This window comes from Aurantimonas sp. A2-1-M11 (assembly GCF_036549475.1).
Lineage (GTDB): Bacteria > Pseudomonadota > Alphaproteobacteria > Rhizobiales > Rhizobiaceae > Aurantimonas.
The window spans coordinates 1-56,005 of the sequence record NZ_JAZHLI010000027.1 but is presented as its reverse complement, the minus strand read 5'-3'; the positions used below and the strand labels follow the sequence as shown (position 1 = coordinate 56,005).

Here is a 56,005-nt window from a genome sequence, read left to right as displayed (position 1 = left end):
GCTCTATCTCTGCCGCCACGGCCAGACCGACTGGAACGCGGAAGGCCGCCTGCAGGGCCAGGAAGACATTCCGCTCAACGAGCTCGGTCGCGAGCAGGCCCGGCGCAACGGCCTGTGCCTGCGCAACCTGCTGGGCGCCGGTGCGCCCGGTTTCAGCTTCGTCTCGAGCTCGCTCGGCCGCGCCACCGAGACGATGCGGATCATCCGCCGCGAACTGGACCTCGATCCCGAGGATTTCGCCACCGATCCGAGCCTCGTCGAACTGCATTTCGGCGACTGGCAGGGCTCGACGCTGGACGAGATCCGCCGGACGGACGAGACCGGTCCGGCCACCCGCAAGGCCGACAAGTGGAATTTCGTCCCGCCCGGCGAGAAGGCCGAGTCCTACGCCATGCTGGCCGAGCGGGTGCGTCCCGTCTTCGAGCACCTGTCCCGGCCGACCATCATGACCGCCCATGGCGGCGTGTCGCGCTGCGTGCTGCGGATGTACGGGGGATTCGACGACCGGGCGGCCGCCCGCGGCGACATCGCGCAGGACCGGATCCTGCATTGGCTCGACGGCGGGCTGACCTGGGTCTGAGACGCTCAGCCGGCGTCGACGATGCGTAAGGTTTCGGCCTCGCCGAAGATCAGCACGACGTCCATGCCGGGGGTGACGACGTCGTAGTCGAAATACTCCGGAAGACGGTAGGTGACGCCGTCGCTGAGCCGCAACTGGGCGCGCTCGCGGTCGATCGTCTCGATGGTACCGTCGACCTCTTCCGCCATGGCCGGGATCGTCATCGCCACGGTGAGAAAGGACGTTGCGAAGAATGCGAGAATCTGTCTGCTCACTGTATGGTCCTTCAACATGCGCCGCGAACGGCGTCGTCGTTCGCGGCATCCTCGCAGCCCCTCCCCGGAGGCTTGTGACACTTGCGAACCTTGGCCCCGAATGTGTCAATTCTCGTGCGTGGAAATTACAAATTGTATCGATCCGTCGCATTTGACGAGGTTGGTTAAGCTAACGTAAGCGGGGCCGCCCCCAGGCCCCTTCTCCTTCCGGCGGAAATCCATGTCCCACAACAGCTTCGGTCATCTCTTTCGCGTCACGACCTGGGGCGAGAGCCACGGGATCGCGATCGGCTGCGTGGTGGACGGAACCCCGCCGGGAACCCGCCTTTCCGAAGCCGGAATCCAGGCCTTCCTGGACAAGCGGCGGCCCGGCCAGTCGCGCTATACGACCCAGCGACAGGAGCCCGACCAGGTGCGCGTCCTGTCCGGCGTGATGCCAGGCGACGGCGAGGGCGAGCTCGTCGCCACCGGTACCCCGATCGCGCTGGAAATCCAGAATGTCGACCAACGGTCGAAGGATTATTCCGACATCGCCCGGCGCTACCGGCCGGGCCATGCCGACATCACCTACGACATGAAATACGGCGTGCGGGACTATCGCGGCGGCGGTCGCTCCTCGGCCCGCGAGACCGCCACGCGGGTGGCCGCCGGCGCCATCGCCCGGCAGATCGTCCCCGGCCTGTCGGTGCGGGCCGCTCTGGTGCAGATCGGCGACATCGCCATCGATCGCAGCCGCTGGGACTGGGACGAGGTCGGCCGCAACCCGTTCTTCTGCCCGGACCCCGCGACCGCCGAGCGCTGGGCGTCCTATCTCGACGATATCCGCAAGCGCGGCTCGTCGGTGGGCGCCATCGTGGAAGTCGTGGCCGAGGGCGTGCCCGGTGGCCTGGGCGCGCCGATCTACGGCAAGCTCGACAGCGACATCGCCGCCAATCTCATGTCCATCAACGCCGTGAAGGGCGTCGAGATCGGCGACGGCTTTGCGGCAGCGAGCCTGTCGGGCGAGGAGAATGCCGACGAGATCCGCATCGGTCCCGACGGCACGCCGCAATTCCTGACCAACCATGCCGGCGGCGTTCTGGGTGGAATCTCCACCGGCCAGCCCGTGGTGGCGCGCTTCGCGGTCAAGCCGACCTCGTCGATCCTCACCCCCACCCGGTCGATCGACGCCGACGGCCAGGAGGTCGACGTGATGACCAAAGGCCGCCACGATCCCTGCGTGGGCATCCGCGCCGTGCCGATCGGCGAGGCCATGGTCGCCTGCGCCGTGGCCGACCACTACCTGCGCCACCGGGGCCAGACAGGGCGCGTCTGACCGCCCCGCCCGCGCCGGTTGCCCCACCCGGACAGGCGTGCTGGCCGGGGAAACAAATCGTTGAACCCCTCCCGAAGGACGCTACAGTCGCCCCATGCGGACACGTCTCTACCACCATCCCATCTTCGCCGAACATCTGACGGGCGCCGGCCATCCGGAGCGCCCCGAGCGGATGGGGGCCGTCGCGGCCGCGCTCGAGGCGGAAGCCTTCCAGCATCTCGACCGGGCCGAAGCCCCAGAGGGATCGCTCGAGGCGATCTATCGCTGCCATCCGGAGGATTACGTCCGCAAGGTCGCGACGACGATCCCCGACGAGGGCCTGAAGCGGGTCGACAACGACACGGTCGTCAGTCCCAAGAGCTTCACCGCGGCGCTGCACGGGGTCGGCGCGGCAACGGCCGCGGTCGACGGCGTGATCTCGGGCGATTGCGACAACGCCTTCGTCGCCGCGCGGCCACCCGGCCACCATGCCGAGCGCAAGACCGCCATGGGCTTCTGCCTGTTCAACAATGCCGCCATCGCCGCCCGCCATGCCCAGTCGGCGCATGGACTTGGGCGCGTCGCCATCATCGACTGGGACGTCCATCACGGCAACGGCACGCAGGACATCTTCTGGTCGGACCCGTCGGTCATGTACTGCTCGACCCACCAGATGCCGCTCTATCCCGGCACGGGCGCCCGGGACGAGACAGGTAACGGCAACATCGTCAATGCGCCGCTGTCGGCCGGCGATGGCAGCGACGCCTTCAGGGACGCCTTCCGGTCCCGGATCATGCCGGCGCTGAACGACTTCCATCCCGACCTCGTGATCATCTCGGCCGGCTTCGACGCCCATCACCGCGATCCGCTGGCCAATCTGATGCTGACCGAAGCCGACTTCGACTGGGCCACGGCGGAACTGATGGAGATTGCCGACCGCACCTGCGAGGGCCGGCTTGTGAGCCTCCTCGAAGGCGGCTACGACCTGCACGCCTTGGCGGTCTCCACGACCGCCCACGTCAAGCGGCTGATGACCGGCTGACGGCATCATCCGGCCGGCGACGGCCCCTACCCGAAACACCAGACAGACGGACGCCATGCCTGACCTCGACGAATCCCCGTTCCCGACCGACGATTCCGACATTTCGGGCATGAGCTTCGAGAATGCGCTCGCCGCACTGGAACGGATCGTCTCGGACCTGGAACGCGGCGATGTGCCGCTCGACCGGTCGATCCGTATCTACGAGCGCGGCGAGAAGCTGAAGAACCATTGCGACCGGCTGCTCTCCGCCGCAGAGGACAAGGTCGAGAAGATCAAGCTGAACCGGGCCGGCAAGCCCGTCGGCACGGAGCCTCTCGATCCCGATTGAGGCGGCGCGCTCCTCCCCCAGGCAACCGGATGTTTCCGCCGGCCGTTGTGCAGGCGTGTTTGTGCCAACGGGTTGAACCCGGCGGCTTGGAACCGATGTAAAGTGTCACGCGCGCCAACGGCGCGCGCATCTGACAGGCAGTGAGAGGTCCAGCCAGTGTCTTCGAAGTCGCCAACGCCACTGCTCGACCAGATCGCCTCCCCCGCCGACCTGCGCAATCTGAAGGAAAACAAGCTGCGGCAGGTTGCGGACGAGTTGCGCACCGACCTGATCGACGCGGTCTCCAAGACCGGCGGTCATCTGGGCGCCGGGCTCGGCGTCGTCGAACTGACCGTGGCGATCCATCACGTCTTCAACACGCCCGACGACCGGCTGATCTGGGACGTCGGCCACCAGGCCTATCCCCACAAGCTGCTGACCGGTCGCCGCGACGGCATGCGCACCGTGCGCCAGGAAGGCGGCCTGTCGGGCTTCGCCAAGCGCACCGAGAGCGAATACGACCCGTTCGGCGCCGGCCACTCCTCGACCTCGATCTCCGCCGGCCTCGGCATGGCCGTGGCGCGCGACCTGTCGGGCGGGCGCAACAACGTCATCGCCGTCATCGGCGACGGCGCGATGAGCGCCGGCATGGCCTATGAGGCGATGAACAATGCCGGCGCGCTGGACGCGCGGCTGATCGTCATCCTCAACGACAACGACATGTCGATCGCTCCGCCCACCGGCGCCATGAGCGCCTATCTGGCACGCCTCGTCTCCGGCAAGACCTATCGCAGCCTGCGCGACCAGGCGAAATCGATCAGCCAGCATCTGCCCGGCTTCTTTCGCGAGGGCGCGCGGCGGACCGAGGAATATACCCGCGGCTTCTTCACCGGCGGGACGATGTTCGAGGAGCTCGGCTTCTATTACGTCGGGCCGATCGACGGCCACGATCTCGACCATCTGCTGCCGGTGCTCAAGAATGTCCGCGACGCCAAGACGGGGCCGATCCTCGTTCATGTCGTCACCAAGAAGGGCAAGGGCTACGGTCCCGCCGAGGATTCCGCCGACAAGTATCACGGCGTATCGAAATTCGACGTCATCACCGGCGCCCAGGCCAAGTCCAAGGGCAATGCGCCGAGCTATACCGGCGTCTTTGCTGACAGCCTGATCCGGGAAGCCCGGGAGGACGAGCGCATCGTCGCCGTCAACGCCGCCATGCCGAACGGCACCGGCCTCGACAAGTTCGGCGAGATCTTTCCTGCGCGCACCTTCGACGTCGGCATCGCCGAGCAGCATGCCGTCACCTTCTGCGCCGGTCTCGCCAGCGAGGGCTACAAGCCCTTCGCGGCGATCTATTCGACCTTCCTGCAGCGCGCCTACGACCAGATCGTCCACGACGTGGCGATCCAGAAGCTGCCGGTGCGCTTCGCCATCGACCGGGCCGGCTATGTCGGCGCCGACGGTCCGACCCATGCCGGATCCTTCGACACCGGCTTCCTCTGCCCGCTGCCCGGCATGGTGGTGATGGCCGCGGCGGACGAAGCGGAGCTGCGCCACATGGTCCGCACCGCCGCCGCCTATGACGACGGCCCCATCTCCTTCCGCTATCCGCGCGGCAACGGCACCGGCGTCGACATGCCGGAGCGTGGCGAGATCCTGGAGATCGGCAAGGGCCGCATCGTCCGGGAAGGCACCAAGGTCGCCATCCTCTCCTTCGGCACGCGCCTCGCCGACGCCGTCGCGGCGGCCGAGGAACTGGAAACCTTCGGCCTGTCGACCACGGTCGCCGACGCCCGCTTCGCCAAGCCCCTGGACACCGAGCTGATCGGCCGCCTGGCGCGCAGCCACGAGGTGCTGATCACCGTCGAGGAAGGCGCCAGCGGCGGCTTCGCCGCCCAGGTGCTGGAGCATCTGGCGATCCGGGGTCTCCTGGACAACGGCCTCAAGATCCGGCCGCTGATCATGCCCGACCGCTTCCTCGACCACGCCGCGCCGGATGCGATGATCCGCCAGGCAGCCCTCGACAAGCAGGGCATCGTCGATGCCGTCTTTCGGGCGCTCGGTACCGAAGCGAGCCGCGTCCTGCAGGCGTAGGCGAGCATCCAACCGCCCCCTGCCTGGCGATCAGCGACCGTTCTTCAGGGTCCGCGCATAGCTTTCCAGAACCGCGTTCATCCGGGTCTGGTATCCCTTGCCCTCGGCCTTGAACGCCTCGAGCACCGATTTCTTGACCCGCAGGGTGACCGGCTGGGTCAGGTTCGGCTCGACGAGCACGGCATTCTCCCAAAACGCATCGTCGAGCTCAGGGATATCGCTTGTGCCGATGGCGTCGTCGGGCAGTTCGGCCAGATCAGCGGGTGAGATTTCTGTTTCGTAACGCTTCTTCATAGCGGTCCCGTTCTCTGCGCTTGGCGGGGCGCGCGGAAATGATGCGGGTTACCCCGGCGCGATCGGTGTGGACGACGACAATGATGAGCACGCCGTCGATCCGTCCGATACTGACCTGCCGAACCCTCATCATAGTCGCCTCGGTCCTCGATCACCGACAGGACCGGCCCCTGAAATATCTGGATTGCCGTGGTGAAGCTCACCCCGTGCTTGCCGATATTCGCTTGGTTCTTGGCTTCGTCCCATTCGAACATCGCTCACCCAAGTTAGTACATTTTGTACATACAATCCAATGCAACCATGGATCACCCGCCCACAAAGACTGCGCGATCACGCAGATGCGCGCCAGCGGGGCCGAACGTGCTTGCCATTTGCCGCCGCTGGTCGCATGACCTGCCCATGGCCTCCACCGAAGAACAGCATCTGTCGCGCGTCCGGCTCGACGTCCTCGTCAGCGACCGCGGTCTCGCCGCCAGCCGCGCCCGTGCGCGCGACGCGATCATGCGCGGTCACGTCAAGGTCGACGGGCAGACCGTGACCAAGCCGAGCCTCAACGTGCCGCCCGAAAGCGAGATCACGCTGGACGATCCGGCCGCCGACTACGTCTCGCGCGCCGGTCTCAAGCTGGAGAGCGCCCTCGACCAGTTCGCCATCCAGGTGGACGGGCGCACGGCGGTCGATCTCGGCGCCTCGACCGGCGGCTTCACCGAGGCGCTGCTGCGCCGCGGCGCGGCCCATGTGGTCGCCATCGATGTCGGCCATGGCCAGATGCATCCGCGCATCTCGGCCGATCCGCGCGTCACCGCCATCGAAGGCCTGAATGCCCGCGACCTGACCCGCGAGGACATTGGCGGCCGCAGCTTCGACCTGCTGGTGGCCGATGTCAGCTTCATCACGCTCCGCCTGGCCCTGCCGCCGGCGCTCGAACTGGCCGAGCCCGGAACGCCCGGCGTCTTCCTGGTCAAGCCGCAATTCGAGGCCGGCCGCGAGGCGATCGCCAAGAACGGCCTGCTGCGTGATCCCGACAGCGCTCCGCAGGTCGCCGAGGCGCTTCGCGACTGGCTTGCCGCCCAGCCCGGCTGGCAGGTGAAGGGGCTGGTACCCTCCCCGATCCCCGGCGGCGACGGCAACCACGAATTCCTGCTGATCGCCGAAAAGCCATGAGCGTGCAGCTGACCATCGACCGGCTCGGCGCCCAGGGCGACGGCGTCGCCGACATGCCGTCCGGGCCGGCCTTCGTGCCGTTCACGCTGCCGGGCGAAACGGTGGAAGCCGCTGAAGACGGTCGTCGTTTCCGGCTTGCGACCATCCTCACCCCGTCGCCGCAGCGCCAGGCGCCGCCCTGCCCGCATTTCGGCACCTGCGGCGGCTGCGACCTGCAGCATGCCGACGACGCACTCTACACGGCGTTCAAGCGCGACGTTGTGGTCGAGGCCCTGGCGCGGGCCGGTCTGGAGACCGAGATCGCCCCGCTGGTCACCTGCCCGCCGGCCTCGCGGCGCCGCGTGGCGCTGACGGCAGTGCGGGCCGGCAACCGTGTCCTCCTCGGCTACAACGCCGCCCATTCCAACAGCATCGTGCCGATCGAGGTCTGCCCCATCGCCCTGCCGGCGATCCAGCGCGCGCTCGCGCCGCTGCAGCGCCTGGCCACCCTGCTGGTCGACCGCAAGCAGCCGCTCAAGCTGGCCGTGACCATGACCGATACCGGCCTCGACATCGCCGTCACCGGCGCAGCCAAGCTGGCGGAAGGCAAGCGCCAGGACGCGATCGCGCTGGCGCTCGGCGAAGGCTTCGCGCGGCTGACGGTCGGCGAGGAGATCCTCGTCATGACGCGGCCGCCCTCGGTCGGCTTCGACGGCATCACCGTGGAACTGCCGCCCGGCGCCTTCATCCAGGCGGTGGCCGAGGCCGAAGCGGCGATGGCCGCGCTCGTCACCCGGCATCTCGCCGGTGCCCGGCATGTCGCCGACCTCTTCGCCGGCTGCGGTACCTTCGCCCTGCGGCTGGCCGCGGAGGCGCGCGTCCACGCGGTCGAGACCGAGGCCGGGCCGCTCGCGGCGTTGACGGCGGCCTGGCGCACGCGCCCCGGCCTGAAGCCGCTGACCACCGAACGCCGCGACCTCTATCGCCGCCCGATCCCGGCCAAGGAACTGAAATCCTACGACGGCCTCGTCTTCGATCCGCCCCGGGCCGGCGCCGAGACCGTCTCGCAGGAAATCGCCGCCTCGAAGATCTCCCGCGTTGCAGCCGTGTCGTGCAATCCGGTCACGCTGGCGCGGGACCTGCGGATACTCGTCGATGGCGGGTTCCGGCTGGTCCAGGTCGCCCCGATCGACCAGTTCCTGTGGTCGCGGCATGTCGAGGCGGTGGCGCTGCTGGAGCGCTGACCGGCCCTCCGTCGGCCAACGCCCGGCCCTTTGCTTCTTTCGGCCGAGTGGTTAAGCCCCTGCCATGAACGGATACCTCTCCCAGTACGGCTACGGCTTCCTGTTCGTCGTGGTGCTGTTCGAATCGACCGGCATCCCACTGCCGGGCGAGAGCATCCTGGTGGCATCGGGCATGCTGGCGGGCGAAGGCACGCTGAACATCTGGCTGGTGCTGCTGGCCGCCTTTTCCGGTTCGATCGTCGGCGACAATCTCGGCTATCTGGTCGGCCGACGCTACGGCCGGAAGATCGTCGTGCGCTGGGGCTCGCATTTCGGCCTCGGCGAGAAGCGCTTCGCCATGGTCGAGGACCGGTTCAAGAATTACGGCTTCGCTGTCGTCCTCGTCGCGCGCTTCGTCATCATCCTGCGCCAGCTGAACGGCTTTGTCGCCGGCACCATGCGCATGAGCTGGCCGATCTTCCTGTTCTACAACGTCATCAGCGCCGCGCTGTGGACGGCCGCCTACGGCGCCGGCGCCTACCTCTTCGGCTCGGCCTTCCGTCACGTCTTCGAGGGCTACTCCACCTGGCCCCTCTACGTGGTGGCGGGACTGATCTGCCTCGTCGGCGTCATCGGCACCTACAAGTTCCTGTTTGCCGAAGACAGCGAGCCGGACGCGGACGACGCCGCCGGCGATCCACCGGTCCGCAGCGAGTCCTGAAGGCTCTGGCTCAGGCGCCCCGCCGGATGGCGTCCGTTCAGCGGGCCATGAAGGCGGTGAAGGCGGCGCGCGCCTCGTCCGAGGTCAGCCGCTCGGAGAAATGCTCGATCTCGAGCTCGATCCGCTCGACGACGTCCTTGCGGTCGCCGCGCAGGAGCTGCCGGGCGATCGCCACCGCCCTGGGCGGCTTCTGCGCCAGGCGCTGTGCCGCCTCCAGCGCGACCGCCTCCACGTCGTACTCGACCACCTTGTAGACGAAGCCCGCCTCGCGGGCGGCTTCGGCATCGAACGTTTCGCCCAGGGCCAGCAGCGCGAAGGCCCGCTGGTCGCCCATGATGCGCGGCCCGATCAGGCTGGAGCCCGCCTCCGGCGTCAGGCCGAGATCGATGAAGGGCGTGCGGAACACCGAACGGGACGAGGCATAGGTCAGGTCGCAATGCATCAGCAGCGTCGTGCCGATGCCGATCGCCAGCCCGTCGACCGCCGCGATCATCGGCTTCGTCCCGCAGGCGATCGCCGTCAGGAAGTCGTGGATCTCGGTGCGCTGCAGGCCGCCCTCGGCCAGGGTCAGGAAGTCCTTGATGTCGTTGCCGGCAGAAAAGGCGCCGGGCACGCCGCCGATCAGGATCACCCGCACCGCGTCGTCGTCCGCAGCCGCCTGAAGCGTCGTGGTGATCGTCCGGTACATGTCGAGCGTGATGGCGTTCTTCTTTTCCGGCCGGTTCATCCGGATGGTGAGGACGCCCTTGTCGGTCGAGGTCTGGATCAGGTCGGTCATGGCGCAGTCCTATTGCAGGATCGAATGGGCGGCAGACAGGCTGGCGGCTCCGCCGATCACCTGTCGCTTCAGGGCGCCAGTCTCCGGCAGGAGGTTCTCGGCCATGAAGCGGGCGAGATGGGCGCGCTCGGTGCGGGTGGTATCCGCCAGCGCCGCCTTGGCGAGATAGACCGCTCCGGCCGTCAGGCCGAACAGCCGCAGATATGGCGTCGCGCCGGCCAGCGCGGTGTCCATGTCCTTGCCGGCCAGGGCGTTCGCCAGGAAGTCCGTCGTCTCGCGCAGATCGGCGAGCGCGGCGGCCAGCGCGTCGCCGGTCTGCCCGAAGGCCGCCTCGTTCTGGCCACGCACGGCCTCGACCGTCTCGTCCAGCTCGGCGAAATAGTGGCGCACCGTGTCGCCGCTCGACTGGCCGATCTTGCGCGCGACGAGGTCGATCGCCTGGATGCCGTTCGTGCCCTCGTAGATCGGCGCGATGCGCGCGTCGCGCAGCAGCCTTGCCGCGCCGGTCTCCTCCACGAAGCCCATGCCGCCATGCACCTGGATGCCCAGCGACGCGACCTCGACACCCACATCGGTGGAAAAGGCCTTGGCGATCGGCGTCAGCAGGTTGGCGCGCTCCTTCCACCCGGCCGCCGCCTCGGCGTCGCCCCGATGCGCCTTGGCCATGTCGGTCGCATGGCCGCAGGCATAGGTGATGGCCCGCACCGCGCCGGTCAGCGCCTTCATGGTCAAGAGCATGCGGGCGACGTCCGGATGGTCGACGATGGCGCTCATCTGGCCACCGGCTACCGGGTTCTTCGCCAGCCGCGTCGCGCGGCCCTGCCGGCGCTCGCGGGCATAGTCGAGGGCCTTCTGGAACGCCGCCTCGGCAACGCCGATGCCCTGCACGCCGACCAGCAGCCGGGCGTTGTTCATCATCGTGAACATGCAGGCGAGACCGCGATTCTCCTCGCCGATCAGATAGCCGACCGCGCCGGCCTCCTGGCCGTCGACGCTGCCGTCGCCATAGATCATCGTACAGGTGGGCGAGCCGTGGATGCCGAGCTTGTGCTCGACCGAATGACACAGCACGTCGTTGCGCCGCCCGAGCGAGCCGTCCGCCTCCACGAGGAATTTCGGCACGAGGAAGAGCGAGAGGCCCTTCACCCCGGCCGGTGCGTCGGGCAGCCGCGCCAGGACGAGATGGACGATGTTGTCGGTGAAATCGTGCTCGCCATAGGTGATGTAGATCTTCTGTCCGAAGATCCGGTAGGTGCCGTCCCCGGCCCGCTCGGCCTTGGTCTTCAGCGCCGACAGGTCGGAGCCCGCCTGCGGCTCGGTGAGGTTCATCGTCCCCATCCAGGCGCCGGTGACGAGCTTTTCCAGATAGGTCGCCTTGAGCGCGTCCGAGCCGTGGGCCTCCACCGCCTCGACCGCGCCGACGGTCAGCGTCGGGCCGATGGCGAAGCCCATCGAGGCGGAGTTCCACATCTCGAAGACGGCAGCCGACAGCGAGGTCGGCAGGCCCTGGCCACCGAATTCCTCCGGGCCGGTCAAGGCGTTCCAGCCGCCGGCCGACCAGCTCTCGTAGAGGGCCTTCCAGCCGGTCGGCGTCGTTACGACGCCGTCCTTGACGGAGGTGCCTTCCCGGTCGCCGACATCGGCCAGCGGCGCGATCTCGTCGCTGGCGAAGCGTCCGGCCTCTTCGAGCACGGCGTCCAGGAGATCCGGCGTCAGCTCGCCGAGCAGGCCCTTCTCCATGGCCGCCTCCAAGCCGGCGACCTTCTTCAGCGCGAAGGCGATGTCATCGACAGGTGCCTTGTACATGGTAAACCTCTTCATGCCCGGTACCGGGCGCCGTCGCGCCGGGGCTCACAGCCTACGTCGCAATAACTCTTACGTAATCGTCAATCAACCGGGACGGAACCGAAAGCCCACAGCAACCATTTCATTTGCATAGCCTGAAGGGAGATTTGCATGCGGTTCGTACGGTTTGGTGACCGCGGCTCCGAGAAGCCCGGTCTGCTCGATGACGACGGCCGCATTCGCGATCTCTCAGAACATCTGTCCTCCCAGACGAACGATTACCTGGATCCCGACCGTCTCGCCGCGGCAGTCCGGCTCGATCCTGCTTCGCTGCCACTCGTGGCGGAAGGCGTGCGCCTGTGCAAGCCCGTCCGGCGCATCGGCAAGATCGTCGGCGTCGGCCCCAATTACCACGACGCCGCCGCCCAGGCCGGCTTCAAGGTCAATCCCGAGCCGACCCTGTTCCTCAAGGCCGCAACGGCGGCCTGCGGCCCGACCGACCGGATCGAGCTGCCGAAGCTGGCGAGCCGGGTCGACTGGGGCGTGGAACTGGCCGTGGTGATCGGCCGCACGGCAAAATATCTCAGCGTCGAGGAATCCATGCGCCATGTCGCCGGCTTCACCCTCGCCAACGACATCACCGAGCGCAGCTTCCAGCTGCAGCGTGGCGGCCAGTGGTCGAAGGGCAAGTCCCACGACACCTTCGCGCCCCTTGGTCCGTGGCTGGTGACGCCGGACGCGATCGGAGACCACGACGCCATCGATCTGTGGCTCGACGTCAACGGCGAGCGCCAGCAGAGCGCCAGCACGGCTGCGATGATCTTCAAGGTGCCCTATCTGGTTTCCTACATCTCCCGCTTTATGCGGCTGGAGCCGGGCGACGTCATCATGACCGGCACGCCGGGCGGCGTCGGCCTGTCCTTCGATCCGCCGCGGTTCCTCAAGGCGGGCGATCGCGTCACCCTCGGCGGTACCGGGCTCGGCAGCCAGTCCTCGCTCTGCATCGCGCTGTAGCGCGCTTGGCTTCAATCCCGGCTATGAGGCCTTCCCGTCACGCCCATGGCCGTCCGAGCGGATCCTCCCGCGTGACGCGCAGGGCGCCAGCCAGCACGGCGGCAAGGCCGCGCTCCCGCCAGCCGGACGGGGATTCCAGCCCCATCCGGGACAGGGCGGCGCGTTCGCGCCCATCGGGCGTTGTGCGCCAGCCGGCATAGGCCAGGTGCGCCAGGGCCATGCGGTCCGTCCGCACGGTCTTCAGATGCTTCAGCGCCGGCACCAGGCGCTGCTCTTCGGATGTCAGCTCGGTGCCGAAGGGACAGGCCGGCAGCGCCGCGGCGAAGGGCCGCAAGGCGTCGGCCAGTGCCGCGGCCGTGTTCTTGCGCGCCGGCTCGAACCCGTCTTCCAGCTTCCCTGCGGCCACCGCCTCCCTTGCAAGGTCGTCCTGGAATGACCCGTCGGCCAGCCCGATCATCGCCACAACCGTGTCGCGGTCGGTTCGGCCGCGCAGGTCGGCGACGCCGTATTCGGTGATGACGATGTCCTTCAGGTGCCGCGGAATCGTCGTGTGGCCGTAGGCCCAGCGGATGTTGGACGGCCCCCCGGCGCCGCGGGTCGACGGCAGCCCGATGACCGAGCGGGCACCGGGCAGCGCAAAGGCCTGGGCGACGAAATTGTACTGGCCGCCGACACCGGAGACGACGCGCCCGTCGTCGAGCTGGTCGGAGCAGATGTCCCCCAGCGCCGTCGCCAGCATCGCGGCATTGAAGAAGCGGGCGTCCCGGCGATCGGCCAGATGGCGCGCATGATCCTCCGCCGGCAGTGCGTTGACGAAGGAGATCTCGCGCATGGACAGCAGCGCGCGCCGCTCCGGCGCCATGTCGCGCAGCCGCTCGCAGAAGGATTGCGGACCGACGAAGAAGCCGCTGTGCAGCACCTTGCCGTCGCCGGCCGGCCGCTTGAGGATGCCTGCCTCGAACAGTTCCAGCAGCCCGTCGACGAACATCTCGGAGAGGCCGTAGAGCCCTTCCTCGAAGGGCCCGGTCTGCGGCTCGAGGCTCGCCGGCCAGTTGCCCAGCGCCGCCAGGCAGGCCCGGAACGTCGCCGGGGCGCGATGCCGGAGCATCAGCGCATGGGCCAGCGCATCGCCGAGCCCGCCGGTTCCGATCTGGATCGTGCCGCCATCCTTCACCAGCGCGGCGCTGTAGAGCCCGATGGCGTATTCCACCGCCCCGATCGGCTGCCGGGGCACGGAGAACAGCCGGGCGCCTTCCACCGCCTCGCCTTCGAGAAGGCAGTCGAAGCGCTCGGTCGCGAGCGTCGCGCTGCCCTCCATGAAGGGAAGGCTCGCATTCGCCTCGCCCACGAACAGAACCGGCTTGCCGGCTGCCCGGGCCGCGTCGAGCGCCGGCAGAAGGTCGAGCGTCATGTCGGTGTTGGACGACAGCGACCAGCGGTCGCGGTCCGCCGAGGGCGCGACCATCTGGCCGATGACGTTGACGCCGCTCGCCAGAATGTAGCCGGCGGCATGGGTGTAGTTCGCCGAGACGTAGTTCTGCTGCGCATGCCGGTTGCCGAGCAGGCTCCCGGCCTGGAGGAAGAACTCGACCACGCGGACATTTGCCGGCAGGGCCCCGCGCTTGCGGTCGGCGACATAGTCGAGGCGGGTCACGCCGTCATAGAGCCGCTCGGCAAGCGGCCCCGCGAAGCGGCCCTCCAGCCCCTCGCCGCCCGACGGCGGATCGAGCGACAGCGCGGTCTGGATGGTCAGGTCGATCGACGGATCGCGCAGTGCCCGGCGGTACAGCGCATTGGCGAGATGATTGGCCTTGCCGAGGCCGAGCGGTAAAGCCAGCACGATCCGCGTGCCGACTGCGGCGATCACCGCATCGGCCAGCCGGTCGGCATCGGTGAAGTGCCGCGTCATCAGCGCCTGAGGTGCTGCCAGCCTTCGTCCGGCAGGAAGCGGTCGCCGTGCTTTTCGGCCAGCGTCGTCATCCGCGCGACGATGTCGTCGATGCCGCGCTGCCGCGCATAATGGATCGGGCCGCCCCGGAACGGCGCGAAGCCGGTGCCGAAGATCATCGCGCCGTCGGCCACGTCCTCGCTCTCCACCACGCCCTCGCGCAGGCAGGCGACCACGGCGTTGAGCATCGGCAGGATCAGCCGGTCCAGCATGTCCGGGTCGTCCTTGGACCCGTCCGGCAGACTGTCGATCCGCTGCTTCTTCGGCTTGCCGTCGTCGTCATAGACATAGAGCCCCTCGCCCGTCTTGCGGCCGAGCTTGCCCTCCTCGATCTTGCTGCGCAGCCAGGCGGGCGATTCCGGAAACGCCGTGTCCAGCCGCTCGCGCAGCGATGCGGAGACATCGAGCGCGATGTCGAGGCCGACCTGGTCGGTCAGTTCGACCGGCCCCATCGGCATGCCGAAGTTCTCGGCGCAGGCGTCGATGCGCTCCTTCGGGATGCCCTCGTCGACCATGGTCAGCGCCTCGGCCATGTACGGCGTCAGCGAGCGGTTGACGAGGAAGCCCGGCGCCGAGGTGACCGGGGCCGGCAGCCGCGACAGTTCCACCGCGAAGGCCGTCGCCCGCCTTGCGGTCTCGGTGCTGATCGCATCGTGGCGGACGATCTCGATGAGCTGCATGCGCGAGACGGGATTGAAGAAATGCAGGCCGACGAGGCGGGACGGATCGGCCAGGCCGTCGGCGAGATCGGCCAGCGGCAGCGCCGAGGTGTTGGTCGCCAGCAGCGCCCCCTCCTTCAGCTGCGGCTCGATCTCGGCGTAGATCTTGCGCTTCAGTTCGATCTTCTCGGGCGCCGCCTCGATGACGATGTCGGCGCGGCCGATGCCGTAGCCCAGCGGATCCGGCACGAGCCGGTCGAGGGCATCGCGCACCTTGAGGGGGTCCTTCAGCGTCGCCTTCAGCATCTTGGCCGCCGACTTCATCGCCTTGCCGATCGGCGCCTGGGCGACGTCGCCCAGCGTGACGGTGAAGCCCTCCCGTGCCGCCCAGGCGGCGATGTCGCCCCCCATGGCGCCGGCACCGACCACATGGACGTGCCGGATCTGCGACGCGCCGTCCTTCAGGCCGCGCATCGTCTCGCGCAGGAAGAACACCCGGACGAGGTTCTGGGCCGTATCCGTCTCGATCAGCTCGGCGAAGCTGTCGATCTCGCCCTCCTGCATGGCCCTGGCATCGCCGCCATGGGCCTCCCACAGGTCGATGAGGCGATAGGGCGCCGGGTAATGCTCCTGCGGCGCCTTGGCGGCCGCGCTCTTGCGCATCTGCTTGGCCGCCAGCGAGCGCGCCGGCCGCAGCGAGAAGGCATGGCCCCTGAAGCCCCGGTCGCTCGACGGAAGGTCGTTGTAGAGGGCGGCCTGCACCGCCGCCGCGACATGGCGCTCCTCGACCACCGCGTCGACGAGGCCGATGGACTTCGCCTTCTTCGCCGGCATCGACTTGCCGGTCAGCATCATGGTCATCGCCTCGATCGGGTCGGCGATGGCGGTCGCGCGATAGGTGCCGCCGAGCCCCGGATGGAGGCCGAGCATGACTTCCGGAAAGCCCAGGCTGGCATCGGCTACCGCGATGCGCCGGTCGCAGGCGAGCGCCAGTTCCAGCCCGGCGCCGAGGCAGTGGCCGTGGACCACCGCGATGGTCTTGGCCTTGACCTTGGACAGCCGGTCGAGGACCAGATGGGCCTCCTTCAGCATGCCGCGGATCTCGCCGGTCGAGGCGCCGGCAAATTGCTGGATGTCGGCACCGGCGGCAAAGCCCGACGGCTTGGCCGAGCGGATCACCACCGCCAAGGGGCGCTGGTCGATGATCTGGTCGATATGGTGCGACAATTCCTCGATCACGCTGCGATCGATGGTGTTGACCGCCTTGACGGGGCGATCGAGCACCAGCCAGTAGACGTAGTCGTCGTCCGTGGCGGCCCGCCAGTTGCCGGTCTGCTCCGCACCGCGCGCCGGTCCCATTTCGAGGGCGCGCTCGGATAGTGCCTTCAGCATTCTGCCCATGGATCTGCTCTCGTCTTTCGTCGAATGTCAGGCATCCGGGCCGGCTCGCGGCCCGGCGGCGGAACGAATCAGGCCGCTTCCAGCAGCATGGCGCCGCCCTGGCCGCCGCCGATGCACTCGGTCGCGATGCCGCGCTTGCGGCCCAGCCGGCGCATGGCATTGGCCAGGTGCAGGGTGATGCGGTTGCCGCTGGTGCCCACGGGGTGGCCCAGCGAGATGGCACCGCCGTCGACATTGATGTTGGCGTGGTCGATCCGCCCGCCGTGGCCGTCGAGGCCCAGCACGCCGTCGGCCACCTTGGGATCGTCGAAGGCGGCCATGCAGGCCAGCACCTGCGCCGCGAAGGCCTCGTTCAGCTCCCACAGGTCGACGTCGGACACGCTCATCGCCTGCCGCTTCAGGATCGGCGCCGTCGACACGACCGGCCCCAGCCCCATGATCGACGGGTCGAGGGCACCCCATTCGGAATCGACAATCCGCGCCAGGGGCGTGAGGCCATGGCGCTCGACGGCTTCCTCCGAAGCCAGGATCGTCCAGGACGCGCCGTCGGTGATCTGCGAGGCGTTGCCCGCCGTCACCTTGCCATAGGGCCGCTCGAAGACCGGCTTCAGGCGCGCCAGGCTCTTTGCCGTCGAGCCGGGACGCACGCCGTCGTCGTGGTCGAACACGTCGCCCTCGCGGGAGAAGGCGGGCAGCATCTCGTCCTTGAGCCACCCCTCCTTCGTCGCGCGGGCGAGGCGGTTGTGGCTTTCGGCAGCATAGCCGTCGGCCTCGCGCCGGGAGATGTTGAAGAGATGGGCCAGGATCTCGGCGGTCTGCCCCATGTTCAGGTCGGTGATCGGATCGGTCAGGCCGCGCTCCAGCCCGATCACAGGCTTGAGGAATTCCGGCTTCAGGCCGGTGAAGGCCTTGAGCCGGTCCGTGGTCGAGCGGGCGCCGTTCAGCTCGGCGAACCAGTCGACCGCCCCGCGCCGCAGGACCAGCGGCGAATGGCTCAGCGCCTCGGCGCCGCCGGCCAGCACCATGTCGGCCTTGCCGAGCTCGATGGTGCGGAAGGCCGTGTCGATCGACTGCATGCCCGAACCGCAATTGATCTGCACGGTGAAGGCCGGTGTCTCGTCGGACAGGCCGAGGCGAAGCCCGGCCACCCGCGCCGGATTCATCTCGTCGGCCACGACATTGACGCAGCCCAGGATCACGAGATCGATCGCGTCGGGGCTGAAGGGCTGGCGCAGCAGCAGCGGCCGGCCGCACTGGACCGCCAGGTCCACGGGACTGAAGGGGCCCGGCCTGCCGCGTGCCTTGATGAAGGGCGTGCGCGCGCCGTCGACGAGATAGACTGGTCTGGCCATTATTCGGCTGCCTCGCGATGGGGTTCGTCGCCGCCGCTGCGTTTGCGGTCGTGCTGGGCGGCAATGGGGGAGACGTCGGCCATGGGGAAGGCGTCGACGGCCACGACCTTGTCCACCGCGGCTTTGACCTCGGCGAGACGGTCGAACTCGGCGGCGGTGATGATGCCCGCGTCCCGCGCCGCGGCCGGGTCGCGCATCTTGGCCTCGCGCATTTTCTTCTCGATGGGCGCGGCCTCGGCGACCAGTTCGAAGGCGAGCTCCAGATCCTTGACCGGATGCTCCGCATGGCCTTCGCCGAGATAGATGTCCGGCGTCAGGCGATCGCGCTGGGAGGACGGCCGCATGAGGATCGCGGCGACCTCGCTGGTGAGTTCGTCCGACGGCTCCTGGTGGGGCACGCCCAGCGGGAAGGCGAGCAGCCGCACCAGCGCGGCGGCCCAGCGCGCCGGAAGATTGTCGAGCACGCCCTGGAAGGCGAGCGACATGCGGTTGTAGCCCTTCTGCATGATGAACTCGACGATCGGCCGGTCCACCTCGGGCCGCCCCTCGACCTCGAAGCGCTTCAGGACGGCGCCGAGCAGATAGAGTTCGGACAGGATGTCGCCGAGCCGGGCCGACAGCATCTCCTTGCGCTTCAGCGCGCCGCCCAGGGTCAGCAGCGACAGGTCGGCGACCAGCGCGAAGGCGGAGGCGAAGCGCGACAGCTGCCGCCAGTGGCTGGTGAAGGCGGTGTCCCTGGGCGCAGGTGCCGCCATGCCGCCGGTCCAGCCCCGCACGAAGCAGCGGAAGGCGTTGGTCGCCGAATGGCCGACATGCTTCCAGAACTGCGTGTCGAACTCCTTCAGGCCGCGCTCCTCGTCCTCGTCGGACAGGGCCAGAAGTTCCTTCAGCATGTAGGGATGGGCGCGGATGGCGCCCTGGCCGAAGATCATCAGGTTCCGGGTCAGGATGTTGGCGCCTTCGACCGTGATGCCGATGGGCACCGACTTGTACTGGGCGCCGAGATAGTTCTTGGGGCCGTCGATGATGCCCTTGCCGCCATGGATGTCCATCGCGCGCTCGACGGATTCGCGCATGCGGTAGGTGGCATGGGCCTTCATGATGGCCGAGACGACGGAGGGCTTGTGGCCCTCGTCGAGCGCCGCCACGGTCAGCCGCCGGGCCGCGTCGATCAGGTAGGCGTTGGCGGCGATGTCGGCGAGCGGCTGCTGGATGCCCTCGAACATGCCGATCGGCACGTTGAACTGGGTGCGCACCCGCGCATAGGCGCCGGTGGTCCGGGCGCAGAAGGCCGCCGCGGCCGCCGATTGCGACGGCAGCGAGATGCCCCGCCCGGCGGCGAGCGCCGTCATCAGCATGGTCCAGCCCTGGCCGATCTGCTCGGGCCCGCCGAGGATCCAGTCGAGCGGAATGAACACGTCCTCGCCGTAGAGCGGGCCGTTCTGGAAATAGGTGAATTGCGGAATGTGGCGGTCACCGGTGCGCACGCCCGGCGTGTCCGTCGGGATCAGCGCGACCGTGATGCCGAGCTCCTCGCCCCGGCCGAGATGGTTCTCGGGGTCGAACATCTTGAAGGCGAGGCCCATCACCGTCGCCACCGGGCCGAGGGTGATGTAGCGCTTGTGGAAGTTGAGCCGGATGCCGAGCTTGCGCTCGCCCTCGTGCTCGCCATACTCGACGACGCCGCGGTCGGTCATCGCCGCCGCGTCGGAGCCGGCCTCCGGCGAAGTCAGCCCGAAACACGGGATCTCGCGCCCGTCGGCCAGCCGCGGAAGCCAGTGGTCGCGCTGCTCCTGCGTGCCGAAATGCAGCATCAGCTCGCCCGGTCCGAGCGAGTTGGGCACCATCACCGTGACGCCGGCGACGACGCTGGCCGAGGAGACCTTGCGCACGACCTCCGAATGGGCCGTGTTGGAGAAGCCGAGGCCGCCATATTCCTTCGGGATGATCATGCCGAAGAACTTCTTCTCGCGCAGGAAAGTCCAGACCTCCGGCGGCAGGTCCCGGTCCTTCCAGACCAGCTTCCACTCGTCGATCATGGCGCAGAGTTGGTTCACCGGGCCATCGATGAAGGCCTGCTCGTCGGGCGAAAGCCGCGCCGGCGGCATGGCGACCAGCTTGTTCCAGTCGGGATTGCCGGTGAAGAGTTCGCCGTCCCACCACACGGTGCCCGCATCGATGGCTTCGCGTTCCGTGGCCGAGATCGGCGGCATCACCGTCTTCGCCCATTTGAAGATCGGCCGCGTCAGCTTTTCCTGACGATAGGACATCGTGTGCGCTCCGGGTTCGAAAGCTCCTGTGCGCCTAATGTATGGTCCGGCGGATGGTTTCCCAGCCATGCGCGCGCATTCGCCGGCATCGCGTGTGCCCGAGTCCGTCGCCGGTCCCCTGTAAGGGCGCGGCGGCGGTGGTCATGAAACGGATCGGCAAAAATCCGGCGATGGCCGCGCGGGCGGCGCCAGCCTGCCCAGCCTCAGGCCTCAGGCCTCGGTCATGATGGCGCGGTGGCCGATATCCGTGCGCCAGAACCCTTCGGTCCAGTCCACCGCCTCCACCGCCTCGTAGGCGCGCCGCGCCGCTTCCTTGACCGTGGTGCCGGTGGCCGTGACGTTGAGGACGCGGCCTCCCGTCGCAACCAGCCCGGCGTCGGTCCGGGACGTGCCGGCATGGAAGATCCGCATCTGCGGCCCGGACCCGGGCAGGCTGCGGATGGCCGTCCCCCTGGCATAGGTGCCCGGATAGCCATCGGCCGCCATGACGACGGTCAGCGCCCGCTCGTCGGACCATTCGGGGCGAAGCCCGGAGACGTCGCCATTGGCTGCGGCCAGGAGGATCGGCAGGACATCGCTCTTCAGGCGCATCATCAGCACCTGGCATTCGGGATCGCCGAAGCGGACATTGTATTCGATCAGCTTCGGACCGGTCTCGGTCAGCATCAGCCCGACATAGAGGACACCCCGGAACGGGGCGCCGGCCGACTTCATGCCGGCCAGCGTCGGCTCGACGATCTCGCGCATGACCCGCCGTGTCACCGCGTCGGTCATCGGCAGGGCCGGCGAATAGGCGCCCATGCCGCCGGTGTTCGGCCCGCGGTCGCGGTCGAAGGCCCGCTTGTGGTCCTGGGCCGTGCCGAAGAACAGCGCCCGCTCCCCGTCGCAGATGCAGAAGAGGCTGGCCTCCTCGCCCTCGAGGAATTCCTCGACGACGACCTCGGCCCCCGGTCCGCCGAAATCGCCCTCGAAGCAGGCGTTCACCGCGGCAATGGCTTCTTCGCGGGTTTCGGCGACGGTCACGCCCTTGCCGGCGGCCAGGCCGTCCGCCTTGACGACGATCGGCACGCCGCCCGCGTTGACGTAGTCACGCGCCTGGGCAGCGTCGGAAAAGCGCCGGTAGCGGGCGGTCGGGATGTCGTGCAGCGTACACAGATCCTTGGTGAAGCCCTTGGAGCCCTCCAGCCGGGCAGCAGCCCTGGACGGCCCGAAGACCGGGATGCCCGCCTCGGCGAGCACATCGGCCAGGCCATCGACCAGCGGTTGCTCCGGCCCGATCACGACGAGGCCGATCGCGTTGTCGGCACAGAAGGTGGCGAGCGCCGCGGCATCGGCGACGTCGAGCTGGACGATGCGGGCATGTTCGGCGATGCCGGGATTGCCGGGCACGGCCAGGAGCTCGCCGATCTCCGGCGACTGCGCGATCTTCCAGGCGAGCGCGTGTTCGCGGCCACCAGATCCGATGAGTAGAACATTGATCGTCATGCAGTCCTGCCAGCGCCTTGATCGCGCGGCAGGGATCGGCAAGTCCCTGCCCGAACGCGACGAATGTCGGTGAAATAGAGCGAACGGCAAACCAAGGATGATCTTCGGTCTTCCTGTCCGATCCGACCGCGCCTGCCGGCCGAAGCCGCCGATTACGGTCGTGCACAGGCCAAGGTCAAGTTCCGCGCGTCAGAAAGTCCATCGATTAAATATCGAAAAGTACTTGACTGCGGCATTTTTGCGGACACTGTCGTGACCATGTCGAATCTCAAAGGCAGTCTTGTCGACAAGGCCGATCGTGTCGCCGACGCGCCGTCGAACAACTGGGTCTATCGCACGCTTCCTCGCGGCGCATGGCCATATGCGCAGCTCGCCCGCTGGGACCGCCCCATCGGGTGGCAGCTTCTGTTGTGGCCGTGCTGGTGGTCGGCCGCCTTGGCGCCGCAGGCCGTGGCCGCCGGTGCGGTGCATACGGGGCTGCCCAGCCTGTGGCATCTGGCGCTGTTCCTGGTCGGGGCGATCGCCATGCGCGGGGCCGGCTGCACTTATAACGACCTCGTCGACGAGAAGATCGACGACATGGTGGCACGGACCCGGTCGCGCCCGCTGCCCTCGGGCCGCGTGAGCCGCCGCCAGGCGAAGATGTTTCTCCTGCTGCAGGCCGCGGTCGGCTTCCTGGTGCTGATCCAGTTCAACAATTTCGCCATCCTGCTCGGCATCGCCTCGCTCGGCACCGTGGCGGTCTATCCGTTCATGAAGCGGTTCACCGACTGGCCGCAGCTCGGCCTCGGCCTCGCCTTCTCGTGGGGCGCGCTGATGGGCTGGGCCGGCTATTGGGGCACGTTGGCGCTGGCGCCGGTGCTGCTCTATGCCGGCAGTATCCTGTGGACGATCGGCTACGACACGATCTATGCCCATCAGGACAAGGAGGACGACGCCCTGGTCGGCGTGCGCTCCACCGCAAGGCTGTTCGGCGATCGCACCAAATCGGCGCTGACGCTGCTGTATCTCGGCACGCTGGGGCTGTTCCTGGCCGCCTTCGTCCTGACCGGACAGGCCAGTGGCGGGGGCTTGAGCTGGCCGGCCTATGCGGGCCTCGCCATCGGCGCCTTCCAGATGATCTGGCAGATCCGCACGCTCGACATCGACGATCCCGACCAGTGCCTCGGCCTGTTCAAGTCGAACACTGTGTTCGGCTGGATCGTGTTCTTCGGCCTGGTCTTCTCGGCGCTCTGGTCGCTGTCCTTCCCGATCCCCACAAGCTGAGGCGCCGCCCAGCGGAGCGGCGCGGCGCCGCGTTGCTGCGCGGCGCCGAACTTTGTGGCTTGCGAAAGCCGGACACTCAGTGGCGGGCGATGATCTCCTCGCCGCTGACGATCATGCGGATGCCGAGGCCCGGCTTGCGGCGGGCCAGGAAGCGCGGCCGGCGCTGGCGGTTCGGCGAGCGGCGGCGCGGCGCGGGTGCGGCGGCCTTGATCTTCCCCAGCGTCTCCTCGAGACTCTGGATCGTGCCATCGGCCTCGACCATCAGCATCGGCAGCCCGAACAGCTCGGACCAGCCGCGCCAGTCGGCGGCCACGTCGTACAGGTCACTGGCCACCAGAAGCGGCACGGTGCATTTGGGGTCGTGGTGGTGCAGCTCGAGGGTGACCGTCACCTCGCCGTCGCCATTCTCCATGGCGCGGGCCGCGACACCCTTGAAGGCGCGTGGCGGCAGCGCGATGGACACCGGAATGCCGGACTTGTCGAGCTTGCGATGCACCACAGCGCCCCGGCGATCGACCTTGTAGGTCACCATCTCCCCATCTTCGACCATCTCGATCGTCTGGCGACGGTCGGAGGCAGCGGGATCGAGACGGACCGGAACGGTGGCCCAGTTGGGCCGGGCTGCTGTGTTCGGAGCGATGCTCATGGATTGACGCCTTCTGCCTCTGTCGAGAGCCGATGGTTCGGTCTCTCCCTGTAAGCCGATGTGTCCCGGCTTTGATATGTCGACAGTAGGCCGCGCATCTTGAAGTCGCGCTAAGAAAGGCGGTTAAGTGTTCCTCACTCCGGCAACGGTTACCAAGACGAAAACTTGAATCAAACCTGAACGAGCTTGCCGGGGTTCAAGATGTTGTTAGGGTCGAAGACCGTCTTGAGCCGCCGCATCAGGTCGATCTCGGCGCCTTCCTTGGTGCGGGCGAGCTCGTCGCGCTTGAGCTGGCCGATGCCGTGCTCGGCCGAGAAGGTGCCGTCCATCTCCGCCACGATGGCATGGACGATGTCGTTCATCTCGTGCCAGCGGGCGAGGAAGGCGGCGCCGTCGGCGTCCACCGGCTGCGAGATGTTGTAGTGGATGTTGCCGTCGCCGAGATGGCCGAAGGCGACGATCCGCGCGCCGGGCATCGCGGCCAGCACGGCGGCGTCGGCCGCGGCGATGAAGTCGGGCACGCGGGCGACCGGCACGGCGACGTCGTGCTTGATCGAGCCGCCCTCCGGCTTCTGCGCCCAGCTCATCTCCTCGCGCATCATCCAGAAATTTCCGGCCTGGGCGAGCGACTGGGCGATGGCCGCGTCCGCGACGATCTCCTGCTCGAAGGCCGCGGTGAGCACGCCCTCCAGCGTCGCGGATGCCTCGTCCTGCGACCGGCCCGACGAGATCTCCATCAGCACATACCAGGGATGCTGCGATTCCAGCGGGTCCCGGGCGCCCTTGGTGTGGCGCAGGGTGAAGTCGAGGCCGATCCGCGGGATCAGCTCGAAGGCGGTGAGCTGCTGCCCGGCCTGGCGCTCGGCGAGCTTCAGGAGTTCCAGCGCGGCAGCCGGCGAGGCGAGCCCCACATACGCCACCTCGCGTCCGGCGGGCCTGGGAAACAGCTTCAGCACCGCCGCGGTGATGATGCCGAGCGTTCCCTCGGCGCCGATGAAGAGATGGCGCAGATCGTAGCCGCGATTGTCCTTCTTCAGCCGCCGCAGGCCGTGGATCACCTCGCCGGAGGCCAGCACCGCCTCGATGCCGAGGCACAATTCGCGGGCATTGCCATAGGCCAGGACACCGGTGCCGCCGGCATTGGAGGACAGGTTGCCGCCGATCTGGCAGGAGCCCTCGGACCCGAGCGACAGCGGAAACAGGAGGCCCGCCTCCTCCGCCGCCTCCTGGGCCCGCTTCAAGACGACGCCCGCCTCCACCGTCAGGGTGCGCCCGACCGGATCGACGTCGCGGATGCGGTCGAGCCGGGAAAGGTTCACCAGCACCTCGCGGGGCGAGCGCGGCGACTGGGCGCCGACGAGGCCGGTATTGCCGCCCTGGGGCACGATCGCCGTGCCGGTCTCGTTGGCGAGGCGCAGGATGGCCGAGACCTCGTCGACGCTGCCGGGACGCAGGACCAGAGCTGTCTGCCCGACATACAGGTCGCGCGGCTCGTGGAGATAGGGCGCGATCATGTCCGGCGCGCGCAGCGCGTTGGCGTCGCCGACGATGGCGGCGAACCGGGCAAGAAGGGCTGGGGGAAGAGCGGTTTCGATCTCTGACATGCCCTGTTGCTTAGCCCGCGAAGGGCTTTCCGTCGAGACAGCGCCGGAGCGTCAAGCCTGCGGGCTGCCGCTGCGACCGCGCGTCAGCCCCGCGGCGCGGCGGCGCGGCGCAGCCGGTCGTTGATCGCCTCGCCCAGGCCGTGACGCGGGATCGGCGCGACGGCGATGCGGGTGATGTGCGGCGCGTCGAAGGCGGCGAGCGCGGCAAAGAGGGCGGCAGCGGCCTCGCGCAGGTCGCCCGTCGGGCTGAGATTGACGATCGCCGCCGCCCCTTCCTGTCCGGCGAGCGGGGTCGCCCCGAAGGCGATGACGTGCTCGCCGGGCAGAATGTCGGTGGCATCGAGCCGCACGCGTCCGGCCGGCGCGTAGTGGGACGTCAGCTGCCCCGGCGCACTGATCGCGGCATCGTCCGCCGGATCGACGACCGGCAGGCCGGTCACCCGCGCCAGCTCCGCCCGGTCGATGCCCCCTGCCCGCAGCAGGACGAGACGATCGTCGCCGGGCGCAACGATGGTCGATTCGACGCCGACATCGCAGGGTCCGCCGTCGAGGATCAGCGGCAGGCGCCCGTCGAGGCCCCGCAGCACCTGGGCCGCGGTGGTCGGGCTGACCCGCCCCGAAGGATTGGCGCTGGGGGCCGCGAGCGGTCGCCCGAGACGGGCCGCCAGTCGCCCGGCAATGCCGCGCGGCGCGCGGATGGCCACGGTGGCCAGCCCGGCGGTCGCCAGCGGATGGACCGCAGAGCCGGCCTTCAGGGGCAGCACCATCGTCAGCGGTCCGGGCCAGAAGGCCTCCGCCAGACGTCGTGCCACCGGACCCAGTTCGGCAAGCGTCTCCGCCATGGCGAGGCCCGGCACGTGACAGATCAGGGGATTGAAGTGCGGCCGGCCCTTGGCCTCGAAGATCCGGGCCACCGCCGCGCCGTCGGTCGCGTCCGCGGCCAGGCCGTAGACGGTCTCGGTGGGGATGCCCACGAGTTCACCGGCCGCCAGGCATTCGGCGGCGCGGCGCTCGGCATCAGGCGCATCGGCCAGGAGGAGTTCGGTCTTCACGGCGCGAGCGATTGCAGAAGCGGCGGGGAAAGGAAAGAGGCGATCGCGCGATCAGGACCGAGAACAGGCCGGAGGGCCGATCGGCTCACGGGCGAAGCTGGGGCGCGAGCGATCAGCAGATGGTGGTTCGGCAACCTGATCGCGGAACGGAACCCGGCCGGGTCCCGCGTCGACTCAGCGTGTGGCTTCGAAGGCCCGCAGGATGCGGCGCTCGGGCTGGGTCAGCCCGGCGAAGCGCTGGGCTTCGGACACGACGACCCGGCCGCCGCGCTCGGAGGCATCGGGGCCGAGCTGCGACAGAACCCGCGCCGGCATCGGCAGGGCGTTGGCCTCCTGCGCGGCCGCCGCCGATTCGACGATGGCGAGGAAGCGCGAGCGCTGCTTGGGACCGAGGCCGGCGCGCCGGTCGCCAATCGGCATTTCGTCGAGTTGCTGCGACGGGCCCGAAAGCCCCTGCGGACGGGTCGCCGCCTCGGCACGGCCGATGAACAGGCGATCGATCTCGTTGGCCGCATAGGAGATCGCGCTCTTCAGCGTCTCCACATGGTCGCCGATCTGCTCGACCGCAGCCGGATCGAGAACGGCCTCGGCCAGTTCGCCCGCCGGGTCCGAGACGTTCTTCGGCGCGGTCTGCTCCGTGCGGGCGACCTGGGTCAGGATCTGCAGCGGATCGAGCGGCGCATGCGGCTCACCGGGGCCATAGGCCGCGGCCAGCGTGCCGGCGACGGGCTCCGCCGGGTCGTTCTCCGGGGTGTCGCTGCGGGCAGCAACACGCGGCTTGGCGGCCTTGGCGATCTCGGCCTTGGTGCCCTCGTCGATGGAGGCGACCATCATCGCCGGGTCGGCTTCCTGCGGCGCCTGCGGCTTGTCGAGCAGTTCGGCGAAGGGCCAGGCAGCTTTCAGTCCGGCCACATCCATGGAGGCGACATTGACGTCGATGTCGGTCTTGGCGCCCTTCACCCGATACGGGCAGCTGCGGGTATTGCAGTTGTGCATGGAGGAGAACTGCCACAGGGCGTAGGTCGGCCAGGTTTCCTCGGGGAACTTGCCGGTGATGTCCTCGCGATAGCGGGCATACCAGAGCGGCAGGCGCGACAGCAGCGGGTACTCGGCCTTGTTGTCGGAAATGTAGCGGGCCGTGTTGCCGTTGGTGTAGAGGACGGGATAGCGGCCGGTGCGGATCTTGACCTGGTCGGCGAAGATCTCGGCGTCCGACAGGCTCATCCAGTCGTCGGTGTTGTCCTCGATGTCGAGGGCGATCAGATCGTCCTCGGCCGGCTCGGCGAAATCGACGAAATGGTCGGCCTGGGCACGCGGATTGCCCGGACGGCCGAGATGGTAGGCGCCCCACAGGAGCCCCTTCATCTTCGCCATCTCGCGGCGGGTCATGTAGAGCTCCTTGGTGACGGAGTATTTCCACCACCGGTTCTTGCAGAGCTTGTAGTCGTCGCCGCTGGCCTTGCCGCAGTTCCACTCGGGCGGCATGCCATCGGAGGCCTTGTTGATGAAGCCGGCAATGCGCTCGTCCGAGGCCAGTTCCTGCCAGTTGATCGGGTTGAATTCGTAGGCGTCGATGACGAGAGCGTTGTCCCCGGTCTTCCAGGGAGCGTTCCACTTCGCCTGGGCAGGCATGGCGTGGAGCAGCATCACGCTCGCGGCCAGAGCACAGGCGAATTTCAGGGCAGCCGCACAGGCGGCGCTCGGCTTCGTCATTCGGTGGTTTCCCCTCGAAGTCTCGTCGTCGAATGTGCCGGGAGGCGATCCCCTGAGCATCTGCTCCATTTCGCCAGCGGCTACGTCAGATCCTTCCCATCGAATTCTGGCAGGTTCCGGGCAGTGTGATCACGAAATGTTACAGCGCCGCGCCTGCTGCCCTCAACGTCCGGGCGATGCAAGCAATTTGACACAAGATTTCCCATTATCGGAGGATATGTTTACCGCACGGTTAACAGCGCCTGCGGGCTTCGAAGCGGGCGGGGTTGGCGTGCAGCCGTTGCCTGCCGATGACGCATGACGACCGGCAGGAAACCTGTGCGACCATCGGTCGGTCAGGTCGGTGCGAGCGGACTGCAGGTACGCTCCGCGCCACGGTGTCGCGATCGTTCAGTAAAACGGCCGGCCCATCCGGCCGGCCGGTGGCCGATCAGCCGGAAATACGCGAGAAATCGGCGACGCGGCGGGTCGCGGCGCGGATGCGGTCGAGCAGCGCCAGGCGGTTGGCCCGCACGGCCTCGTCCTCGGCATTGACCAGCACGGTCTCGAAAAAGGCATCGACCGGAATGCGCAGTTCGGCCAGGGCGGTCATGGCGTGGGCGTAGTTCTCGACCGCCAGCGCGGCGTCGAGTTCGACCTCCGCCCGGTCGATGGCGCCGGCCAGCACCTTTTCCTCGTGCTCGCTCAGGCGGTCGAGCGACACGGCATCGGCGACGCGCGTGCCCTTCTTTTCCTCGGCGGCGAGAATGTTGGCCGCCCGGCGGGTGCCGGCCAGCAGGTTGCGGCCGTCCTCGGTGTCGAGAAACGCCCCGAGCGCGGTCACCCGGCGGGTGATGTCGAGCAGGTCGTCGTTCCGGGAAGCAGCCGTCCGAGACTGGCCGATATCCCCGATACGGGGGGAGGTCGACGCGCCGTTGTCCGGCGCGCCCGACAGCACCGCATCGACCAGATCGTGCCGGGCGCCGGATTCACGCAGCTGCACCTTCAGGCGGTCGTGGAAGAAGGACAGGAGGTCGCTCGCCGGGATGAAGCGGCCGAGCGCCATGACCAGCCCGTTGTGCAGCACCAGCCGGATCACGCCCAGCGCCGCGCGGCGCAGCGCGTAGGGGTCCTTCGAGCCCGTCGGCTTCTCGTCGATCGCCCAGAAGCCGACCAGCATGTCGAGCTTGTCGGCCAGCGCCACGCAGACCGCCACCGGGTCGGTGGGCACCGAATCCGTCGGGCCGAGCGGCTTGTAGTGCTCCTCGATCGCGGCCTGCACGCTTGGATGCTCGCCCTGCAGCGCCGCGTAATAGCGGCCCATCAGCCCCTGCAGCTCGGGAAACTCGCCGACCGCCTCGGTGGTCAGGTCTGCCTTGGCGAGGAGCGCGGCGCGGGCGACCAGCGCCTTCAGCTCATGGGCCGAAACAGCCGTGCCGGAGAGCGTCGCGCCGTCCGGATAGACACTGGCGGCGATCTCCTGCGCCAGTGCCGCGATGCGGCCGACGCGCTCGCCCTGCGTGCCCAGCCTGGCGTGGAAGGTGACGCCCAAGGCGTCGAGCTTGGCCATGCGCTGGTCCAGCGGCTTCGACAGGTCCAGCCCGAATGTCTCGGCCGAGGGGGCCAGGGCCTCGCGGCCCGGCAGGTCGGCCTGATCGGTCTGCCAGAAATACAGGGCGTCGGACAGGCGGGCGCGCACCACCTTGCCGTTACCGCGGGCGATCTCGGCGCCGCCGTCGCTGGCGGCGATGTTGGAGACCAGCACGAACTCGCTGGACAATGTGCCGTCGCCGCCCTGGCGGCGGGTCACGAAGCATTTCTGGTTGACCTTGATGGTCAGCTGGATGACCTCGGGCGGGATCTGCAGGAAGGTTTCCTCGAAGGCGCCCATCAGCGTCACCGGCCATTCGACGAGGCCGGCGACCTCCTCCAGCAGCGCCTCGTCGGGCACCACTTCCAGCCCGCGGGCAAAGGCGAGGTTCTCCGCGTCGTGGCGGATCATCTCCTTGCGCCGCTCGGCGTCCAGCACGACCCGGGCCTTTTCCAGGCCGGCCGCGTAATCGTCGAAGCGGCGGACGCGGAATTCGTCGGCCGCGTGGAAGCGATGGCCCCGCGTGACATTGCCGGCCCGGATGCCGTCGACCTCGAAATCGACGATCACCGGCTCCTCGGTCTCGGGACCGAAGGTGCACAGGATCGACTGCAGCGGTCGCACCCAACGCAGGCTGCCGGGCTCGCGCGAGGCCGGACCCCAGCGCATGGATTTCGGCCAGGGAAAGCCGCGGATGATGCCGGGCATGATGTCGGCGATGATCGCGTCCGCCGCGCGGCCGGGCTTGCGGATGGTGGCGACGTAGAAATCGCCCTTCTTCGGGTCGGACTGAATCGTCGCCTCGTCGAGGGAGGCCAGCCCGGCGCCGCGCAGAAAGCCCTGGATGGCCTTGTCCGGCGCATCGGTGCGCGGGCCCTTGCGCTCGTCGACGACGTCCTTGGAGCGCGCGTCGACGCCGCGCACGTCCAGCGTCAGCCGCCGCGGCGTCCAGTATTCGCGGGCGCCCTCATAGGTCAGGCCCGCCTCGACCAGCGCGTCGGTGACGAGTTTCCTCAGGTCGCCCGCCGCCTTGCGCTGCATGCGCGCGGGGATTTCCTCGGAGCGGAGTTCCAGCAGAAGATCGGGCATGGCAAATCCTCACCCTCCCCTCGATGGGGAGGGTCGGCGCGACAGCGCCGGGGTGGGGTGGCAGGAACGACGCGTCCCCGCCCGCTGCCAGTGCGGCGACCTCCCCCAGGGGAGAGGCGGGACAAGGGCTTCGATCGTCCAGGGTTCGGCGTCGCTCTTCGGCCACGGCATGGATCGTGTCAAGGACGGCGTCACGTCCGGTGCCCGATCTCCGGCTCCTCCCCGCGACAGCCCATGCATCGCCCGCCATTGGCCGGGCAGCGGCATCTAGGCCGCCCCTCCGTGGCAGCCACCGAGCTCCGTCACAAAGGCCGCGACCGCCCGCGGCGTCGTCAGCCGATATTTTCGCCCGGAGAACGCCGCGTAGAGGCGCGCCAGGCCCGGCCCCGAATGCTGCGGAAACGTCCAGGCCCATCTGAGAAAATCGGCATCGAAGCGCTCGGGGCAGCCGGCGGCCATGTCCGGCCGCACCTGTCCGTAACTGCCTGCGATGCGGCGCAGGATCCGAAGGACGCAGAGCCGGCGGGGCAGGTCCAGCCAGATCAGCGTATCGGCCTTCTGCGTGCGGATCGGCATGGTCGCGGTGTGGTTGCCGTCGAACACCCAGCCCGGCTCGGCCACGGCATCCTCGACCAGCGCAAGCTGGAGCGTCGGCTCGCGCTTGCGCCAGCCCGCCGTCCAGTAGAGCTGGTCCATGTGGATGACCCGCAGCCCGTGCGACGCGCCGATCCGGCGGGCCAGCGTCGACTTGCCGGCGCCGGGGCTGCCGACGATCATCACCGTGCGACCGATGACCGGCACGCATCCCTCCCCCAGCGATCCGGTGCGATCGAAGCCCAGTTCCGGACGCCGATCAATCGGGGAGCGGAACAATCGGTTCCTGATCGCTGGCAGAATTCGACGGAGCGCGGTCCGGTTCCCCCCCCCCCTGCCGTCAGGACGTTCCGGGCTTCGGCCGCGGGCGCGTTTTGCCGGCGATCCTGGGCTTCGGCGGTTCCTCGCCAGGCGGCAGGTGCCGCCGCGCGTCGACGGCGGCGCGGATGCGACTGAGAACCTCGCGCGTATCGGCACGGACGGCGCCGTTGGCAAAACGCAGGACCAGATAGCCGTGCTCGCCGAGCCAGCGGTCGCGCGCGGCGTCCTTCGCCTGCTGTTCGGGGCGGGCATGCTGGGCGCCGTCGACCTCGATGACGAGGCGCAGGCGATGGGAGACGAAATCGGCGAGGTACGGCCCGATCACCACCTGCCGATGGAAGTGGCCACCCTCGCCCGGGATCGCGCGGATGCCGCGCCAGAGCTGTTCCTCCAGCGCAGTGGCCTGCGCGGCGATGGCGCGCCGCGCCCGATGTGCCTTCGCCTCCAGGCGCGTCATCGCCATGGCGGCGACCGATCAGATCGGGACGCAGCGCGCCTCAGATGTCGCCGTCCATCGTGTCGCAGGCGGCGAAGTCGCCGGTCTCGAAGCCGCGGCGGAACCAGGTCTGGCGCTGCTCGGACGTGCCGTGGGTGAAGCTGTCCGGCACCACGGTGCCCTGGCCGCGCCTCTGCAGCGTGTCGTCGCCGATCTGCCCGGCGGCGTTCAGCGCCTCGTCGATGTCGCCGGGCTCCACATAGCCGGCCTGCCGGGTGTCGTGGCCCCAGATGCCGGCATAGCAGTCGGCCTGCAGTTCGACGCGCACCGACATGGCGTTCGCCTCCGCTTCGCTCATGCTCTGGCGAGTCTGGTTGAAGCGCGGCAGCACGCCGGTCACGTTCTGGATGTGGTGGCCGACCTCGTGGGCGATGACATAGGCCTGGGCGAAGTCGCCCGGCGCGTCCAGCTGGTTGCGTAGCTGGTCGAAGAAGGTCAGGTCGATATAGAGCTTGCGGTCCGACGGGCAGTAGAACGGGCCGCTGGCGGCGCCGGCAATGCCGCAGGCCGAGCGGACCTGGTCCTCGAACAGGACGAGCGTGGGCACCGGATAGGTCTCGCCCGCCGCCTGGAAGCGCTGCGTCCACACGTCTTCGGTGTCGGCGAGCACGGTGGCGACGAAATCGTCGGTCTCGTCCGCCGTGCCGGCGACGCCTGGGCCCGACTGGCTGGTCTGGACGCCCCCGCCGCCGCCACCGGCCATGCCGAGCAGCTGCATCGGGTTGATGCCGAAGCCCAGCCACAGGACCAGTGCGACGATGATGATGCCGATGGTGCCGCCACCGCCGGCGCGCACCGGCAGGCGCATTCCCCCGCCACGGCCGCCGAAGCCGCCGCCCGAGCCGCGCCTGTCCTCGATGTTGCTGGATTGCCTGCGTCCGCGCCACTGCATGCGATCGACCCTTCACTGCGGAACGCCTGCCCTTGGCGGCGCGCCTGACCTGTCCCTCCACGGCGATATAAAGGTCGCTGAAGGAATTGGTACGGCAGGGGCTGCAGATAGCTCAGGCGGCGGCGATCGCCGCCGAGGCCCCGCCCGCATCGGTCAGCAGGAACGCCTCGCCGCAGGCCTTGGCGAGGGTGCGCACCCGCAGGATGTAGCTCTGGCGCTCGGTGACCGAGATCACGCCGCGTGCGTCGAGCAGGTTGAAGACGTGGGAGGCCTTGATGCACTGGTCGTAGGCCGGCAGCACGCAGCGATGCAGCGGGCTCGCCCCCATCGTCGCGCCGGCCGCCAGCACCGCCAAGCATTCCGCTTCGGCATCCTCGAAATGCTTGAGCAGCATCGCGGTGTCGGCGATCTCGAAATTGTAGCGCGAATATTCCTGCTCGGCCTGCAGGAAGACGTCGCCATAGGTGACCTTCTCGTCGCCCTCGCGGCCGTTGAAGTTCAGGTCGTAGACGTTGTCGACATTCTGCACATACATGGCCAGCCGCTCGAGGCCGTAGGTCAGCTCGCCCGCCACCGGCGCGCATTCGATGCCGCAGACCTGCTGGAAATAGGTGAACTGCGACACCTCCATGCCGTCGCACCAGCATTCCCAGCCCAGCCCCCAGGCGCCCAGCGTCGGGCTTTCCCAGTCGTCCTCGACGAAGCGGATGTCGTGGAGGGCGGTGTCGATGCCGATCGCCTGGAGCGAGCCGAGATAGAGCTCCTGCAGGTTGGACGGGTTGGGCTTCAGGATCACCTGGTACTGGTAGTAGTGCTGCAGCCGGTTGGGGTTCTCGCCATAGCGCCCGTCCTTGGGCCGGCGCGACGGCTGCACATAGGCGGCGTTCCAGGGCTTCGGCCCGAGCGCGCGCAGGGTCGTCGCCGGATGGAAGGTGCCGGCGCCGACCTCCATGTCGTAGGGCTGCAGCACCACGCAGCCATAGTCGGCCCAGTAGCGGTGCAGCGTCAGGATCAGCGCCTGGAACGAGCGGCGCGGGTCCATGTGCGGGGGAAGGTCAGACATCGGGCGGAATCCGGCTTGCGGCCCCTGTCAGGGGCGGGAATTGGCCGCGAGTTGCCACGAGCGCCGCGAAGCGGTCAAGGCACCGCGCGTTTCACCGGGCCGAAGACAGCCTCGCAGCCGGTCAAAACGAAACGGGGTGGATCCTGACGATCCGTCCCGCTTCCGATGCGCTTGTTGGGTGCTGCCGGTCGAGGCGCCCTTGCGCGTCTTCTCGGACCCCCGGCGCCCTGGCCTCAGGGAGTCAGCACGACCTTGGTGCAGCCATCCGTCTTGTCGCGGAAGGTCTTGTAGAGCTCGGGTCCATCCTCCAGGGTGCCGCGATGGCTGATGAAGGACGTGGTGTCGAACTGCCCTTCCTGGATGCGCACGAGAAGGTCGTCGGCCCATTTGTTCACATGGGTCTGGCCCATCTTGAAGCTGAGCGACTTGTTCATCGCCGCGCCGAAGGGGATCTTGTCGACGAGGCCGCCATAGACGCCCGGCACCGAGATCGTGCCGCCCGGCCGGCAGACATAGATCATCTCCCGCAGGACGTGGGGCCGGTCGGTCTCGGCCATCACCGCCTGCTTGGCCCGGTCGAACAGGTGCTCGGCCTCGTAGCCGGAATGGGCCTCCATGCCGACGCAGTCGATGCAGCACTCGGGGCCCTTGCCGCCGGTCAGCTCGTTCAGCCGCTCGACGACGCTCTCCTCCTGGAAGTTGATGGTGAGCGCCCCCATCCGCTCGGCGATCGCCAGGCGCTCGGGCACTTCGTCGATCGCCACCACCTGCTTGGCGCCCTGGATGATGGCGCTCTGCAGGGCGAACAGGCCGACCGGGCCGGCGCCCCAGATCGCCACCGTGTCGGTGGGCTGGATGTCGCAGTTCTTGGCGCCCTGCCAGCCCGTCGGCAGGATGTCGCCGAGGAACAGCACCTCCTCGTCGCTGAGGCCGTCCGGCACCTTCACCGGACCCGCATCGGCGAAGGGCACGCGCACATATTCGGCCTGGCCGCCGGAATAGCCGCCGGTCAGGTGCGAATATCCGAACAGCCCGGCACCCGAGTGCCCGAACATCTTGGCCGCCATCTCGGCATTGCGGTTGGAGCGCTCGCAGACGGAGAAATTGCCGCGCCGGCACTGGTCGCATTCGCCGCAGACGATGGTGAAGGGCACGACGACCCGGTCGCCGACCGCCAGCTTCCGGTTGTCCTTGCCGACCTCGACCACCTCGCCCATGAATTCATGGCCGACGATGTCGCCGGATTCCATGCCGGGCATGAAACCGTCGTAGAAATGCAGGTCCGATCCGCAGATGGCGCAGGCCGACATCTTGATGATCGCGTCGCGGCCGTGCTCGATCGTCGGATCGGGCACCGTGTCGCAGCGCATGTCGTGCTTGCCGTGCCAGGTGATGGCTTTCATGGCGGAACTCCGGGGTCATCGCGTTGGGGATGATCCGGTAATCCTGCGCGGGCAGGCCGGTTCCGGCTGCGACAACAGGGGAATAGGCAGTCGCCTACGCACCAGTCGCCTGCCGGTGCGGTACGGCCATGCGAGAAGAGCGTGCAGGTCGTCGGAGCGAGACGGGCCGGCGGACAACCGCCGGCGCCCGGTCTCAGTCCTTCTTGATGCGGTAGACGCCGTCGTCGCCGCGCACCAGCGTGCCCTGCGCGCCCGTGCGGGTTTCCTGCTCGGAGCGTCGGTTGTTCTCCGACACGCGCGCGGCATCGCGCTTCATCTGCTTGTAGCCGAACAGCGCGGCGGCCCCGACCAGGCCAAGAAGAAGAAACTGCGGCATGTAGGCGATCATCGCTCCGTTCCCCGACAATTATGCGCGGTGGCCCATCTCTTGGCAACAAAAAGCGGCGGAAGCAAAGCGCGCCCGCCGATCACTTTTATGGCGACCCCCGCGACCGCGGCCGGTGCCGCATCTCGCCGTTGTCAGAGGCCGAAGCGCGCCCACAGCGCCCGTTCCTCGGCGACGCCCATGACCTCCCGGGCAAAGCCCGCGCCGATGTCGGCCAGTCCCTCGCCCGCGGCCATGGCGGCGTGGACACCCGGCTGGGGGCGCCCGAACAGGGTGCGCTTGCCCTGCACCAGTTCCAGCTTGACCTTCGGCCCGAAGCGGGCGCGCAGGGTGCCGCGCAGATCGCCCAGCCGATCGACGAGGCCGAGTTCGAGGCCGCGCAGGCCGGACCAGAACAGCCCGGTAAACAGATCGTCATGCTCGACCAGCCGCGCGCCGCGGCTGTCCTTGACGAGATCGATGAAGGTCTTGTGCACTTCCAGCTGCAGCGCCTTCAGATGCTCGACATCCTCCGGCCGCTCCGGCTGGAACGGATCCAGCGTTGCCTTGTTGGCGCCGGCGGTGTGGACGCGGCGCTCGATGCCGAGCTTGGCGATCGCCTCGACGAAGCCGAAGGAGCCCGAGACGACGCCGATCGAGCCGACGATGGAGGATGGATCGGCGATGATCTCGTCGCCGGCGCAGGCGATCATGTAGCCGCCCGAGGCCGCGACATCCTCGACGAACACCATGACCCGCTTGTCCTTTTCCTCGGCCAGATCGCGGATGCGCTGATGGAGCAGCCGCGACTGGACCGGCGAGCCGCCGGGCGAATTGACGATGATCGCGACGGCCGGCGCCTTCTTGTGGGCGAAGGCCTTGGCGAGCAGCGGGGCGGCGGAGGCCAGCGACAGCGACGGCCGCAGGGCGGTGCCGCCGCTGGAGATCATGCCGGTGAGCCGCACGACGGGGATGATCGTCTGGTCCGAACGGAAGCGGGCGGGGAGAAGTTTCTGGAAGCGGTTAGCCAAGAGGGCGGCCTCTGCTGGGGAAAGAGATGCCCCTCATGTAAGCGCGCCCGACCGCTTCGCAACGCATGAGCAGAGCGACGCCCGCAACTAGAGGCCGAGATCGCCAGTCCCCTCCGCGATCGTGATGGCAAAATCCGTCAGTCCGCCGGCCGGCCGGTGCAGGGTGTGGGCGGGCAGGACCGCAAGCGGCGCACGCGAGCCCTTGCGCCCCAGGACGACGAGGCGCGGCGCCGGCGCCGCATCCCGCGAATGGATCGCCACGATCCGCAACGCGCCGATGCGGCCCTCGCAGGCGGTCAGCAGGGTCGGCAGCGCGTCGGTCCGCACGATGGTGGCAAAGTGTCCCCCATGGGCCAGGAGCGCGGCACAGGCGCGCACCCAGCGGCCGAGAAAGTCGCCGTCGGCCGCGCTCATCGCGGCCGCGCGCAGCGGATCGGGCGACACACGGTGGTCGCACGGGTGAAAGGGCGGGTTGGTCAGCACATGGGCGAACGCGCCGTCGGCGAGCCCTGCGCCCTCGCGCGCCGCGCGTCCGGCGAGGATGTCGACTTCCGCCACGCGGACCCGGGCGGCCAGCTCGCGATTGGCCGGCAGCACCAAGCTGCGGCGGGCGAGATCGGCCATGACCTTGCTGTTCTCGACCAGCGTGACCTCGGCCGCGGCGCTGCGGCAGGCCGCCGCCAGCCCGACGGCCCCTGCCCCCGAACCGATGTCGGCGACGCGGCCCCCGGCCCCTTGCGGCAGCGTCGCGGCAAGCAGCAGCGCGTCGAGGCCCGAGCGATAGCCGCGCCCCTGCGGTTGCAGCAGCGCGAAGCGACCGCCATAAAAGCCGTCGCAGCGCACGGCCGGTTCGCCGCCATCATCGGCCGCGCCGGCGGAACCGGGTTCAGGAGAGTTCATGACCGAGGTCGGCATCCTTGAGGATGCGGCGGGCCTGATCCATGCGATCGGTGTCGACGAGCACGCGTCGGGGCAGCACGCCGATCGATCCGTCGAGGATGCTCATATGGACATCCGCCAGGAAATGCGGAATGTCCGCATCCTTCAGCAGTGCATCGACGAAGGACAGGAGCACCACATCGTTCGACCGCATGAGTTCCTGCATGAATGGCTCCGCGAATCGTGGCGACCGAAGCCGACGGATGGGACGGCCCGATGACGACCGCAACGCCCCATAAGTGCCTGAAGAGCATCGGCGATGGCAAGCGCCGCCGCTGCGATGCCGGGAATACCCAGGCGACGCAGCGTCGCGCGGTCTTTATATCTGCTGCGCGGACGCCATCTGTGCCCACGACACGCGGCATCGCCTGTGCGACCGTCCCGCAAACCCACGGAGTAGCATTGTGAGCCTGGCCAGCCCCGTCGAGCGGACCGACAGCCGCGCCTCGATCGAGCCGATCATCGCGGTGACGGCGCAGGACATGGCACGCGTGAACGAGCTGATCCTGGCCATGGCCGGATCGAATGTCGAACTGATCCCGGAAATCGCGGAGCATTTGATCTCGTCGGGCGGCAAGCGGCTGCGGCCGATGCTCACCATCGCCTCGGCGCTGGCCCACGACTATCGCGGCGATGCCCATGTGAAGCTCGCCGCCAGCGTCGAGTTCATGCACACGGCGACGCTGCTGCACGACGACGTCGTCGACGAGAGCGATCTGCGGCGCGGCCGCAAGACCGCGCGCACCATCTGGGGCAACCAGGCCAGCGTGCTGGTCGGCGACTTCCTGCTGGGCCAGGCCTTCAAGACCATGGTCGAGGTCGGCTCGCTGACGGCGCTGGACATCCTGTCGACCGCCTCCTCGGTGATCGCCGAGGGCGAGGTGTGGCAGCTCTCGGCTGCCAAGCACATGACCACCAGCGAGGCCGACTATCTGGCGGTGATCGACGCCAAGACGGCGGCGCTGTTCGCGGCGGCCGCCGAAGTCGGCCCGGTCATCGCCGGCGCCGGCGAGGCGGAGCGCAAGGCCATGCGCGACTATGGCCGCAGCCTGGGCCTGGCCTTCCAGCTCGTCGACGACGTGCTCGACTATGGCGGGACGGCCGCCGCGCTCGGCAAGAACACCGGCGACGATTTCCGCGAGGGCAAGATCACGCTGCCGGTCATCCTCGCCTTCCAGGCCGGCAATGGCGACGAACAGGCCTTCTGGCGCGAGGCGATGGAGGGCGGGCGCAACGACGACGAGGCGCTGGCCCGCGCCACCGCGCTGATCCACCGCCACGGCGCGCTGGAGGAAACCGTCTCGCGGGCCCGCCAGTATGGCGAAGCGGCCTATTCCGCCGCCGCCGGCCTGCCGCCCAGCGCCAGCCGCGAGGCCCTGCTCGGCGTCGTGGAATTCTGCATCGACCGGGTCAGCTAGGCGCGTTGCGCCGGCGGACACGGCCCCTGCGGGCCGCATTCCCGCCAATCTCTGCGTCCAGAACGGGCCGGGCTATTGCATTGGCGTGCCGCTTGGCATCCCCTCGGCGAATCGGCCAGACGGGTGACCGGCATTACATCGACCACGAAACGCGGCGTTCGATCGTCTGCGGGCGTGCCCCGGGAAGAGGATTTCACGTGCACAGAATGCGGCTTCTGAGACTTCTCACCGCCACTCTCCTGGCGACCGCGGCCGGAGTGCCGACGGCACTGGCCGCGGCGGAATCGCCCGCGACGACGCCCCCCGCGATCAACGCACAATCCCTGTCCGGCGCCTATCTGGCGGCCAAGTCCGCCCAGCTCAGCGGCGACATGGCGACCGCCAGCGACCTCTTCGTCCAGGCCCTGTCCATGGACCCGACGTCGCAGATCCTGCAGCAGGACGCGATGTTCGCCTTCCTCGCCGACGGCCGCTTCAAGGACGCCGTGGACATCGCCGCCAAGCTGCGCGACGTGCCGGAGGCCGGCAAGGTGGCGCGCATCGCCATCGGCGTCGATTCCCTTGCCAAGGGTGCCTTCGACGCCGCCATCGCAGAATTCGACGTGGTCGATCCCAGCGATCTAGACGCGCTGCTCCTCGGCGAGATGATGGCCTGGGCCGACCTCGGTGCCGGCCGCGTCGACGAGGCGCTGCTGCGGATCGACGAATTGCAGGGCGCGCCCTGGTTCTCGGTCTTCAATTCCTACCAGAAGGGTCTGATCGCGATCGTGGCCGATCGCCCCGCGGTGGCACGCCGCGCGCTGCGTATGGTCGTCGACGACCAGAACAATGCCCGCACGTCGCCCGACGCCTATCTCGGCGCGGCCGAGGCGCTGGCGCGCCTGGAGGCGCGCGACGGCAAGCAGGACGCGGCGCTCGCGGCGATCCAGACCGGGCTCGACCTCGTGCCGACCTACGACCCGCTGCTGCATCTCCAGGCCCGGATCGAGAAGGGCGAGACCATCGAGCCGGCTTTGGCCAGCGTCCAGGAGGGCGCGGCCGAAACGCTCTACATTCTCGGCCAGGCGATCAATCGCGGCGACGGCCAGCAGGTCGCGCTGCTCTATTTCCAGATGGCGCGGGCGCTGGCGCCCCGCAATCCGTCGCTGCTGACGGCGCTTGGCGGCATCGCCGAGCGGTCGGACCGGCTGGAGCAGGCGATCGCCTTCTATCGCGAGATCCCGGAAAACTCGGCCTATCGGCGCACGGCCGAACTGCAGATCGGCCTCGACCTCTGGTATTCCGAACAGAAGGAAGAGGCCAGGGCGCATCTGGAACGCGCCGTGCGCAGCTATCCGGAGGACCCCAAGGCCTATATGGCGCTGGCCGACGTGCTGGCTGCCGACAAGGACTACGCCCCCGCGGCCGAGGCGCTTGACACGGCGATCGAACTGACCGAGGCGTCCGGCGAGCCCAGCTGGAACCTCTACTACCAGCGGGGCATCGCCTTCGAGCGGACCGACCAGTGGGACAAGGCCGAGACGGATTTCCGCCGGGCGCTGGAACTCTCGCCCGACCAGCCGCAGGTCCTGAACTATCTCGGCTATTCCTGGGTCGACATGAACGAGAACCTGCAGGAAGGTCTCGACATGATCCGCAAGGCCGTCGAGTTGCGGCCGAATGACGGCTACATCATCGATTCCCTCGGCTGGGCCTATTACCGCCTCGGCCGCTACGACGAGGCGGTCGAGCAGCTCGAGCGGGCCGTGCTGATCACGCCGCTGGATCCGACCATCAACGACCATCTCGGCGACGCCTACTGGCATGTCGGGCGCACCCGCGAGGCCCGCTTCCAGTGGGAGCGCGCGCTGATCGGCGAGCCCGAGCCCGCCGAGGACGTCAAGTCGACGATCCGCACCAAGCTCAAGGACGGCCTGGAGGCCGCCACCGAACGGGCCGCCACCGGCTCCGACGATGGCGACGCCGCAAAGAAGGCAGCGGCAGCCCAGGCGCCCGCTTCCGACGAGCCTGCCACGCAGGTCGAGTGAGCGGCAGCCGGCGCACGATGGTTCTGCAACTGTCCACGCCGCAGCATCTGACGGCGCCGGCCAAGGTCAATCTCGCCCTCCATGTCGTCGGCCGACGCGCCGACGGCTACCATCTCCTGGAAAGCCTGATCGCCTTCGCCGCGGACGCATGCGACATCGTGACCGTGACGGCCGCGCCCGGCGCGGCGGACGTCCTCACTATCACTGGCCGGTTTGGCCGAGGCCTGTCCGCCGGCGACGACAACATCCTCACCCACACGCTCGGGCTGGCGCGGACGGTGCTGGCCGAATCCGGCCTGACATCGCCCGCCCTTGCCATCACGCTCGACAAGCGGCTTCCCGTCGCCGCCGGGATCGGCGGCGGCTCGGCCGATGCGGCCGCCCTCATCCGCCTGATCGGTGACCTGACCCCGGCCGCCAAGGACGCGCTGGTCGCCCGCGCCGCATCGCTGGGCGCCGACGTGCCCATGTGCGCCGAGGGGCGCCCTGCCCTCGTCACCGGCATCGGGGACGAGGTTCACCCGCTCCCGCAAATGCCGGTCCTGCACATGCTGCTGGTCAATCCGGGCGTGCCGGTCTCGACCCCGGCAGTGTTCGCGTCCCTGCAAGGCCGCGACAACCCGCCCCTGCCGCCGCTGCCGTCGGGCGGCTTCGCTGCGACCGGCGATCTCGTGAGCTGGCTGGACGGCACCCGCAACGACCTCGAAGCGCCGGCCATGGTCCTTGCGCCTCAGATCGCGGCAGTCCGCGACGCGCTCGCCGGGGAAGGCGCGCTGATGGCCCGCATGTCGGGCTCGGGCGCCACCGTCTATGGCCTCTTCGACGACGACGCGAGCCTTGCGCGCGCCCGCGACCGCATCGCCGCCGCCCATCCCGAATGGTGGCTGTCGGGCGCGGCGCGCCCGGTCCTGGCCGCGCAACTGCAAACGGAGACCCCATGAGCGAAGAGCGTTCCTTCATCCCGTTGTCGATCGCCGTCCTCACCGTCTCCGACACGCGGAGCCTGGAGGAGGATCGCTCGGGTTCGCTCCTCGTCGAGCGGCTGACCGGGGCAGGCCACCGGGTCGCGGACCGGCAGATCGTCACCGACGACGTGCCGGCGATCCAGGAGGCCGTCAGGACCTGGTGCCGGCGCGAGGACGTCGACGTGGTCATCACCACCGGCGGCACCGGCTTCACCGGCCGGGACGTGACGCCCGAGGCGCTCGAACCGCTGTTCGAGAAGCGCATGGACGGCTTTTCGGCCATCTTCCACCGGATTTCCTACGAGAAGATCGGCGTGTCGACTATCCAGTCACGGGCGACGGGCGGCGTGATCGACGCCACCTTCGTCTTCGCCCTGCCCGGTTCGCCGGGGGCCTGCCGCGACGCCTGGGATCACATCCTGGCGGCGCAGCTCGACTATCGCCACAAGCCCTGCAATTTCGTCGAGATCATGCCGCGGCTGGACGAGCACCTGCGCCGCGGCGGCCGCACCGCCTGACGCGGGCCGTCAGTTGCCGCTACTGCCGCGAACGGCCGGGCGGATGAAGGCCCGCATCCGCGTCACCGCGACGCCCTTGGCGACCTCCTCCAGGCTGAAGGCGAGCTTCGACAGGCCGATGGCCTGGCGCTTCTGGACGAGGAACCCTTCCGCCATCGCGGTGCGGATCTGGCGGAACCGGACGAAGAAACCCGGCCGGTCGTTGGGTGACCGGCGAAAACGCGCCGCCGGCGTCGTGGCCCGCCCTGCCCCCACCTGGTCGGCATGCTCGACGACGGCCTCCATCCAGCCCGGCAGCAGCCGCGCGCCAGGCTCCAGCAGCAGCAGCCAGTCGCCGCGCGCCGCCTCGATGGCCGTGCGGAAGTCGCCCGCGGCAACGATGCGGCAGCCGGCATGGTCAGCCACCTTGCGGGCGTTCTCGTCCATGCCCCGGTCGACCAGCACGACCTCGCGCACGAGCCCTTCCACGGCGCCGGGGATGAGCGACGCCAGGCTTGCCGCCAGCCACTGATCCTCGGGTCCGCAATCCATGAAAACGCTCAGCATCCCCTGCTCTAACCGAGCCAGCGGCCCGTGACCAGAACGGAACCTATTTTGTTCTTGTCTTGTTCTCATATCAGGTCTAGGACATTCGTCGCAGACAGGTTCCAGGAACCAGGGAGAACAGCGCCATGCAGGACATCGCCAAGGCCGACCGCGCTGCGTTTTCCGCGCCCGACGGCATCGACATCGCCAACCACATCATCGGCGAGGCAGGCCTGCGGATTGGCTTCGACCGGCGGCGTGGCCGCGGCGCGGGGTTGAACCCCAGCGGCCGCTTCGAACCGTTCAAGCGGCAGGCCGTCGACGACGGCTGGAACAGCCTCGACGACCTGCCGGCCTTCAAGACCGACGTGCAGGTCGAGAAGCCTAGGACGATCATCAGCCGAAACACCTCGCCAGACATATCCTTCGACCGCTCGATCAATCCGTATCGCGGCTGCGAGCACGGCTGCGTCTACTGCTTCGCCCGGCCGTCCCACGCCTATATGGGCCTGTCGCCCGGCCTCGACTTCGAATCCCGGCTGTTCGCCAAGCCGAACGCCGCCGAACTGCTGGAGCGGGAGCTGTCCAAGCCCGGCTACCAGGTGAAGCCCATCGCCATCGGCACCAACACCGATCCCTACCAGCCCATCGAGAAGACCTGGCGGGTCATGCGCGAGGTGCTGGAGGTGCTGGAAGCGGCCAACCATCCGGTCGGCATCGTGACCAAGTCGGCGCTGGTCCTGCGCGACATCGACATCCTGTCGCGGATGGCGGCCAAGGGACTGGCCAAGGTGGCGCTGTCGGTGACCACCCTCGACCGGACGCTGGCGCGGGCCATGGAGCCCCGGGCGGCGACGCCGGCCAAGCGGCTCGAGGCGGTCCGGACCCTGAGCGAGGCCGGCGTGCCGACCATGGTGATGACCGCGCCGATCATTCCGGGCCTGACCGATTCGGAGATCGAGCGGCTCCTGGAATCGGCGCAGACCGCAGGGGCAAAGGAGGTCGGCTACGTCCTCCTCCGGATGCCGCTGGAAGTCTCGCCGCTGTTCAAGGACTGGCTGCTGCGCCACTACCCCAACCGCTACCGGCACGTCCTGTCGCTGCTGCGGTCCATGCGCGACGGCAAGGACTACGACGCCGAATGGGGCAAGCGGATGCGCGGCACCGGGCCCTACGCCTTCCAGATCCGGCGGCGGTTCGAGATCGCGGCGCGCCGCCTCGGCCTGAACGAGACCCGCACGCAATTGCGCTGCGACCTGTTCACGCCGCCCCGCGGCACGGGCGTCCAGCTGGCGCTGCTCTAGCACCCGCACCCCATCGTCCGGCCATCACCCCTCGGCCGGATGAACTCGCCGGTTTGCCACCCCGGACTCGGCGAGGCTTGTGGAGAATCGGAGAATGCGCGAGTCTCGCCGCATCATGGCTCGCCGTTCCTCCGATTCTCCCGTTTGCACGAAGAAACCCGCGCGCCGCGTCGTTGCAGCCAAGGGCCCCGACTTTTCGCGCGAGGCGCTGCTGCTGAGCGAAGGCAGGCGGTACATCGCCGGCATCGACGAGGCCGGACGCGGCCCGCTGGCCGGCCCTGTCGTGGCTGCCGCGGTGATCTTCCCCGCCAATGATTTCCCCGACGGGCTCGACGATTCCAAGAAGCTCCTGCCCGCCGACCGCGAGCGGCTGTTCACCGAGATCGTCGCCAAGGCCCTGGTCGGCATCGCATCGGCCAGCGCCGACGAGATCGACCGGTTCAACATCCGCGGCGCGACGCTCATCGCCATGCGGCGGGCGCTCCACGCCCTGCCCCAGTCGCCCTGCCACGTCCTCGTCGACGGCCGCGACGTCCCCCCTGCGCTGCGCTGCGCCGGCACGGCGGTCATCTCGGGCGACGCGCTGAGCCTCAGCATCGCCGCCGCGTCGATCGTCGCCAAGGTCACGCGCGACCGGATCATGGCGCGAGCCTGCCGCGCCTACGAGGGCTACGGCTTTTCCCGCCACATGGGCTACGGCACGCCGGAGCATCTGGGCGCCATTGCGCGTCTCGGACCAACACCGATCCATCGCATGAGCTTCAGCCCGCTGCGCCGCGACCTGCTCGACGCCGCCGAATAGCCTCTCCCGTCGCCGATCCGACCGCACAACGAAAAAGGGCCGCCGAAGGCAGCCCTTTTCAGAATGTCGTGTCGCGTTGCGGCCCCGGGACCACCCGACGGCTCAGTTGAGCCGGTTGCGGACTTCGGCGATCGAGGAGTCGACGAACTGGCCGGCATTGCCGCCCGAATTGCGCTCGGCGATGATCTTGGCGGCCGCAGCCACGGCCAGGTCGATCGCCGTCGCGCGCACTTCGGTCACCGCGTCGGCCTCGGCCTGCGCGATCTTGGTCTCGGCCATCGCCGTGCGGCGCTGAACATATTCCTCGTTCTTGCGGCGCGTGTCCTGGAGCATCAACTCGGCCTCGCGCTTGGCGGCGGCGACGATCTCCTTCGCCTCCTCCTCGGCCTCCTGGCGGCGGCGCTGATATTCGGCCAGCTGCTGCTTGGCCTCTTCCTTCAGCTCGCGCGCTTCCTCGATCTCGTTGCGGATGCGGTCAGCCCGGTCGTCCAGCGACGAGCCGATCTTGGCCGGCGCCTTCACGTACCAGAAGATGGCAAGGAAGATGAGGAGGGCGACGAACGCCCAGAATGAATTGTCCATTGTCGGCTCCTCAGCTGCGCACGGCGGTCACGGCGCCGGCGACGTCCTCGCGGGAGACGTCCATGCGGATGACCTCGCGCAGGATGGTGTCGGCGGTCTCTTCGGCGATCTGGCCGACATCCTTCAGGGCCTCGTCGCGAACCGCGGCAATGCGGATCTGGGCCGCGTCCAGTTCCTCGTCCAACTTCACGTCGAGGCGCTTGCGCTCGGCCTCGGCGCTGGTCTTGGCCGAATCGCGGGCCTCGTGGCCGATCTTGTGGGCCCGGTCGCGGGCCGCGGCCAGGTCCTGCTCGTAGGCGGCCTTGGCCTCGTCGGAATCGGACTTCATCCGCTCGGCGGCTTCCAGGTCGAGGGCGATCCGGTCGCGGCGGTTCTCCAGGACCCCGGCGATCCGCGGCAGGATCACCTTCTTCAGGACGAGGTAGAAGATGCCGAAGGTGATCGCGAGCCAGAGCAGCTGCGAGGGATAATATTCGGTATTGAAGGGCGGGAAGGTGCTGTGCTCACCCTCGACGTGGATCGTCTCGCCGTGCAGCTCGGCGGTCTCGCCGGCGGGCGGCAAGTCGACGGCATCCGGCGATTCGGTCTGCGCGAAGGCGGGTGTGACGAACATCGAGGGCTCCCGGCATAGGGGACCGGCGACAGGGGCTGCCGCCGGTCGGTCTTCTTAACTGCGCTGGACGCCGATCAGACGGCGAAGAGGAGCAGAAGCGCGATCAGCAGCGAGAAGATGCCGAGCGCTTCCGTCACCGCGAAGCCGAAGATCAGGCGGCCGAACTGGCCGTCGGCGGCCGACGGGTTGCGCAGTGCGCCCGAGAGGTAGGCGGCGAACATGTTGCCGAGACCGAGGGCGGTTCCAGCCATGCCGAAGCATGCGAGGCCGGCACCAATGTATCTTGCTGCTTCCGCGTCCATGTCTAACTCCTTTGAAAATTCTATTGCGGCTGTTGTGGCGGCTGGACGGCCGCCTCTGGGTTATCCTGGAATCGTCGTCTTAGTGGCCTGGATGGATCGCGTCGTTGAGATACATGCAGGTCAGTACCGCGAAGACGTAGGCTTGCAACGCGGCGACCAGGAATTCGAGCGCCGTCAGAGCGACGGTCATGGCGAGGGGCAGGATCGCACCGAAGATCCCGAGCGCGCCGAAGGCGCTCAGCGAGACCACGAAGCCGGCAAAGACCTTCAGCGTGATGTGACCCGCCAGCATGTTGGCGAAGAGACGAACCGAGAGCGAAACCGGCCGCGACAGGAACGACACGACCTCGATCAGCACCACGAGCGGCAGCAGGATCCCCGGGACCCCCGACGGCACGAAAAGCTTGAAGAAGTGCAGGCCGTGCTTCTTCAGGCCGTAGACCACTACGACGCCGATGACGAGCATCGACAGGGCGAAGGTCACGATCAGGTGGCTGGTCACCGTGAAGAAATACGGCACCATGCCGAGCAGGTTGGCGACCAGGATGAACATGAACAGCGAGAAGACGAACGGGAAGAAGCGCATGCCACCCGAGCCCGCCGCGTCCCGCAGCATGTTGGCCACGAATTCGTAGGACAGTTCGCTGATCGACTGCATGCGGCTCGGCACGAGGCCGCGCCCGCGGGTCGAATAATACAGGAACGCCGTGGCGACCGCGACCGTCGCCACCATGAACAGGGCAGAGTTCGTGAACGAGAAATCCAACCCGCCGATCTCGATCGGTACGATGTTGGAAATCTGGAACTGGTGCATCGGATCTGTCGGGTTCGTCGCCAAACTCACTGGTCCTTCGTCATCTCGCGCTGGGCCCTGGCGAGGGCCGTCATGCCCATAGCGTCCCAAACCGGGCTTCGCAACACCCCGTCGTCAGATTGCCCTTCGCAATTGCACCGGAATCGGCCGCGCCGGCTCAGGCCGGGTCCGGGCCGTGGGGTGGCGTTCCGCCGGAGACGCCGCGGATGACGTTGAGAACGCCGGCGGCGAATCCGATCATCAGAAAGACGATGAGGCCGAAGGGCGTCGTGCCGGCGAGCTGATCGATGAGATAGCCGATGCCGGCACCCACCAGGATGCCGGCAACGAATTCGCTGGCGATCTTCATGCCCTGGGCAACGCCCTGCATCCCGCCGGAGCGGCTGGCCGGCTCGTCGCGCATCGCGGGCATGCGCCGCCGCTGCTCGGCCAGGCGCTCTGCCAGCGCCTGGCTGCGGGCATCCCAGTCGCCATCCTGCGACCCGCCTGCGACGGCAGGCCGCGGCTCATGCGCCACGGAGCCGTCGGGGCGTGCGTCCTTCGGATTGTCCGCCACCATTCCTCCCTGTCCTCATCCCGTGACGCGGGGGCGCCGCACGTGCCGGCGCCGATCCACCGCGTCTGGGTCTCAGTTCCGACCGCCGGGCTCGTCAGCGGCACGCCTGGCGACCATGCCGGAGCGGATCAGGCTGGCCACCGTCGTGATCACGAGGATACCCACGATCACCCCCAGCGAGAAGCTGGTGCTGATATGGGGCAGGCCCTCGATGGGCTGGCCGCCATTGATGAAGCCCAGCGTGTTGGCCTCCATCGCATGGATGATCAGCTTGGCGCCGATGAAGCCCAGGACGAGGGCCAGGCCGAAGCCGAGATAGACCAGCCGGTCCAGGAGCCCGCCGAGCAGGAAGTACAGCTGCAGGAGCCCCAGAAGCGCAAAGGCGTTGGCGGTGAAGACGATGTAGGGCGCGTCGGTCAGGCCGTAGATCGCCGGGATCGAATCGAGCGCAAACAGCAGGTCGGTCATGCCCAGGGCGACGATCACCACGAACATCGGGGTGAAGTAGCGCAGACCGTCGCGGCGAATCGTCAGCGCGCCGCCGGCGAAATCGTTCGTGGTGCGCACATTGCGCTGGAACCACTTCACGACGGCATTGGGCTCGTATTCCTCGTCGGTGCTGTGATTGTGGGAGAAGCTCTCCACGGCCAGCTTGTAGGCCGTCCACAGGAGGAAGGCACCGAACAGGTAGAACACCCAGGCAAACCGCTCGATCGCGGCCGCGCCGACCGCAATGAAGATGCCGCGCATGATCAGCGCCAGCACGATGCCGATCAGCAGCGCCTTCTGCTGATGGATCCGCGGCACGGCGAAGCTCTTCATGATGATGACGAAGACGAAGAGGTTGTCGACCGACAGGCTCTTCTCGGTGATGAAGCCGGCAAAGAACTCGATGCCGTGCGTGCGGTCCCAGAAATACCAGACCCCGAAGCCGAACAGGATTGCAATGGCGATGTAGAAGGTCGACCAGGCCGCCGCTTCCATGAAGCTCGGCTCGTGCGGCTTGCGCACATGGGTCATGAAATCGAAAATGAACAATCCGACGATGCCGCCGATCGTCGCCAACCAGATCCAGGTCGGTATTCCTTCGGCCGCCAAGCCGCCAATCGCAGTCGCTTCCACCCATCGCTCCTGTCCGGGCGTCGGGTGGCCCGGTCTCGAATGTTCGTTTCGCCCGCGTCCCTCGCCAGCACCCACGGCGAACCCGTGGGCGAGCAGAAGACGTGCGTCGACGCTCGCCCAGCGATCGCCATGCGTTGCCGCTAAGTGGGGAAGCCGCCACGCGCTTCAAAGACCGTCGCGGAGAAAATTCGTCCGCCTGACGATGCGCCCGGATCGGCCTGCGTTGGCGCTCGTCCGTCCTCGTTCACGACGCGGCCCTTGACCTTCCAGTCGCTGGAATCTCCATCTTCGCCGCAAATCGCCCGACCTGGCGGCAATCTCCTGGCAGCGAGGCTCCCATGCCCGAGACCCACAATACCGGCCATCATGCCCATCATGGCCACGACGAAGGCGCCGGGGCCGTCACCCGCGATCCGGTCTGCGGCATGACCGTCGATCCGCAGGCCGGCAAGCCGACGACGAACCCTGACGGCCGCACGGTGCATTTCTGCTCCGATCGCTGCCGCGAGAAATTCGTGGCCGCGCCGCAGGACTATCTGACCGCAGAGGATCCGGTCTGCGGCATGAGCGTCGAGCGCATCGATGCGCGCCACATGGCCAGGCATGGCGGCGAGCGGTTCTATTTCTGCTCGGCCGGCTGCCAGTCGAAGTTCGAGGCCGACCCCGACGCCTATCTGGGCGACCGGCCCGCGCCCGAGCCGATGCCGGAGGGCACGCAATACACCTGCCCGATGCATCCGGAAATCCTCCAGGACCACCCCGGCGACTGCCCGAAATGCGGGATGGCGCTGGAGCCGACGGGCGTCCCGACCGGCGAGGAGGGTCCAAATCCGGAGCTGGTCGACTTCACCCGCCGGCTCTGGGTCAGTGCCCTCTGTGCCATCCCGCTGCTCGTCATCTCGATGGGCCCGATGGTCGGGCTGCCGGTCCGCGGCTGGATCGGCGAGGAACTGGCCACCTATCTGGAATTCGTGCTGGCGACGCCGGTCGTCCTGTGGGCGGGGCTCCCCTTCTTCAAGCGGGGCTGGGCGTCGATCGTCCATCGCTCCCCCAACATGTGGACGCTGATCGCCATTGGCGTCGGTGCCGCCTATGGCTACAGCGTCGTGGCGACCTTCCTGCCCGGCCTGTTCCCGGCCTCGTTCCGCGCACACGGCGTCGTGCCGGTGTATTTCGAGGCCGCGGCGGTCATCGTGGCGCTGATCTTCGTCGGCCAGGTGCTGGAGCTGAAGGCGCGCGAGCGCACAGGCTCGGCGATCCGCGCGCTGATGGATCTGGCGCCGAAGACGGCCCGGCGCATCAAGGCGGACGGGACCGACGAGGACGTGCCGCTCGACGCGCTGGCTGCCGGCGACCGTCTGCGCGTGCGCCCCGGCGAAAGCGTGCCGGTCGACGGCACGCTGATCGAGGGCCGCTCGGCGGTCGACGAATCGATGATCACCGGCGAGCCGGTGCCGGTGGAAAAGAACGCCGGCGACACGGTGACCGGCGGCACGCTGAACCGCAACGGCACCTTCGTCATGGAGGCGCAGGCGGTCGGGGCGGACACCACTCTGTCGCGGATCGTGGAGATGGTGGCGAAGGCACAGCGCTCGCGCGCGCCGATCCAGGGTCTGGCCGACACGGTCGCGGGCTATTTCGTGCCGGCGGTGGTGCTGTCGGCGATCGTCGCCTTCGTCGTCTGGGCTTGGGTCGGCCCACAGCCGGCCATGGTGTACGGGCTGGTCGCCGCCGTCTCGGTGCTGATCATCGCCTGCCCCTGCGCACTCGGTCTGGCGACCCCCATGTCGATCATGACCGCCACCGGGCGCGGCGCGTCCGCCGGCGTCCTCATCAAGGATGCCGAGGCCCTGGAGCGCTTCGCCAAGGTCGACACGCTGATCGTCGACAAGACCGGCACGCTCACCGAAGGCAGGCCGCAGCTCACCGACGTGATCGCCGTCGACGGCGACGAGACGCAATTGCTGGCGGCCGCCGCCAGCCTCGAACGCGGATCCGAGCATCCGCTGGCCGAGGCGATCGTCGCAGGCGCGCGCGATCGCGGCGCGACCCTGTCGGAGGCGACCCAGTTCGACGCCGTCACCGGCAAGGGCGTGCGCGGTCATGTGCGCGGCTCGCTCGTCATTCTCGGCAACCGCGCCATGCTCAAGGCCGAGGGAATCGACGGCGAGGCGCTGGACGACGACGCACAACAGATGGAGACCGACGGCAAGACCGTGATGTTCGTCGGCATCGATGGCCGGGCTGCCGGCTTCATCGCGGTCTCCGACCCGATCAAGTCGACCACCGAAGCCGCGATCCGGGCCCTGCACGACAGCGGCATGCGAATCGTCATGGCGACCGGCGACAACGAGCGCACCGCCAGGGCGGTCGCCGTCCGGCTGGGCATCGACGAGGTGCGGGCCGGCCTTTCGCCACAGGACAAGCAGGCGCTGGTGGAGGAACTGCGCGCCGGCGGCGCCAGGGTCGCGGTCGCCGGCGACGGCGTCAACGACGCGCCGGCGCTGGCTGCGGCCGATGTCGGCATCGCCATGGGCACCGGCGCCGACGTGGCGGTCGAGAGCGCCGGCATGACGCTGGTGAAGGGTGACCTCAACGGCATCGTGCGGGCCCGCCACCTGGCCCGTGCCACGATCCGCAACATCAAGCAGAACCTGTTCTTCGCCTTCGTCTACAATGCGCTGGGAGTGCCGATCGCGGCCGGCGTCCTCTATCCGGTCTTCGGCCTGCTGCTGTCGCCGATGCTCGCCGCCGCCGCGATGAGCCTGTCCTCGGTCTCGGTCATCGCCAACGCCCTGCGGCTGCGGACAGTGAAGCTGTGACGGCTCGCGCCGCCTGACGACGCGGCCGGCCTCTTCGCGAAGCCGGCCGCAATGGCGTCACTGCTTGCCGAGCTGGTCCAGGATCGCCGAGAAGTCGCGGCCCTTGCCGCCGGACTGGACGAAGGCATCGTAGATGTCGCGGGCGTGGCGGCCGAGCTCGGTCGTGGCGCCGGCAGCCTCGGCCGCGGTCTGCGACAGGTCGAGGTCCTTCAGCATCAGCTCGGCCGCAAAGCCGGGCTTGTAGTCGTTGTCGGCCGGGCTCTTGGGGCCGATGCCCGGCGCCGGGCAATAGGTGTTGATCGACCAGCAGGAGCCCGACGAGGTCGACGCCACGTCGAACATCGCCTGGCGGTCGAGGCCGAGCTTGTCGGCCAGATGGAACGCCTCGCAGACCCCGATCATCGAGATCCCCAGGATCATGTTGTTGCAGATCTTGGCGGCCTGGCCGGCACCGGCATCGCCGCAATGCACTGCCTTCTGGCCCATGGTCTCGAAGAGCGGGCTGCCCTTGGCGAAGGCGTCCTGGCTGCCGCCGACCATGAAGGTCAGGGTGCCGGCCGCCGCGCCGCCGGTGCCGCCGGAAACCGGCGCGTCGAGGGACAGGAGCCCGGCCTCGCGCGCCATGTCGTGGGCTGCGCGGGCACTCTCCACATCCACCGTCGAGCAGTCGATCAGCAGCGCGCCGGGCGCGGCCCGGGGCACGATGTCGGCATGGACGGCGCGCACGATGTCGCCGTTGGGCAGCATGGTGATCACCGCCTCCATACCTGTCACCGCCTCGGCGAGCGACGCGGCGGGCGTGACGCCCTCGACGGTGACGCCGGCGGTGTCGTAGCCGCTCACCGCGTGACCGGCCTTCGCCAGATTGGCCGCCATCGGCGCCCCCATGTTGCCGAGACCGACGAAACCGATCTTCATGGCCGTTCCTCCCCTGCTGGATTCCATCAATTGGAGCGTCCCTCGTGCATCCTGCCGGACGCACGGCGCCCTAGTCTTCCAATGTCAGTTCGTGCTCGCCCAGTGGCGCCAGCATGGCGGCGACCCGCGCCTGCGGCAGGTCCTCGATCCGCGCCGGCGACCATTTGGGCTCGCGATCCTTGTCGATCACCGCGGCGCGGATGCCCTCCAACAATTCGCCCTGGTCGATGGACCGGTAGGTGAAGCGATATTCGTTGCGCAGCGCCGCCTCGATGGTCGGCTCGGCGCGCGCCGCGCGCACCAGTTCCAGCGTCGCGCCGACGGAGATCGGCGAGCCCTTGCGGATGGCGGCCGCCGTGCGCTGCGCCCATTCCCCACCATCGGCGGCCAGCCGCTGCAGGATGTCCGCCGCGTCGGCGCCCGCAAAGGCCGCGTCGATGCCGGCGCTCTGCTCGGCCAGCGTCGAGGCCGGCGCCGTCTCGGTGAAGCGCGCGACCGTGCCCGCATCGCCGCTCGCCACAAGCGCCTCGGTCAGGGCCGGCAGCCGGGCGGAGGCCACGCAGGCATCGGCGAAGCCGGCGGCGATGGCCTCGCCCGGCCCCATGCGAAACCCGGTCAGCGCCAGATACTCGCCGAGCCTTCCGGGGGCCCGGGCCAGGATCAGCGTCGCCCCGACATCGGGCACCAGGCCGATGGCGCATTCGGGCATGGCGACCATCGAGCGCTCGGTCACGATGCGGTGGCTGGCATGGCCGCCGAGACCGACCCCGCCGCCCATGACGATACCGTCCATCAGCGCCACGACCGGCTTGGGGTAGCGGGCGATCTTGGCGTTCAGCCGGTATTCCTCGGCCCAGAATCTGCGGGCGGCCGCCAGGTCGCCGGCGCGGCTGTCGTGATAGATCTTCTGGATGTCGCCGCCGGCGCAGAAGGCCCGGTCGCCGGCCGCGTCCATGACGACGAGGTGAACCGCGGGATCGTTGGCCCAGCCGTCCATCGCCGCCTCGATGGCCAGCGACATGGGATGGGACAGGGCGTTGAGGGATTTCGGCCGGTTGAGGGTGATGCGCCCCGCCTTGCCCTCGACCCGGATGAGGACGTCGTCTGTCGCTGCCATGGTGTCGTTGCTCATGAATGCTCCGCCAGGAGTGCGCGCGCGGTGATCATCCGCATGATCTCGTTGGTGCCTTCCAGGATCTGGTGGACCCGCAGATCGCGCACGATCTTCTCGATGCCGTAGTCGGCGAGATAGCCGTAGCCGCCATGCAGCTGCAGGGCCATGTTGGCGACCTCGAAGCTGGCATCGGTGACGAAGCGCTTGGCCATGGCGCAATGCTTGGTCGCGTCGGGCGCCTTGGTGTCGAGCTTCCAGGCGGCCTGGCGCAGGAAGATGCGCGCGGCCTGAAGCTGCGTTTCCATGTCGGCCAGCCGGAACTGCAGGGCCTGGAACTCGGTGAGGTTCTTCCCGAAGGCCTGGCGGTCGCGCATGTAGGCGACCGACTTGTCCAGCGCCGCCTGGGCCGCGCCGAGGGCGCAGGCCGAGATGTTCAGACGGCCGCCGTCCAGACCCATCATGGCGTAGGAAAAGCCCTTGCCCACTTCGCCCAGAAGATTGCCGCCCGGCACCCGGCAGCCGTCGAGGCGGACTTCGGCGGTCGGCTGGGCGATCCAGCCCATCTTCTTCTCCAGCGCCCCGAAGGACAGGCCCTCGGTGCCGTTCTCGACGAGGATGGCGGAGATGCCCTTCGGCCCCGCCTCCCCGGTCCGCGCCATGACGACATAGAGGTCGGAGAAGCCGGCGCCGGAGATGAAGCTCTTGGTGCCGTTGAGGAGATAGCCGTTGCCGTCGGGCTTTGCGCTGGTGCGCAGGGCCGCCGCGTCGGAGCCCGAGCCGGGCTCGGTCAGGCAGTAACTCGCGACCTTTTCCATGGAGGCGAGCTTCGGCAGCCATTCGGCGCGCTGCTCCTGGCTGCCGAAGCTGTCGATCATCCAGGCGACCATGTTGTGGATTGACAGGAAGGCCGAGACGGACGGATCGCCATAGGACAGGGCTTCGAAGATCAGTGCCGCGTCGAGCCGCGACAGGCCGGAGCCATGGTCGTCGCGCACGTAGATCGCCGCCATGCCCAGCCCGGCGAGTTCGGTGAGGACGTCGCGCGGCAGCGCCTTCTCCTCCTCCCAGCGCGCGGCGTGGGGGGCCATCTTCTCGACGGCGAAGTCCCGCGCCACCGTGAAGATCTGGCTCTGCTCGTCGGTGAGCGCGAAATCCAAGGCGGTTCCTCCCGAAAACCCGGCATGACGCCGTGCGCCGCGTCGTCGCGGCCTCCTCCCCGACTGGTCTAGAAGCCTGCCCGACGCGCATCAAGCGCGGAATGCGCGGCAACCGCCGACCCGGCCGAAAACAGTGTAATAACCGTTACATGCCAGGCGATGGCTCGCTCTGCATGGCAATGGGGGTCCATTGGCAAACAAGCAGTCGGTGCGTTTCGCAACCATTTAAGCACGCAGGGGAATCGGGTGAGTTGAATTTCACGAGATGAGGCTGACGAGGAATTTCTCGTTCCACCCGGCCTTCAATCGTTTGTTGGTCATCGACAGTTTGGCGGGATTCCGCCGCAACAGGTTATGTGCGATGTGATTGATGGTGGTGAAATTGGCCGGAGCATGTTCGGTGCGGACCCGGCATTCATCGTCTCTGAAGAGGCAGTCCATCAGCCAGTGCATGCTCTCGACGGACCAGTGGCGCCGAACGATGTCACCGAGCTGGTCGGCCTTGTCGATTGCTGACGTGATGTAGAAGCGCGTTTCCCGTTCGACCTTGGTGTTGATCCGGCGCTCGCTCTCGACCATCACCACGCCCTTCAAGCCGGGCCAGTTGTGGCGCTCCTGGAGCCAGCCGACATCATGGAAGACGGTGGTGGCGGGTCTCGATGCGGCCGTGATCACCATCGACCGTGTTGTGCTGGCTGATCGTGGTGTCTTTGAAAGACCTGGCTTTTTGCTCGTTGGCGAAGAGCTCGACTTCGTCGC

52 protein-coding genes (1 of these 52 cut by a window edge) are annotated in these 56,005 nt (G+C 68.4%); 17 read left to right on the top strand and 35 right to left on the bottom strand.

Annotation, left to right across the window (positions count from 1 at the left end):
* On the top strand, positions 1-580 hold the 3' portion of the coding sequence (locus VQ042_RS13820) for a histidine phosphatase family protein (protein ID WP_331820201.1). It extends 14 nt beyond the left edge of the window; 580 of the gene's 594 nt are visible here — the last part of the coding sequence; its start codon lies off the left edge, out of view; its stop codon occupies positions 578-580.
* 5 nt (positions 581-585) lie between these two features.
* Here VQ042_RS13820 and VQ042_RS13815 read toward each other — a convergent pair whose 3' ends face one another.
* Positions 586-834 (bottom strand): DUF1344 domain-containing protein, encoded by a 249-nt coding sequence (locus tag VQ042_RS13815; protein ID WP_331820199.1) that lies wholly within the window; start codon positions 832-834, stop codon positions 586-588.
* 220 nt (positions 835-1,054) lie between these two features.
* Here VQ042_RS13815 and aroC point away from each other — a divergent pair, with 220 nt between their 5' ends.
* The 4 genes from aroC (at position 1,055) to dxs (ending at position 5,571) form a co-directional block, all read left to right on the top strand.
* Positions 1,055-2,149 carry a chorismate synthase gene (gene aroC, locus VQ042_RS13810; RefSeq protein ID WP_331820197.1) on the top strand — a complete coding sequence of 365 codons (1,095 nt, stop codon included), beginning with the start codon at positions 1,055-1,057 and terminating at the stop codon, positions 2,147-2,149.
* A gap of 94 nt (positions 2,150-2,243) precedes the next feature.
* Positions 2,244-3,170: a histone deacetylase family protein gene (locus VQ042_RS13805; RefSeq protein WP_331820195.1), complete on the top strand. Its 927-nt coding sequence runs from the start codon at positions 2,244-2,246 to the stop codon at positions 3,168-3,170.
* A gap of 55 nt (positions 3,171-3,225) precedes the next feature.
* Positions 3,226-3,498 carry an exodeoxyribonuclease VII small subunit gene (locus VQ042_RS13800; RefSeq protein ID WP_331820193.1) on the top strand — a complete coding sequence of 91 codons (273 nt, stop codon included), beginning with the start codon at positions 3,226-3,228 and terminating at the stop codon, positions 3,496-3,498.
* Between the two features lie 156 nt (positions 3,499-3,654).
* Positions 3,655-5,571: a 1-deoxy-D-xylulose-5-phosphate synthase gene (gene dxs / locus VQ042_RS13795; protein ID WP_331820191.1), complete on the top strand. Its 1,917-nt coding sequence runs from the start codon at positions 3,655-3,657 to the stop codon at positions 5,569-5,571.
* A 30-nt stretch (positions 5,572-5,601) separates the two neighbouring features.
* Here the strand turns inward: dxs and VQ042_RS13790 are convergent, their stop codons facing one another.
* Together VQ042_RS13790 and VQ042_RS13785 are read right to left on the bottom strand one after the other, a co-directional pair.
* The gene (locus tag VQ042_RS13790) at positions 5,602-5,865 is read right to left on the bottom strand and encodes a BrnA antitoxin family protein (protein ID WP_331820189.1); all 264 of its coding nucleotides are present in this window, start codon (positions 5,863-5,865) and stop codon (positions 5,602-5,604) included.
* Positions 5,862-6,119: a BrnT family toxin gene (locus VQ042_RS13785; protein ID WP_331820187.1), complete on the bottom strand. Its 258-nt coding sequence runs from the start codon at positions 6,117-6,119 to the stop codon at positions 5,862-5,864. Before VQ042_RS13785 ends, VQ042_RS13790 begins: the two co-directional genes overlap by 4 nt.
* 145 nt (positions 6,120-6,264) lie before the next feature.
* On the opposite strand from VQ042_RS13785, the gene VQ042_RS13780 reads away from it, so the two are divergent.
* From VQ042_RS13780 to VQ042_RS13770, 3 genes are all read left to right on the top strand, one after another.
* Positions 6,265-7,029 (top strand): TlyA family RNA methyltransferase, encoded by a 765-nt coding sequence (locus VQ042_RS13780; protein ID WP_331820185.1) that lies wholly within the window; start codon positions 6,265-6,267, stop codon positions 7,027-7,029.
* A complete protein-coding gene (locus tag VQ042_RS13775; RefSeq protein ID WP_331820183.1) occupies positions 7,026-8,252 on the top strand; it encodes a class I SAM-dependent RNA methyltransferase in 1,227 nt (408 codons plus the stop codon). The genes VQ042_RS13780 and VQ042_RS13775 overlap by 4 nt, the downstream gene beginning before the upstream one ends.
* Before the next feature lie 64 nt (positions 8,253-8,316).
* On the top strand, positions 8,317-8,952 hold the full coding sequence (locus VQ042_RS13770; RefSeq protein ID WP_331820181.1) for a DedA family protein: 636 nt from the start codon (positions 8,317-8,319) through the stop codon (positions 8,950-8,952).
* Positions 8,953-8,989: 37 nt separating this feature from the next.
* On the opposite strand, the gene VQ042_RS13765 is transcribed toward VQ042_RS13770, so the two are convergent.
* Together VQ042_RS13765 and VQ042_RS13760 are read right to left on the bottom strand one after the other, a co-directional pair.
* Positions 8,990-9,730 (bottom strand): crotonase/enoyl-CoA hydratase family protein, encoded by a 741-nt coding sequence (locus VQ042_RS13765; protein WP_331820179.1) that lies wholly within the window; start codon positions 9,728-9,730, stop codon positions 8,990-8,992.
* Positions 9,731-9,739: 9 nt separating this feature from the next.
* The gene (locus VQ042_RS13760) at positions 9,740-11,536 is read right to left on the bottom strand and encodes an acyl-CoA dehydrogenase (protein ID WP_331820177.1); all 1,797 of its coding nucleotides are present in this window, start codon (positions 11,534-11,536) and stop codon (positions 9,740-9,742) included.
* Positions 11,537-11,686: 150 nt separating this feature from the next.
* Here VQ042_RS13760 and VQ042_RS13755 point away from each other — a divergent pair, with 150 nt between their 5' ends.
* On the top strand, positions 11,687-12,529 hold the full coding sequence (locus VQ042_RS13755) for a fumarylacetoacetate hydrolase family protein (RefSeq protein WP_331820175.1): 843 nt from the start codon (positions 11,687-11,689) through the stop codon (positions 12,527-12,529).
* Positions 12,530-12,566: 37 nt separating this feature from the next.
* Here the strand turns inward: VQ042_RS13755 and VQ042_RS13750 are convergent, their stop codons facing one another.
* The 5 genes from VQ042_RS13750 to purD form a co-directional block, all read right to left on the bottom strand.
* Positions 12,567-14,438: an acetyl-CoA hydrolase/transferase C-terminal domain-containing protein gene (locus VQ042_RS13750; RefSeq protein WP_331820173.1), complete on the bottom strand. Its 1,872-nt coding sequence runs from the start codon at positions 14,436-14,438 to the stop codon at positions 12,567-12,569.
* Positions 14,438-16,537 carry a 3-hydroxyacyl-CoA dehydrogenase NAD-binding domain-containing protein gene (locus tag VQ042_RS13745; protein WP_331820171.1) on the bottom strand — a complete coding sequence of 700 codons (2,100 nt, stop codon included), beginning with the start codon at positions 16,535-16,537 and terminating at the stop codon, positions 14,438-14,440. The genes VQ042_RS13750 and VQ042_RS13745 overlap by 1 nt, the downstream gene beginning before the upstream one ends.
* Before the next feature lie 68 nt (positions 16,538-16,605).
* The gene (locus tag VQ042_RS13740; protein ID WP_331820169.1) at positions 16,606-17,889 is read right to left on the bottom strand and encodes an acetyl-CoA C-acetyltransferase; all 1,284 of its coding nucleotides are present in this window, start codon (positions 17,887-17,889) and stop codon (positions 16,606-16,608) included.
* Positions 17,889-20,159 (bottom strand): acyl-CoA dehydrogenase, encoded by a 2,271-nt coding sequence (locus VQ042_RS13735; protein WP_331820167.1) that lies wholly within the window; start codon positions 20,157-20,159, stop codon positions 17,889-17,891. The genes VQ042_RS13740 and VQ042_RS13735 overlap by 1 nt, the downstream gene beginning before the upstream one ends.
* A 210-nt stretch (positions 20,160-20,369) precedes the next feature.
* Positions 20,370-21,638, bottom strand: a complete 1,269-nt coding sequence (gene purD, locus VQ042_RS13730; protein WP_331820207.1) for a phosphoribosylamine--glycine ligase — start codon at positions 21,636-21,638, stop codon at positions 20,370-20,372.
* A 264-nt stretch (positions 21,639-21,902) separates the two neighbouring features.
* Here purD and ubiA point away from each other — a divergent pair, with 264 nt between their 5' ends.
* Positions 21,903-22,910 (top strand): 4-hydroxybenzoate octaprenyltransferase, encoded by a 1,008-nt coding sequence (ubiA, locus tag VQ042_RS13725; protein ID WP_331820165.1) that lies wholly within the window; start codon positions 21,903-21,905, stop codon positions 22,908-22,910.
* Between the two features lie 76 nt (positions 22,911-22,986).
* On the opposite strand, the gene VQ042_RS13720 is transcribed toward ubiA, so the two are convergent.
* The 14 genes from VQ042_RS13720 to VQ042_RS13655 form a co-directional block, all read right to left on the bottom strand.
* Positions 22,987-23,556, bottom strand: a complete 570-nt coding sequence (locus tag VQ042_RS13720) for a DUF6101 family protein (protein WP_331820163.1) — start codon at positions 23,554-23,556, stop codon at positions 22,987-22,989.
* A 170-nt stretch (positions 23,557-23,726) separates the two neighbouring features.
* Positions 23,727-25,160, bottom strand: coding sequence for an FAD-binding oxidoreductase (locus VQ042_RS13715; RefSeq protein ID WP_331820161.1), 1,434 nt, complete (start codon positions 25,158-25,160; stop codon positions 23,727-23,729).
* A gap of 83 nt (positions 25,161-25,243) precedes the next feature.
* Positions 25,244-26,212 carry an L-threonylcarbamoyladenylate synthase gene (locus VQ042_RS13710; protein ID WP_331820158.1) on the bottom strand — a complete coding sequence of 323 codons (969 nt, stop codon included), beginning with the start codon at positions 26,210-26,212 and terminating at the stop codon, positions 25,244-25,246.
* A 174-nt stretch (positions 26,213-26,386) separates the two neighbouring features.
* Positions 26,387-27,925 (bottom strand): GH25 family lysozyme, encoded by a 1,539-nt coding sequence (locus tag VQ042_RS13705; RefSeq protein ID WP_331820156.1) that lies wholly within the window; start codon positions 27,923-27,925, stop codon positions 26,387-26,389.
* A 430-nt stretch (positions 27,926-28,355) separates the two neighbouring features.
* The gene (gene glyS, locus VQ042_RS13700) at positions 28,356-30,584 is read right to left on the bottom strand and encodes a glycine--tRNA ligase subunit beta (protein WP_331820154.1); all 2,229 of its coding nucleotides are present in this window, start codon (positions 30,582-30,584) and stop codon (positions 28,356-28,358) included.
* A gap of 267 nt (positions 30,585-30,851) precedes the next feature.
* Positions 30,852-31,385: a hypothetical protein gene (locus VQ042_RS13695; RefSeq protein WP_331820152.1), complete on the bottom strand. Its 534-nt coding sequence runs from the start codon at positions 31,383-31,385 to the stop codon at positions 30,852-30,854.
* Positions 31,386-31,518: 133 nt separating this feature from the next.
* Entirely contained in the window at positions 31,519-31,962 is a 444-nt protein-coding gene (locus VQ042_RS13690; RefSeq protein ID WP_331820150.1) for an endonuclease domain-containing protein, read from the bottom strand.
* A gap of 34 nt (positions 31,963-31,996) precedes the next feature.
* Complete coding sequence (ypfJ, locus tag VQ042_RS13685; protein WP_331820148.1) at positions 31,997-32,887, bottom strand: KPN_02809 family neutral zinc metallopeptidase; 891 nt, start codon at positions 32,885-32,887, stop codon at positions 31,997-31,999.
* A gap of 112 nt (positions 32,888-32,999) precedes the next feature.
* Positions 33,000-33,950, bottom strand: coding sequence for a glycine--tRNA ligase subunit alpha (locus VQ042_RS13680; protein WP_331820146.1), 951 nt, complete (start codon positions 33,948-33,950; stop codon positions 33,000-33,002).
* Between the two features lie 233 nt (positions 33,951-34,183).
* Positions 34,184-35,353, bottom strand: a complete 1,170-nt coding sequence (locus tag VQ042_RS13675) for a zinc-dependent alcohol dehydrogenase (protein WP_331820144.1) — start codon at positions 35,351-35,353, stop codon at positions 34,184-34,186.
* A 193-nt stretch (positions 35,354-35,546) separates the two neighbouring features.
* Entirely contained in the window at positions 35,547-35,741 is a 195-nt protein-coding gene (locus tag VQ042_RS13670; protein WP_331820142.1) for a hypothetical protein, read from the bottom strand.
* A gap of 131 nt (positions 35,742-35,872) precedes the next feature.
* Positions 35,873-36,748: a S49 family peptidase gene (locus VQ042_RS13665; protein ID WP_331820140.1), complete on the bottom strand. Its 876-nt coding sequence runs from the start codon at positions 36,746-36,748 to the stop codon at positions 35,873-35,875.
* A gap of 87 nt (positions 36,749-36,835) precedes the next feature.
* The gene (locus VQ042_RS13660; RefSeq protein ID WP_331820139.1) at positions 36,836-37,648 is read right to left on the bottom strand and encodes a methyltransferase; all 813 of its coding nucleotides are present in this window, start codon (positions 37,646-37,648) and stop codon (positions 36,836-36,838) included.
* Positions 37,635-37,853 carry a putative signal transducing protein gene (locus VQ042_RS13655; protein ID WP_331820137.1) on the bottom strand — a complete coding sequence of 73 codons (219 nt, stop codon included), beginning with the start codon at positions 37,851-37,853 and terminating at the stop codon, positions 37,635-37,637. Before VQ042_RS13655 ends, VQ042_RS13660 begins: the two co-directional genes overlap by 14 nt.
* A gap of 238 nt (positions 37,854-38,091) precedes the next feature.
* Between VQ042_RS13655 and VQ042_RS13650 the strand changes: the two genes are divergently transcribed.
* The 4 genes from VQ042_RS13650 to moaB all read left to right on the top strand — a co-directional run bounded on the left by VQ042_RS13650 (position 38,092) and on the right by moaB (position 42,615).
* The gene (locus tag VQ042_RS13650; protein ID WP_331820135.1) at positions 38,092-39,105 is read left to right on the top strand and encodes a polyprenyl synthetase family protein; all 1,014 of its coding nucleotides are present in this window, start codon (positions 38,092-38,094) and stop codon (positions 39,103-39,105) included.
* Positions 39,106-39,311: 206 nt separating this feature from the next.
* Positions 39,312-41,132 (top strand): tetratricopeptide repeat protein, encoded by a 1,821-nt coding sequence (locus VQ042_RS13645; protein WP_331820133.1) that lies wholly within the window; start codon positions 39,312-39,314, stop codon positions 41,130-41,132.
* 17 nt (positions 41,133-41,149) lie between these two features.
* Positions 41,150-42,073 carry a 4-(cytidine 5'-diphospho)-2-C-methyl-D-erythritol kinase gene (locus tag VQ042_RS13640; protein ID WP_331820131.1) on the top strand — a complete coding sequence of 308 codons (924 nt, stop codon included), beginning with the start codon at positions 41,150-41,152 and terminating at the stop codon, positions 42,071-42,073.
* The gene (gene moaB, locus VQ042_RS13635; RefSeq protein WP_331820129.1) at positions 42,070-42,615 is read left to right on the top strand and encodes a molybdenum cofactor biosynthesis protein B; all 546 of its coding nucleotides are present in this window, start codon (positions 42,070-42,072) and stop codon (positions 42,613-42,615) included. The genes VQ042_RS13640 and moaB overlap by 4 nt, the downstream gene beginning before the upstream one ends.
* Positions 42,616-42,624: 9 nt before the next feature.
* Here moaB and VQ042_RS13630 read toward each other — a convergent pair whose 3' ends face one another.
* The gene (locus VQ042_RS13630) at positions 42,625-43,161 is read right to left on the bottom strand and encodes a glycosyl transferase family 2 (RefSeq protein WP_331820127.1); all 537 of its coding nucleotides are present in this window, start codon (positions 43,159-43,161) and stop codon (positions 42,625-42,627) included.
* A 125-nt stretch (positions 43,162-43,286) separates the two neighbouring features.
* Here VQ042_RS13630 and VQ042_RS13625 point away from each other — a divergent pair, with 125 nt between their 5' ends.
* Both VQ042_RS13625 and VQ042_RS13620 read left to right on the top strand, forming a co-directional pair.
* On the top strand, positions 43,287-44,444 hold the full coding sequence (locus VQ042_RS13625; RefSeq protein WP_331820125.1) for a PA0069 family radical SAM protein: 1,158 nt from the start codon (positions 43,287-43,289) through the stop codon (positions 44,442-44,444).
* Positions 44,445-44,559: 115 nt separating this feature from the next.
* Positions 44,560-45,246, top strand: coding sequence for a ribonuclease HII (locus tag VQ042_RS13620; RefSeq protein ID WP_442880086.1), 687 nt, complete (start codon positions 44,560-44,562; stop codon positions 45,244-45,246).
* A 102-nt stretch (positions 45,247-45,348) separates the two neighbouring features.
* On the opposite strand, the gene VQ042_RS13615 is transcribed toward VQ042_RS13620, so the two are convergent.
* The 6 genes from VQ042_RS13615 to VQ042_RS13590 all read right to left on the bottom strand — a co-directional run bounded on the left by VQ042_RS13615 (position 45,349) and on the right by VQ042_RS13590 (position 49,235).
* Complete coding sequence (locus VQ042_RS13615) at positions 45,349-45,828, bottom strand: F0F1 ATP synthase subunit B (RefSeq protein WP_331820121.1); 480 nt, start codon at positions 45,826-45,828, stop codon at positions 45,349-45,351.
* Positions 45,829-45,838: 10 nt separating this feature from the next.
* Positions 45,839-46,441: a F0F1 ATP synthase subunit B gene (locus VQ042_RS13610; RefSeq protein ID WP_331820119.1), complete on the bottom strand. Its 603-nt coding sequence runs from the start codon at positions 46,439-46,441 to the stop codon at positions 45,839-45,841.
* A gap of 74 nt (positions 46,442-46,515) precedes the next feature.
* Entirely contained in the window at positions 46,516-46,743 is a 228-nt protein-coding gene (locus tag VQ042_RS13605) for a F0F1 ATP synthase subunit C (protein WP_163042766.1), read from the bottom strand.
* A 79-nt stretch (positions 46,744-46,822) separates the two neighbouring features.
* Positions 46,823-47,557, bottom strand: a complete 735-nt coding sequence (locus VQ042_RS13600) for a F0F1 ATP synthase subunit A (protein ID WP_331820206.1) — start codon at positions 47,555-47,557, stop codon at positions 46,823-46,825.
* A 157-nt stretch (positions 47,558-47,714) separates the two neighbouring features.
* Positions 47,715-48,116, bottom strand: coding sequence for an AtpZ/AtpI family protein (locus tag VQ042_RS13595; RefSeq protein WP_331820117.1), 402 nt, complete (start codon positions 48,114-48,116; stop codon positions 47,715-47,717).
* A 69-nt stretch (positions 48,117-48,185) separates the two neighbouring features.
* A complete protein-coding gene (locus VQ042_RS13590; protein WP_331820115.1) occupies positions 48,186-49,235 on the bottom strand; it encodes a TerC/Alx family metal homeostasis membrane protein in 1,050 nt (349 codons plus the stop codon).
* A gap of 338 nt (positions 49,236-49,573) precedes the next feature.
* Here VQ042_RS13590 and VQ042_RS13585 point away from each other — a divergent pair, with 338 nt between their 5' ends.
* Positions 49,574-52,057: a heavy metal translocating P-type ATPase gene (locus tag VQ042_RS13585; RefSeq protein ID WP_331820113.1), complete on the top strand. Its 2,484-nt coding sequence runs from the start codon at positions 49,574-49,576 to the stop codon at positions 52,055-52,057.
* Positions 52,058-52,114: 57 nt separating this feature from the next.
* Here VQ042_RS13585 and mmsB read toward each other — a convergent pair whose 3' ends face one another.
* The 4 genes from mmsB to VQ042_RS13565 all read right to left on the bottom strand — a co-directional run.
* A complete protein-coding gene (mmsB, locus tag VQ042_RS13580) occupies positions 52,115-52,975 on the bottom strand; it encodes a 3-hydroxyisobutyrate dehydrogenase (protein WP_331820110.1) in 861 nt (286 codons plus the stop codon).
* A gap of 70 nt (positions 52,976-53,045) precedes the next feature.
* A complete protein-coding gene (locus tag VQ042_RS13575) occupies positions 53,046-54,107 on the bottom strand; it encodes an enoyl-CoA hydratase/isomerase family protein (RefSeq protein WP_331820108.1) in 1,062 nt (353 codons plus the stop codon).
* The gene (locus tag VQ042_RS13570; RefSeq protein ID WP_331820106.1) at positions 54,104-55,246 is read right to left on the bottom strand and encodes an acyl-CoA dehydrogenase family protein; all 1,143 of its coding nucleotides are present in this window, start codon (positions 55,244-55,246) and stop codon (positions 54,104-54,106) included. Before VQ042_RS13570 ends, VQ042_RS13575 begins: the two co-directional genes overlap by 4 nt.
* 258 nt (positions 55,247-55,504) lie before the next feature.
* Positions 55,505-56,005 (bottom strand): ISAs1 family transposase (locus VQ042_RS13565; protein WP_331820104.1); only part of this gene is annotated, 501 nt, incomplete at its 5' end.

Excerpts from the sequence above, each read along its gene's own strand:
- VQ042_RS13605 (WP_163042766.1), bottom strand. The coding sequence starts at position 46,743 with ATGGACGCGGAAGCAGCAAGATACATTGGTGCCGGCCTCGCATGCTTC.
- VQ042_RS13755 (WP_331820175.1), top strand. The coding sequence starts at position 11,687 with ATGCGGTTCGTACGGTTTGGTGACCGCGGCTCCGAGAAGCCCGGTCTG.
- VQ042_RS13720 (WP_331820163.1), bottom strand. The coding sequence starts at position 23,556 with ATGAGCATCGCTCCGAACACAGCAGCCCGGCCCAACTGGGCCACCGTT.
- VQ042_RS13760 (WP_331820177.1), bottom strand. The coding sequence starts at position 11,536 with ATGTACAAGGCACCTGTCGATGACATCGCCTTCGCGCTGAAGAAGGTC.
- VQ042_RS13630 (WP_331820127.1), bottom strand. The coding sequence starts at position 43,161 with ATGCTGAGCGTTTTCATGGATTGCGGACCCGAGGATCAGTGGCTGGCG.
- VQ042_RS13655 (WP_331820137.1), bottom strand. The coding sequence starts at position 37,853 with ATGCAGGAACTCATGCGGTCGAACGATGTGGTGCTCCTGTCCTTCGTC.
- VQ042_RS13735 (WP_331820167.1), bottom strand. The coding sequence starts at position 20,159 with ATGTCCTATCGTCAGGAAAAGCTGACGCGGCCGATCTTCAAATGGGCG.
- VQ042_RS13600 (WP_331820206.1), bottom strand. The coding sequence starts at position 47,557 with ATGCACCAGTTCCAGATTTCCAACATCGTACCGATCGAGATCGGCGGG.
- glyS (WP_331820154.1), bottom strand. The coding sequence starts at position 30,584 with ATGCCCGATCTTCTGCTGGAACTCCGCTCCGAGGAAATCCCCGCGCGC.
- VQ042_RS13765 (WP_331820179.1), bottom strand. The coding sequence starts at position 9,730 with ATGACCGACCTGATCCAGACCTCGACCGACAAGGGCGTCCTCACCATC.
- VQ042_RS13745 (WP_331820171.1), bottom strand. The coding sequence starts at position 16,537 with ATGGGCAGAATGCTGAAGGCACTATCCGAGCGCGCCCTCGAAATGGGA.
- VQ042_RS13645 (WP_331820133.1), top strand. The coding sequence starts at position 39,312 with ATGCGGCTTCTGAGACTTCTCACCGCCACTCTCCTGGCGACCGCGGCC.
- VQ042_RS13675 (WP_331820144.1), bottom strand. The coding sequence starts at position 35,353 with ATGAAAGCCATCACCTGGCACGGCAAGCACGACATGCGCTGCGACACG.
- aroC (WP_331820197.1), top strand. The coding sequence starts at position 1,055 with ATGTCCCACAACAGCTTCGGTCATCTCTTTCGCGTCACGACCTGGGGC.
- mmsB (WP_331820110.1), bottom strand. The coding sequence starts at position 52,975 with ATGAAGATCGGTTTCGTCGGTCTCGGCAACATGGGGGCGCCGATGGCG.
- VQ042_RS13770 (WP_331820181.1), top strand. The coding sequence starts at position 8,317 with ATGAACGGATACCTCTCCCAGTACGGCTACGGCTTCCTGTTCGTCGTG.
- ypfJ (WP_331820148.1), bottom strand. The coding sequence starts at position 32,887 with ATGCAGTGGCGCGGACGCAGGCAATCCAGCAACATCGAGGACAGGCGC.
- VQ042_RS13575 (WP_331820108.1), bottom strand. The coding sequence starts at position 54,107 with ATGAGCAACGACACCATGGCAGCGACAGACGACGTCCTCATCCGGGTC.
- VQ042_RS13615 (WP_331820121.1), bottom strand. The coding sequence starts at position 45,828 with ATGGACAATTCATTCTGGGCGTTCGTCGCCCTCCTCATCTTCCTTGCC.
- VQ042_RS13790 (WP_331820189.1), bottom strand. The coding sequence starts at position 5,865 with ATGAAGAAGCGTTACGAAACAGAAATCTCACCCGCTGATCTGGCCGAA.
- moaB (WP_331820129.1), top strand. The coding sequence starts at position 42,070 with ATGAGCGAAGAGCGTTCCTTCATCCCGTTGTCGATCGCCGTCCTCACC.
- VQ042_RS13705 (WP_331820156.1), bottom strand. The coding sequence starts at position 27,925 with ATGACGAAGCCGAGCGCCGCCTGTGCGGCTGCCCTGAAATTCGCCTGT.
- ubiA (WP_331820165.1), top strand. The coding sequence starts at position 21,903 with ATGTCGAATCTCAAAGGCAGTCTTGTCGACAAGGCCGATCGTGTCGCC.
- VQ042_RS13620 (WP_442880086.1), top strand. The coding sequence starts at position 44,560 with ATGGCTCGCCGTTCCTCCGATTCTCCCGTTTGCACGAAGAAACCCGCG.
- VQ042_RS13740 (WP_331820169.1), bottom strand. The coding sequence starts at position 17,889 with ATGGCCAGACCAGTCTATCTCGTCGACGGCGCGCGCACGCCCTTCATC.
- VQ042_RS13715 (WP_331820161.1), bottom strand. The coding sequence starts at position 25,160 with ATGTCAGAGATCGAAACCGCTCTTCCCCCAGCCCTTCTTGCCCGGTTC.
- VQ042_RS13690 (WP_331820150.1), bottom strand. The coding sequence starts at position 31,962 with ATGGCGATGACGCGCCTGGAGGCGAAGGCACATCGGGCGCGGCGCGCC.
- VQ042_RS13670 (WP_331820142.1), bottom strand. The coding sequence starts at position 35,741 with ATGATCGCCTACATGCCGCAGTTTCTTCTTCTTGGCCTGGTCGGGGCC.
- VQ042_RS13800 (WP_331820193.1), top strand. The coding sequence starts at position 3,226 with ATGCCTGACCTCGACGAATCCCCGTTCCCGACCGACGATTCCGACATT.
- VQ042_RS13660 (WP_331820139.1), bottom strand. The coding sequence starts at position 37,648 with ATGAACTCTCCTGAACCCGGTTCCGCCGGCGCGGCCGATGATGGCGGC.
- VQ042_RS13610 (WP_331820119.1), bottom strand. The coding sequence starts at position 46,441 with ATGTTCGTCACACCCGCCTTCGCGCAGACCGAATCGCCGGATGCCGTC.
- VQ042_RS13750 (WP_331820173.1), bottom strand. The coding sequence starts at position 14,438 with ATGACGCGGCACTTCACCGATGCCGACCGGCTGGCCGATGCGGTGATC.
- VQ042_RS13780 (WP_331820185.1), top strand. The coding sequence starts at position 6,265 with ATGGCCTCCACCGAAGAACAGCATCTGTCGCGCGTCCGGCTCGACGTC.
- VQ042_RS13805 (WP_331820195.1), top strand. The coding sequence starts at position 2,244 with ATGCGGACACGTCTCTACCACCATCCCATCTTCGCCGAACATCTGACG.
- VQ042_RS13775 (WP_331820183.1), top strand. The coding sequence starts at position 7,026 with ATGAGCGTGCAGCTGACCATCGACCGGCTCGGCGCCCAGGGCGACGGC.
- VQ042_RS13785 (WP_331820187.1), bottom strand. The coding sequence starts at position 6,119 with ATGTTCGAATGGGACGAAGCCAAGAACCAAGCGAATATCGGCAAGCAC.
- VQ042_RS13680 (WP_331820146.1), bottom strand. The coding sequence starts at position 33,950 with ATGTCTGACCTTCCCCCGCACATGGACCCGCGCCGCTCGTTCCAGGCG.
- VQ042_RS13595 (WP_331820117.1), bottom strand. The coding sequence starts at position 48,116 with ATGGTGGCGGACAATCCGAAGGACGCACGCCCCGACGGCTCCGTGGCG.
- VQ042_RS13585 (WP_331820113.1), top strand. The coding sequence starts at position 49,574 with ATGCCCGAGACCCACAATACCGGCCATCATGCCCATCATGGCCACGAC.
- VQ042_RS13640 (WP_331820131.1), top strand. The coding sequence starts at position 41,150 with ATGGTTCTGCAACTGTCCACGCCGCAGCATCTGACGGCGCCGGCCAAG.
- VQ042_RS13625 (WP_331820125.1), top strand. The coding sequence starts at position 43,287 with ATGCAGGACATCGCCAAGGCCGACCGCGCTGCGTTTTCCGCGCCCGAC.